Raw genomic sequence first — 56,473 nt, 5'->3', positions numbered from 1 at the left:
CGCGGGGCTGTAAAGGTCTATTTTTCTCGGTAGCCACCCCCGGCAGAGGGGGCTTTTTAAGGGGGGCCGGACTTCGCCTGTGCCGCGAGTAGTTCGGCCCCCCTTAAATGCGCTTTTGGTCAAGGCTTTTTCGCATAAAAAGCCTTGCGCGGGGTGCAGGGGTGCGTAACGCCCTGCAAAACCAAATGTAAGATGAAATCTTGCCTAGGCTTGGGGTGCGGGGGCTGGAAGCCCCAAGAGATTTGGACTATAGGTCAAAATCCTTTTTTAGGTATTCGGCCACGCCGATGTCCATCCCGCCTTTGCGGTACACCCGGGGGACCCGTTTGCCCACCAGGCAGATCTTTTCATAATTGACGGTATCGCTCTGGGCGGCGAAGTCGTCGAAGGAGATGGCATTCTCCCCGTCCTGGCCCACCACCGTGACCAAATCCAGCTCCTGGGCGTCGGGGATATCGGTCAGATCCACCATCAGTTGGTCCATGCAGACCCGGCCGATCACCGGGGCAAATTTCCCCCGGATCAGCACTTTCGCCTTGCCGGAGAGGTTCCGCTCAAACCCATCGGCATAGCCGATGGAGACGGTGCCCACCCGCATCTTGTGGGGGGCGGTGAAGATCCGGCCATAGCTGAGGGTGGTGCCCGCCGCCACCGTTTTGACCAAAGTCAAGGTGGAGTAGAGGGACATGGCCGGGGAAAGGGGCATCCTGCCTTGGCAGTCGGCGCTGGGGGAAAGGCCGTAGAGAATCACCCCGGGCCGCACCATATCCAGGTGCATTTCCGGGTAATTGATCACTCCGGCGCTGTTGCAGCAGTGGCGGATGCCGGTGGGGATGCCCCGCTCCTCCAACTGGGAGAGGGCTTCCTGGAACCGCTGGAATTGGAGCTTGGTAAAGGCAACCGATTCCGGGTCATCCTCATCGGCCACCGCAAAGTGGGTAAAGGTGCCAGTGATGGAGAGATTGGGCATTTTGGCGATCTCCCCAATTTCATCCAGCGAGCGGTTCAAATCCTCCCCGTAGGCGAGGAATCCCAGCCGGGACATGCCGGTGTCAAGTTTGATGTGGACTTCCAGCACGTCCTCACTGGCCTGGGCGATCTCCTGGAGGGAGCGGGCGTATTCCAGGGAGGGGATCATCTGGGTGATGTTGTAGCGGGAGAGAAGACCGGCCATCTGCACCGGGGTGGGCCCAAAGATCAAGGTGGGGTGGCAGATGCCGTGGCGGCGAAGGCTGACGGCCTCGTCGATGTTGGAGACGCCAAACCAATCCACCCCTGCACGGGCCATGGCAGTGGCGACAAACCGGTCCCCGTGGCCGTAGGCATCGGCCTTGACCACCGCCATCAGGCGGCATCCAGGGGCCAGACGGGCGCGGACGGCGGCGATATTCCGGCCGATGGCGTCCAGGTCGATGGTGGCCCAGCTTCTCTTTAAAAACTCTCTCACAAACAGGTCTCCTTCCCAAGATGTATGGAAAAGCGCGGCAGGTGCCGCGCCGGCAATTGGATTTCATTTTTATGAGTATACCACCGAAGACGGTCAAAAACAACCAAAAATTCACAGCCTTTAAAGGGGGAGCCCCCCAGAAGGAAATGGGCCTAGGCCCAGCGGCGGTGCTGTTTCAGGGGATGGCGCCGGGATCAGTGTTCTTCCGGTGTGGCAAGGATTTGGAAGGATTCCCCAGGGAGCTCCTTTCCCGCTGGGCCGGCAAACAGCTCGCATCCATCCCGCAACTGGGCGGGCAGGGGGATGGCCAAGGGGACGCTGCCCCGGTTGACCGAGAGGATCACCCGGTGTTCCCCAGCCTGGCGCAGATAGGCGCAGCCTTCCCGGGAGGCGAACAGGGGGACAAAGGAGCCATTTTCTGCCAGGGCAGGGTGGCGGCGCAGTTGCCCCAGCCGCCGGTAGTGGGCGAGTAGGCCGGTGTCCTCCAGCCCCCAGGGGTAGGTGGTGCGGTTAAAAGGGTCCTTCAGGCCGGAAAGTCCGGCTTCGTCCCCATAATAGAGGCAGGGGATTCCGGGCAGGGTGTATTGGATGGCGCTGGCCAAGCACAGCCGGCGCTTGCCCGCTGCGTACTCCTCCAGGGAGAGGAAGTGGTGGTTTGCCTGCCACACCCGGTCGTGCCCTTCTGGGTTCACCCCGGCCAACAGGGAGATGGCCCGAGGGGTGTCGTGGGTGGAGAGGGTGTTCATTAACCCTCGGATCACCGGGGCGGGATAGTGTTCCAGTACCGTCAAAATCCCCTGGAGGAGGCCTTCTCCGCCGCCGAACCGGACAAAATTCAGAATGGCGCTTTGGAAAGGGTAGTTCATCACGCTGTCCAGCTGCCGCCCTAAGAGATACCGCCTGCGCTGGCCGTAGCTGACCTTGTTGGAAGCGTCTTCCCACACCTCCCCCAAAAGGGCGGCCTCTGGGGAGACGGCTTTGACCCGTTCCCGCAGCCGGTCCAGGAAGGAATCGGGCAGTTCGTCAGCTACATCCAGCCGGAAACCGGAGGCCCCCAGCCCCAGCCAGCGCTCCACCACATCTAGGATAAACGCCTGGTAGGAGGGGTTCTCCTCCTCCACTTCGGGTAGGGAATCGAAGTTCCACCAACTTTGGTAGCTGCCGTCCTGCCGGAAGCGGTACCATTCCCGGTAGGGGCTTTGGGGATCGCGGTAGGCGCCGCCCTCCCCATACCGGCCCTCCCGGTTGAAGTAGATGCTGTCGCTGCCGGTGTGGCTGAACACCCCGTCTAAGAACACGGCCATGCCCAGGGCCTTTGCCTCTTGGCACAGGAGGGAAAAGTCCTCTTGGGTGCCCAGCATGGGGTCGATTTTGGTGTAGTCGGCGGTGTTGTACCGGTGGTTGGAGTGGGCTTCAAACACCGGGTTGAGGTAGAGGGCAGTCACCCCCAAAGAGGAGAGGTAGGGCAGCTTTTCCCGGATGCCCTTTAAATCCCCGCCGTAGTAGTCGTTGTTGCGGTATTCCCCATCTGGGTCAGGCAGGTACTGGGGGAATTCCAGCCAGTCCCCATGGAATTTCCGGTCTGCGGGGACATTCTCCTTAGTCGACCCGCTGCTGCAAAAGCGGTCGGGGAAAATCTGGTACAGCACCCCTTTTTGCAGGGGGGCCGGGGTGGACATGGCCCCGTCGTAAACGGTCAGCTGCCAGAGGGCAACCCCCTCTTGGGCGAGAATCCCCTGGTTTTGCCCATCGGGCAGCAGGCGGAAGGAGCCGTCCTCGGTGGACAGCTCAAACCGGTAAAAGAGGAGGGCGGGCTCCTGGGGGACAAAACTGCCCTGCCAGGCGGGGCGCCCCTCTGAAAGGGCCGGGCTGAAAGGGATGCGCCGGGGGGAATCCCACTGGTCGGCGGGGAATACCAGCAGCTCCGCCCCCAAGGTCCCCGGCGGAGGGAAGAGGGTGAACGACACCGTCTCCCCGGCCTTGACGGCGCCAAACGGGGATTTGCAGCGAAGGTCGCGGCTGTCAAAAATGGGAATCGGCATAGGCGCCCTCCTTTTTTGGCGAGAGATGGAAAGAAAGGGCCGCTGAACAGCGGTCAGCGGCCATAATAAGGCTTTGGCGAATGGGGCTGTGAAAAATCAGCGGAGATCCCAGATGTGTTCGGCGTACTCTCCCACTGCCCGGTCGGCACAGAACACCCCGGATGCGGCGATGTTAATCAGGCTCATTCTGTTAAAGAGGGGCCGGTTCTCATAAAGCCGTTCCGATTCCCTCCGGGCGGCCCGGTAGGCGTCGAAATCCGCCAGCACCATGTAGGGGTCGTCGTACCGCAGGGAGCGGTAGAGGTCGGGGAAAGTCTCCCCGCCGATGCCATCCCGCAGGGCGTCCAAAGCCCGGCGGACAATGGGGTTCTGCTGGTAGATTTCCTCCGGGTGATAGCCAGCGGCCTTGCGGGCCTCCACCTCCTGGGCGGTCATCCCGAAGATGAGGATGTTGTCCCGGCCCACGGCCTGGGCGATCTCCACATTGGCGCCGTCCAGGGTGCCCAAGGTGACGGCGCCGCCCAGCATCAGCTTCATATTTCCGGTGCCGGAGGCCTCTTTGCCCGCCAGGGAGATCTGCTCGGAGATTTCACAGGCCGGCATTAAAATTTCTGACAGGGTGACATTGTAGTCCTCCAGATAACAAACCCGCATTTTGTCCCGCACCTGGGGGTCGGAATCGATGACCCGGGCGAGGGTGCACAACAGCTTGATGATCTGTTTGGCCAGGTAATACCCCGGCGCGGCTTTCGCCCCGAAGAGGTAGGTGCGGGGGGTGAAGTCCTGGTCTGGGTCGTCCTTGAGGGACTGGTATTGGGCCAGAATTTCCAAGGCGTTCATCTGTTGGCGCTTGTATTCGTGCAGGCGCTTGACCTGCACGTCGAAGATGGAGTCGGGGTTCAGTTCCTCCCCGGTTTTTCGTTTCAAGTATTCGGCCAGACGCAGCTTGTTCTGCCGCTTAATTTCCGCCAGGCGTTCCAGCACCTGGGCGTCGTCCCGGAACCGGCCAAACTCCGCCAAGCGGGAAAAATCCTTTAGGAACCCGCCGCCGATACAGTCGGTGATCAAATCGGTCAGGAGGGGATTGGCCTGGCCCAGCCACCGGCGGGAGGCAATGCCGTTGGTGACGTTGCAGAATTTCTCCGGCTGGATGGCGGCAAAATCCCGGAACAAATCCCGGCGGATGATCTCCGAGTGGAGGCCGGACACCCCGTTGACGCTGTGGCAGGCGGCCACGCAGAGGTTGGCCATCCGCAGCTCATGGTCGCCCAAGATGGCCATCTGGGCCACGGCGGGGGAGTCCAGGTGGTATTGCTCGTAGAGCTCGGCGCACAGCCGGCGGTTGATCTCCAAGATGATCTGGTGGATGCGGGGCAGGAGGGACTGGAACAGGTCGCTGTTCCACCGCTCCAGCGCCTCGGCCAGCACCGTGTGGTTGGTGTAGGCAAAGGTGTTTTTCACCACGTCCCACGCCTGATCCCAGCCATAGCCGCACTCATCCAGCAGGATGCGCATCAGCTCGGGGATGGCCAGGGTGGGGTGGGTGTCGTTGATGTGGATGGCGTTTTTCTCGGCGAAGTTTTCCAGGCTGCCGTAGATGTCCATATGGCGCTTGACAATGTCCCGCACTGAGGCGGCCACCAAAAAGTATTGCTGGCGCAGCCGCAGAAGTTTGCCCTCGGTGTGGCTGTCGTTGGGGTAGAGGATTTTGCTGATGGCCTCCCCCAGGGAGCTTTGGCCAAAGGCGCCGATGTAATCCCCCCGGTTAAAGGACTCCATATCCACCCCGGGGCGCTTGGCCTGCCACAGCCGCAAAAGGCTGACCCCGCCGCTGTGGTAGCCGGAGACGTACATGTCGTAGGGGATGGCGGTGACGGTGGTGTAGTCCTTGTGGACCACGTGGTGGTACCCCTCCTCCCAGAACTCCTCGATGCGGCCGCCGAAGCGCACCGCCACCGACTCATCGGGGCGGGGGGTGAGCCACACCTCGCCACCAGGGAGCCACAGATCGGGCTGTTCGGTCTGCCAGCCGTCGATGATCTTCTGTTGAAAGATGCCGTATTCGTAGAGGATGCAGTAGCCGGTAGCGGGCAGTTCCTGGGTGGCCAGGGCATCCAGGTAACAGGCGGCCAGGCGGCCCAGCCCCCCGTTGCCTAAACCGGCGTCCGGCTCCTGCTCATAGAGGTTTTCCAGGTTGACGCCCATCCCCTCCAGGGCTTGGCGGAAGGGTTCCAGCACCCCCAAGTTGTACAGGGAGTTTTTTAAGGAGCGGCCCAGAAGGAATTCCATGCTCAGGTAGGAGACCTGCTTTTTCCCCTGGGAGCCTGCCTGGGCGGAGAAGCGGCGGTATTTTTCCGCCAAAAGCTGTTTCGCCGCCATGGCCGTAGCTTTGTAGAACTGCTGGTCGCTGGCCCGGTCGGGCTCCACCTGCAAATCCTCTTCCAAATAACGGCGGATGAGCCGGGAAGCGCGGTCGGCGCTCATGTCATAAGCTGAGTTTGCCATATATGTCCTCATTTCTCCATCGCCAGGGCGACGGGTGGAATGGTAACTGCATAGGTATTATTCTCATTATAGTAGTTTTTTCCCTGCCGCGCAAGAAATTCCCCGGCCTGGTGGGCTTTTTTTCGGAAAAAGGGGCCTGGGGCCACCCCGCCCCCTTTTTTCAGGGGGCAAAATAGTTTATAATAGTCGCAGAACGGCGAATTTTCCCTCTCTTTTGGGGGAGAGGGCTTTACGGGACAGAAAACCAGCGGCCCCAGGCTGCGATGGATACAAAGCAAATGCCGCCATGGGCGGCGGAATGGAGGAGTTTGAAATGAACCGGGTACGCATAGAAGTGTATGGGTCAAGGTATGTGATCTCCACCCCGGAGGATGAAAGCTATGTGCGGGGGCTGGCCAAGTCGCTGGATGAGCAGCTGCGCAGCTTGTTGGAAAACAACAGCGGCCTGACCCTTAACGATGCGCTGGTGCTCTGCGCCATCAACTTTGAGGACGCCTACAAAAAGAGCGAGGCCAGCGCCGACCACATGCGGGGCCAGCTCACCGATTATCTGGAGGACGCCGCCCGCGCCCGCATCGAGCTGGAGGAATCCAAGCGGGAGATCGAGCGGCTGACCCGCCAGCTGGAACTGCTGGAAAAAGGGGAACACGAATAAAAACAGCCGAACAGGCGGAATGGAAGAAACGATGAACACAACTGGAACATTAGAGATATTGGCCCCCGCAGGCAGTTACGATTCGCTGGTAGCTGCGGTTCGCTGCGGGGCAAACGCGGTGTATCTGGGCTCAAAGGCCCTTAACGCCCGGCGCAACGCCGCCAACTTTGACGACGAGGAACTGGCCCGGGCGGTTTCCTACTGCCATGAGCGGGGGGTCAAGGTCTACCAGACTCTAAACACCGTCATGTTTGACGAGGAGACTGACGAGGTGGTGGCGGCCATTGAAACCGCTGCCCGCCTGGGGGTGGATGCCCTGTTGGTCCAAGACTTGGGCGTTGCCAAAATGGTGAAAGCCTGCGCCCCAGACCTGCCCATCCACGCCTCCACCCAGATGGCCGTCCACAACCTGGCCGGCGTGCTGGAGGCCCAGGCTTTGGGCTGCCAGCGGGTGGTGTTGGCCCGGGAGCTCTCCAAAGAGGAGATCCGGTACATCAACGAGCACACCGACGTGGAGACGGAGATCTTCGTCCATGGGGCGCTGTGCATGTGCGTCTCCGGCCAGTGCTACTTGAGCTCGATGATCGGGGAGCGCAGCGGAAACCGGGGCCTGTGCGCCCAGCCCTGCCGCCTGCCCTTCCAGGCCAAAGGCGGGGCGGAATACGGCCTCTCCCTCAAAGACCTGACCCTGGCCGACCGGATGGCGGAACTGCGGGACAGCGGGGTCCATGCCCTGAAGATCGAGGGGCGGATGAAGCGCCCCGAATATGTGGCTGCGGCGGTCACCGCGGTGAAAAACGCCGTGGAGGGCCGCCCGGTGGACTTTGATGCCCTGCGGTCGGTCTTTTCCCGCAGCGGGTTCACAACCGGCTATTTTGATGATAAAATCGACAAAACCATGTTTGGCGTCCGCCAGAAGGAGGATGTGGTCTCCGCCCAAGGGGTGCTGGGGGACCTTGCCAAGCTCTACGGCAAAGAGGCTCCCCGGGTGCGGGTGGACTTTGACTTCCAGCTGGAGGCGGGGGAGCCCGCCGCCCTGGCCGCCCGGGATGAGGATGGCAACGCCGCCTTCGCCCAGGGGGATGTGCCCCAAATTGCAGAGAATAAGCCCACCACCCAAGAAAAGGTGGCCCAGAGCCTTGCCAAAACCGGCGGCACCCCCTATTATCTGGGGGAGCTGACCGCCGACATCGGCGAGGGGCTGATCCTGCCGGTGTCCGCCCTCAATGCCATGCGCCGCCAGGTGCTGGAGGAGATCGGCGAGAAGCGCAGCGCCCTCCATCCGGTGCCCTTCCAGGATGTGGTGCCCCGCAACCACCCCAAATTGCTGAATATCAAGATCCCGGCCCTGCGGGCCAGAGTGCTGACTGCGGCCCAGCTCTCACCCCTGATGCTGGAGCAGTGTGAGCAGATCGCCATGCCGGTGGACGCCCTGCTGGCCGCGCTGGAGGCAGGGGCTATCCCCTGCCCGGAGAAGATGGCGGTGGAAATCCCCCGGATTCTCTTCGGCCCAGCCGATTCTACCCAAGAAAAACTGGGCAGACTGAAGCAAAAGGGGATCACCAAGGCATGGGCCGGCAACCTGGGGGCAGTCCGACTGGCCCGGGAAGCAGGGCTGGAAATCCACGGTGGGTTCTCCTTAAACCTCAACAATTCCCACGCCCTGAAGGCCGTAGCGGAGCTGGGCCTCAAGGACGCGGAACTCTCCTTTGAAATCAATCTATTCAAGGCCAAAAAATTGGGTGACTACCTGCCCTATGGCATCTTGGCCTACGGCTATTTCCCGTTGATGGCCCTGCGCAACTGCCCCATCAAAGCCGCCATGGGCTGCAAGGCCTGCGGCCGGAAATGGAATACCCTCACCGACCGCAAAGGGGTGGAGTTTATGGTGGACTGCGGCAGCGGCATCAGCGAGCTGTTCAATTCGGTGCCGGTCTACCTGGCCGACCGGAAAGAGGAATTGGAGGGCTTTTCCTTCCTGACCCTCTACTTCACCTGCGAGGATGGCAAAACCTGCGAGAGGATCGTCAGGGAATACGCCTTTGGCGGCCGGCCAGAGGGGGATAAGACCCGGGGCCTCTACTACCGCAACGTGCTGTAAGGGGGTTTTTGATGGAACTGCTTGTGAAAAAGCTGTCCCCCGGGGCCCAGCTGCCCAGCCGGGCCACCGAAGGGAGCGCCGGCTACGACCTGTGCGCCTGCCTCCCCGAGCCCATGACCATCGGGCCGGGGAAGATCGGCCGGGTGCCCACCGGCATCGCCCTGGAGCTGCCTTCTGGGGTGGCGGGCTTTGTCTTTGGCCGCAGCGGCCTGGGGGTAAAAAAAGGAGTGGTCCCTGCCAACGGGGTGGGGGTTATCGACTGGGATTACCGGGGCGAGGTACAGGTGGGCCTTATCAACCACGGGGAGGAGCCCTTTGTGGTGGAAAACGGGGACCGCATCGCCCAGTTGGTTCTGCTGCCGGTTCTGACCCCGGAACTTCGGGAGGCCGAACAGCTCTCCGGCACCGGTCGGGGGTCGGGGGGCTTTGGCTCCACCGGCGTGAAACAACAATAACTTGGATGGTATGGACACAATGAAACTGAAAAAGAACCTGGTGTTTTTATTTTTTATCATCGCGGGCATTATCATCGGCTCGCTGATCGCCAGCTTATCGGAAGGGGTCCCCTTCCTCTCCTGGCTGGCCTATGGGAAGACGGTGGGCATCTCCGCCGCCTCCCCCATGGTGCTGGATCTCTCGGTGGTCCGGGTGGCCTTTGGGCTGGAAATGGGCATCAATGTAGCCCAAATATTCACCATCACCGCAGCGCTGTTCGCCTACAAAGGCGCTATCAAACGGCTGTAGAAAAGGGGAAAGAGATGGAAAAACAAGTGATTTTGGCATCCGGTTCCCCCAGGCGGCAGGAGCTGCTGCGGCTGATTGTGCCGGAGTATGAGGTGATCCCCGCCCTGGGAGAGGAAGTCGCCAAGGAGGGGCTCTCCCCCCAAGAGACCGTCCAGCAACTGGCCCTCCACAAGGCCAAAGAGGTGGCCGCCGCCCATCCCGCCGCCCTGGTCATCGGGGCGGATACCATTGTGGTTGTGGGGGATGAAATTTTGGGCAAGCCGAAAACCCCACAGAGAAGCCGGGCCATGCTGCAAAAATTGCAGGGGCGGGACCATATGGTTTACACCGGCGTGGCCTTGGTGGGGCCGTTGGGTGAGGAGACCTTCGCCATGGGCACCAAAGTCCGCTTCGCCCCCATGGACGAGGGGGAGATGGAGGCGTACATCGCCACCGGCGAACCCTTTGACAAAGCGGGCGCCTATGGCATCCAGGGCTTTGGAAGCGCGTATATTGAAGGGATTGAGGGAGACTATTACAATGTGATGGGCCTTCCGGTCCAGGCGCTTTACCAAAAATTGAAAAATAGATGAACAAAGCCTGAAATCCGAAAAAAAACGTTGAGTTATCGGGGCTTTGCGGTTATAATGAATGAGTTAAAGGACTATTTGCCATATGGCTTTCGAATAGAGTTAGAGAGTAGAAGTGGAAAGGGGATTCGCGCCACATGTCGTTTCTAGACCGTATGAATTTGAATTTAGGGTTTTCCAAAGATATCGGTGTCGACCTAGGCACAGCCAATACCTTGATTTTTATGAAGGGAAAAGGCATCATTATGCGGGAGCCCTCGGTTGTGGCGGTGGACACCCGCACCGACACTGTTCGGTATGTGGGCCAGGAGGCCAAGGACGTCATCGGCCGTACCCCCGGCTCCATCGTGGCGGTGCGCCCCTTGAAGGATGGCGTTATCGCAGATTTTGACATCACGGCAAGCATGCTGCAAAGTTTTATCCGCAAGGCTTGCGGCGGCTCCAAATTCGCCCGGCCCCGGGTGATCATCTGCATCCCCTCTGGGGTCACCGCCGTGGAGCGCCGGGCCGTCAAGGAGGCCGCCTTCAAGGCGGGCGCCCGGCAGGTCTCCATNCCCAGGGGGATGTGCCCCAAATTGCAGAGAATAAGCCCACCACCCAAGAAAAGGTGGCCCAGAGCCTTGCCAAAACCGGCGGCACCCCCTATTATCTGGGGGAGCTGACCGCCGACATCGGCGAGGGGCTGATCCTGCCGGTGTCCGCCCTCAATGCCATGCGCCGCCAGGTGCTGGAGGAGATCGGCGAGAAGCGCAGCGCCCTCCATCCGGTGCCCTTCCAGGATGTGGTGCCCCGCAACCACCCCAAATTGCTGAATATCAAGATCCCGGCCCTGCGGGCCAGAGTGCTGACTGCGGCCCAGCTCTCACCCCTGATGCTGGAGCAGTGTGAGCAGATCGCCATGCCGGTGGACGCCCTGCTGGCCGCGCTGGAGGCAGGGGCTATCCCCTGCCCGGAGAAGATGGCGGTGGAAATCCCCCGGATTCTCTTCGGCCCAGCCGATTCTACCCAAGAAAAACTGGGCAGACTGAAGCAAAAGGGGATCACCAAGGCATGGGCCGGCAACCTGGGGGCAGTCCGACTGGCCCGGGAAGCAGGGCTGGAAATCCACGGTGGGTTCTCCTTAAACCTCAACAATTCCCACGCCCTGAAGGCCGTAGCGGAGCTGGGCCTCAAGGACGCGGAACTCTCCTTTGAAATCAATCTATTCAAGGCCAAAAAATTGGGTGACTACCTGCCCTATGGCATCTTGGCCTACGGCTATTTCCCGTTGATGGCCCTGCGCAACTGCCCCATCAAAGCCGCCATGGGCTGCAAGGCCTGCGGCCGGAAATGGAATACCCTCACCGACCGCAAAGGGGTGGAGTTTATGGTGGACTGCGGCAGCGGCATCAGCGAGCTGTTCAATTCGGTGCCGGTCTACCTGGCCGACCGGAAAGAGGAATTGGAGGGCTTTTCCTTCCTGACCCTCTACTTCACCTGCGAGGATGGCAAAACCTGCGAGAGGATCGTCAGGGAATACGCCTTTGGCGGCCGGCCAGAGGGGGATAAGACCCGGGGCCTCTACTACCGCAACGTGCTGTAAGGGGGTTTTTGATGGAACTGCTTGTGAAAAAGCTGTCCCCCGGGGCCCAGCTGCCCAGCCGGGCCACCGAAGGGAGCGCCGGCTACGACCTGTGCGCCTGCCTCCCCGAGCCCATGACCATCGGGCCGGGGAAGATCGGCCGGGTGCCCACCGGCATCGCCCTGGAGCTGCCTTCTGGGGTGGCGGGCTTTGTCTTTGGCCGCAGCGGCCTGGGGGTAAAAAAAGGAGTGGTCCCTGCCAACGGGGTGGGGGTTATCGACTGGGATTACCGGGGCGAGGTACAGGTGGGCCTTATCAACCACGGGGAGGAGCCCTTTGTGGTGGAAAACGGGGACCGCATCGCCCAGTTGGTTCTGCTGCCGGTTCTGACCCCGGAACTTCGGGAGGCCGAACAGCTCTCCGGCACCGGTCGGGGGTCGGGGGGCTTTGGCTCCACCGGCGTGAAACAACAATAACTTGGATGGTATGGACACAATGAAACTGAAAAAGAACCTGGTGTTTTTATTTTTTATCATCGCGGGCATTATCATCGGCTCGCTGATCGCCAGCTTATCGGAAGGGGTCCCCTTCCTCTCCTGGCTGGCCTATGGGAAGACGGTGGGCATCTCCGCCGCCTCCCCCATGGTGCTGGATCTCTCGGTGGTCCGGGTGGCCTTTGGGCTGGAAATGGGCATCAATGTAGCCCAAATATTCACCATCACCGCAGCGCTGTTCGCCTACAAAGGCGCTATCAAACGGCTGTAGAAAAGGGGAAAGAGATGGAAAAACAAGTGATTTTGGCATCCGGTTCCCCCAGGCGGCAGGAGCTGCTGCGGCTGATTGTGCCGGAGTATGAGGTGATCCCCGCCCTGGGAGAGGAAGTCGCCAAGGAGGGGCTCTCCCCCCAAGAGACCGTCCAGCAACTGGCCCTCCACAAGGCCAAAGAGGTGGCCGCCGCCCATCCCGCCGCCCTGGTCATCGGGGCGGATACCATTGTGGTTGTGGGGGATGAAATTTTGGGCAAGCCGAAAACCCCACAGAGAAGCCGGGCCATGCTGCAAAAATTGCAGGGGCGGGACCATATGGTTTACACCGGCGTGGCCTTGGTGGGGCCGTTGGGTGAGGAGACCTTCGCCATGGGCACCAAAGTCCGCTTCGCCCCCATGGACGAGGGGGAGATGGAGGCGTACATCGCCACCGGCGAACCCTTTGACAAAGCGGGCGCCTATGGCATCCAGGGCTTTGGAAGCGCGTATATTGAAGGGATTGAGGGAGACTATTACAATGTGATGGGCCTTCCGGTCCAGGCGCTTTACCAAAAATTGAAAAATAGATGAACAAAGCCTGAAATCCGAAAAAAAACGTTGAGTTATCGGGGCTTTGCGGTTATAATGAATGAGTTAAAGGACTATTTGCCATATGGCTTTCGAATAGAGTTAGAGAGTAGAAGTGGAAAGGGGATTCGCGCCACATGTCGTTTCTAGACCGTATGAATTTGAATTTAGGGTTTTCCAAAGATATCGGTGTCGACCTAGGCACAGCCAATACCTTGATTTTTATGAAGGGAAAAGGCATCATTATGCGGGAGCCCTCGGTTGTGGCGGTGGACACCCGCACCGACACTGTTCGGTATGTGGGCCAGGAGGCCAAGGACGTCATCGGCCGTACCCCCGGCTCCATCGTGGCGGTGCGCCCCTTGAAGGATGGCGTTATCGCAGATTTTGACATCACGGCAAGCATGCTGCAAAGTTTTATCCGCAAGGCTTGCGGCGGCTCCAAATTCGCCCGGCCCCGGGTGATCATCTGCATCCCCTCTGGGGTCACCGCCGTGGAGCGCCGGGCCGTCAAGGAGGCCGCCTTCAAGGCGGGCGCCCGGCAGGTCTCCATCATTGAGGAGCCCATGGCCGCGGCCATCGGCGCCGGCCTGCCCGTGGCAGAGGCCACCGGCAGCATGGTGGTGGACATCGGCGGCGGGACCAGCGAGGTGGCGGTCATCTCCCTGGGCGGCATTGTGGCGGCCAAATCGGTCCGGGTGGGGGGAGACGAGTTCGATTCCTCCATCATCCAGTATGTGAAAAAGAAATACAACCTCCTCATCGGTGAGCGCACCGCAGAGGATATCAAGATCACCATTGGCTCCGCCTATCCCTATGAGGATGAGCAGCCCATGGAAATCAAGGGCCGCAACCTGGTGGACGGCCTTCCCAAGAATATCCAAATCCACCCCGACGAGGTCCGGGAAGCCCTGGTGGAGCCTCTTTCCAATGTGCTGGACGCCATCCGCACCACCTTGGAGCGCACCCCGCCCGAGCTTTCGGCCGACATCATCGACCACGGCATTGTGCTGACCGGCGGCGGCGCCCTCCTCAAGGGCCTGGACCGCTTGATCGCCCAGGAGACCGGCATGTCGGTGTACATCGCCGAAAGCCCCCTGGACTGCGTGGCTGACGGCACTGGCAAGGTGCTGGACGATATTGATAAGCTGCGGGAAGTCCTCACCGACGAGGATGACAAGAACTATTAACGAAAGGCAAAATTCTATTGTTCGGCCGCCCGCTCCTCCGGAGAAACCCCGGGACAGGCGGCCCCTTTTTCGAAAACGCCGCCAAAAGGGGATGACAGCATGGGCGATTTCTTCAAAAGCATCCGCTTTAAAATATTGGTTGCCGTGCTGGCGTTCCTGCTTGCGTTTATGCTCCGCGCCGCCTACACCGGCGGCCTTGCACCGATGACTTCCCAGATCCTGGGGATTCTCACCAACCCGCTGCAAAAGGCCAGCGCGTCGGTGAGCGCCAGTTTCTCCGGCCTGTTTGACCGGATGTTCCGCTCTGGGGAGATCTTAGAGGAGAACGAGCGCCTCAAGGAGGAGAACCGGCGGCTGACCCAGCGCCAGCTGGAATTTGACAAATACAAGCTGGAGAACGAACAGCTAAAGGAATACCTGGATATCAAGGAGAAAAACCCCGATTTTGACTTTGAAACCGCCTTTGTCATCGGGCGGGACCCCAACGACCGGTTCTATGCCTTCACCATCGACAAAGGTTCCCTGGACGGCATCAGCCTCCACGACCCGGTGATCACTGAGGATGGCTTGGTGGGAATGGTAGTGGAGGTGGGGCCGACCTATGCCAAGGTGGCAACCATCCTGGATGTGATGTTGGAGATCAGCTCCTATGACTCCCGCACCAAGGACATCGGCATCACCACTGGCCGCATCGACCTGGCGGAGGAAGGCCTGTGCCAGCTGACCCTCCTCCAGCGGGAGAGCGGGGCCTCGGCGGGGGACATTGTGATCACCTCCAACGTGGGCGGCCTTTACCCCAAGGATTTGGTGATCGGCACCATCCGGGAGGTGCGGACCGAGAGCCACGGCATTTCCCTGTACGCGGTGATCGAGCCGGCGGTGGATGTGCGCACCGTTAAGGATGTGCTGGTGATCACCTCCTTTGAAGGGCAGGCGTCCGCAGCGGAATAACAAAGGGGACGGGGGCGCCAATAAGCGCTCCCGTTTTGTGCTGTTTTTGGATTTTAACGAAGGGGGGATGGGCTTGAACAATAACAAAGCCAAGGTCTATGCAGTCAAGTACTGCTCCTATGTACTCATCCTTTTGGCCCTGTATGTGTTACAGACCACACCGGGTTTTTTGAGTGTGTTCGGAATTAAGCCCAACCTGGTGATTCCCGCAGTGGTGTGCATCGCCATGGTGGAAGGGGAGTTCGTCGGCGGCCTCCTGGGGGCTCTGGGCGGGATGCTCCTGGACCTGGGGGCCTTTTCGGTCTTCGGGTTTTATTCCATCCAGCTGCTGGTGATCTGTGTGGCCATCGGCCTTTTGGTGATCTACCTGATGAAGAACAACCTCCTCTCCGCCGCTATCCTCTGCGGGGGGACGGCCCTTTTTTTGGGGATCACCCAGTTTTTCTTCCTCTACGCCCTGTGGGGATACGAGGATGTCTTCCGCCTGTACTTAACCAAAATTCTGCCCACGGGGGTGTACACCACCGTGTTTACTCCCTTATTTTATTGGGGCAGCCGGAAGCTCTATGATTTTTACCAGTCCAAGCTGGAACTGTAACCAAAGGAGGCCGCCATGAAACTATCTACACAGCGTTCCCGGGTCATGCTGCTTTCTGCGGCCCTGGGGGTGGTGCTGTTCATTTATATCATCCGGCTGATGCAGCTCCAGATTGTCCAGGGAGAGGAATACTACGCCATGGTCAACCGGGGGACCGAGCGCAGCCAGGTGGTGGAAGCCGCCCGGGGCGAGATCACCGACCGGTATGGCCGGCCCTTTGCCGTCAACCGGGTGGGCTGGAATATCGTCCTGGACCGGGCGTTCCTGGAAAAGGGCAGGGAGAATGAGACCATCCTCAAGGTGATCAACATGTTGGAGGAGACTGGGGAGAGCTGGATCGACAACCTGCCCATCACTGAGGCGGCCCCTTTCCAATTCAAAGAGGGGTATGAAGCTGAAGTTGCCCGGTTGAAGAAGTTTGCCGGGGTGGGGGAGTCGGCCACGGTGGACGACGTCCTATACTGGCTGACCACCGAGCGGTTCCACCTGGAGGAGTACGCCCCCGAGGACGCCCGGAAGATCGCCGGGGTGCGGTATGAGATGGAGCAGCGGGGCTTTTCCATCTCCACCCCCTACACCTTTGCGGAGGATATCTCCATCACCACCGCTACCAAGATCAAGGAGCGGGGGTTTGAACTGCCCGGGGTGGACATTCAGGAAAGCGCCGTCCGGGAATACGTCAACGATGACCTGGCCCCCCACATCATCGGGCGGATTGGGCCCATCTATGCCGAGGAATACCAGGATCTCAAGGACAAGGGGTACGCCATGAACGGCGTCATCGGCAAAGAGGGGATTGAAAAACAGTTTGAAGACCAGCTGCGGGGTCAGAACGGCACCCGGCAGATTTACTTAAATTCCCAAGGGAATGTGGTGGAAGTCACCGAGGGAAAGACCCCGGTGCCCGGCAATACCATCATGCTGACCCTGGACCAGAAATTGCAGCAGGTGGCCAAAGACGCTTTGATCCAGGAAATCCAGCTGCTCAACGCCACAGCCCCGGTGGGCCAGGGGCGTGAGGCGGATGCCGGCGCGGTGGCGGCCATCGATGTCAAAACTGGCGAAGTGTTGGTGCTCCTCAGTTGGCCGGATTACCACCTGACCACCTACAACCAGGATTTTTCCGACCTGCTCAAGGATGAGCGGAACCCCATGTTCAACCGGGCGCTGATGGGGGAATACACCCCTGGCTCCATCTTCAAGCCCACGGTGGCCACCGCCGCCCTGGCTAGCGGAGAAATTGACGAAAGCAGCACTGTTTTCTGTGGCATGAAGTACACCTTCTTTGACGACTACCAGCCCGGATGCCTCTCTTTCCATCGGGATATCAACGTGATCACCGCCCTTCAGAAATCCTGTAACATCTTCTTCTACGACGTGGGGCGGCGGATCGGCATCGACCGGATCAACTACTACGCCTCCAGTTTTGGCATGGGCCAGCCCACCGGCATCGAACTGCCTGAGCGGGTGGGCCGCCTCTCCTCCCCTGAATTCAGCAAAAGCGTAGGGGAGACTTGGACTGGGGGAAACGTGATCCAGGCGGCCATCGGCCAGAAGGACACCAAACTGACCCCCTTGCAGATGGCCAACTATACCGCCACTTTGGCAAATGATGGAAAGCGGATGGAGGTAAGCATCATCAAGGCGGTGAAGGACTACACTCGGGAAGAAACCTACCAGGAACACACCCCTTCCATCCGCCAACAGGTGGATGCCTCCCAAGAGGTGTTTGACGTTGTGCGCCGCGGCATGATCGCAGCTTCCGGCGCAGGGGGAACTTCCAGCGCCACCTTTGGGAACTATCCAATTTCCGTTGCATCAAAAACAGGTACCCCTGAAACCCATCAGTTTCCAAACTCCACCTTTATCGCTTATGCCCCTGCGGACGACCCTCAGATCGCGGTGGCGGTGGTCATTGAAAAGGGTTGGCACGGCTACACCGGTGCGCCGGTGGCCAAGGCCATCTTTGACGAGTATTTCTCCCTGAACGCCACCCCGGCACAGGTTCCCCCCAAGGGGGAGCTGCTCCCCTAACCGGCGGACAAGAAAGGATTGGGAGGGACACAACATGGCCGGAGAGGTCAAGATTATCAAAGGGATCGCCGCGGCGGCTGCGCTTGCGGCGGCATTGGCCCTCTGCCTCCTGTTGGCGCAGGACACCGAACCGCCCCAGGTCACCACAAAAACAGTGACAGTCCGGCATTATGAGGATGGGGTGGACACGGATGGGGCCCGCACCGAGCCCTACAGCGCCGCCGATTTCATTGACACTTACACCGACAACCGCAAAGGCAAAGCTTTCACCGTTCAGTATGGGGAGGGTTACCTGGATTTTCAAGAACCTGGTACCTATGTTTTTTCCCTCCTTGTGTCGGATGAGGCGGGGAACACCGCCGTTTGCCAAGCCCAGCTGGTCATCCTGGGGGTGGGGAAGCGGGAGGCGGTCCGGGAGGAGAGATACGGCATCAAAACGGTCACCAGCGACACCGTCACCTACCGGGTGGAGCAGGATGGCAGCGTAACCGAGCTCAGCCGTGAAACCGGCGACATTGTCAAGATCAATTCCGCAGGGTTTGCCGGCGCCGCCGCGCTGGAACCGGAAGCGAGGGCGCTCCAGCCGGAACTTGCAGCCACCCGGGAGGAGATCCTGGGCATTGTCAACGATTGCCGGGCCGAGGAAGGGGTTGGCCCTCTTTTGCTGGACGAAGCCCTCTGTCAGATTGCCACAGTGCGGGCAATGGAAATCGCTTACACCGGCCAATACAGCCATCAAAGGCCCGGCGGGCTATCCTGGAGCACCCTAAAAGAGGAGCTGGGCTACTCCCTCATCGCCCGCACCAAGCTGGGGGAGAACCTGGCCAAGGGATACGGTGGGGTGAATGCCGATGCCTGCGAGGGATGGATCCATTCCCCGCTCCACTACCAAAACATGGTCGACCCCGATTTTACGCGGACTGGTATTGGCAGGTACACCCTGGGCGGCACCACCTACTGGGCCCAGTGGTTTGCAAGCGCCGACATTGCCGGGGGATAGCCATTCTTCTAAAAGAGGAAGGAAATCCTGCGAATTGGATAAAAATCCCGCCAAAATGTGTAGAACCGGGAAAAATAATCACCGAAACTATTGTTATTTTAGGGAAAAGCATGCTACAATGATTCTATAGCAGTCCCTATGGGGGAAATTCAGCTCGGCTTGAGGGGCTTTCCAAAGCGGCGTCGTGTTTTTTGACCTCCATTGGGACAAATATTTGAGCAATGTGTAACTGGTACAGCCATCCAGGTTATCTCCCCAAAAGCCAGGGAAGGGTTTGCTTGGGCCAGAAAGGAACGATGCAGTTGGCGCAGACAATTCTAGTGACCTCCGGCAAGGGCGGGGTGGGAAAATCTACCGTGTCGGTGCTGTTGGGGGCGGCCCTGGCCCAGGCGGGCAAGCGGGTCCTCCTGCTGGAGATGGACAGTGGCCTGAGAGGCATGGACATTATGCTGGGGGTGCAGGATGAGACGGTCTACGACCTCTCGGATGTGCTGACCCGCCGCTGTGAACCCATCAAGGCCATGGCGGCCTGCCCCTACATGCAGGGGCTGTATCTGCTGCCCGCCCCATATGACCACTGTTTTATCCCAGATCAAGGGGATTTGATCCGCCTGACCCGGGGCTTGGCCCATCACTTTGATTATCTATTGGTGGACACGCCCGCCGGGCTGGGCCGCAATTTCCAGGCCGCAGCTGCGGTGGCGGACCGTGCCCTTTTGGTCGTCACCCCTGACCCCATCTGTGTGCGGGACGGCCGCAAAGTCGCTGATACGCTGGAGGCCCTCGGCGTGGGGGATATCCGCCTCGTTATCAACAAAGTGACGCCCCAGCTGGCAAAGATGAAGATGCTCCCTGACCTGGATGCAGTTATCGACGGGGTGGGGGTGCAGTTAATCGGGGTCATTCCCCAGGAGAATCAGGTGATGGAGATCACCGCCAAGGGCAGGCCCCTGCCCAATTCCACCGTTTGCCATCGGGTGTTCGCCAATCTGGCTGGGCGGATCGAGGGAAAGTACATTCCCTTGGCGATCGGTTGACTTTTTTGGAAAAAAGGCTTTCAAAACAGGAAGAAATCGTTTATACTAGACTGTGTGTAACGGGAGGGAATCCATCATGAACATCGCACTGATTGCCCATGACTCAAAAAAAGAGCTGATGGTACAGTTCTGTATCGCTTACTGCGGCATTCTCAGCAGGCACAGCATCTGCGCCACCGGCACCACTGGCAAATTGGTCTCCGAGGCGACCGGCCTTCCGGTGTTCCGCTTTTTGAGCGGCGGCCAAGGCGGCGGCCAACAGATTGCTGCCCGCATCCAGTGCAATGAAATTGACCTGCTCTTGTTCCTGCGGGACCCCATCTCCACCCGGTCAACCGACCCGGAGGAGGCAAACCTGCTTCGGCTGTGTGATGTCCACAACATCCCGGCGGCGACCAACATCGCCACAGCAGAAGCGTTGATCCACGCGCTGGATCGGGGTGACCTGGACTGGAGAAATATTGTAAACCCCAAGAGATAGTTCTCTTCTTGTATAGATGGAAACGGCGCTGACGCGGGAATAGTAGCGCTGCGAACCGCCACAGAGAATGGCCCGGCTGCTGAGAGGGCCAGCGGAATTTGCAGTGGGAAGGACACCCGCCGAGCTGGCAAGGTGAGCGTTGCGCAAGCCCTGCCCGTGTCCCCTTTGCGTTAAAAAGGGCAAAAGTGAGGCGGCGCTGTCCGCCTAAGCAGGGTGGCACCGCGTGGAATTTTCCTCGTCCCTTCTGTGCATTGGGCACAGGGAGACGGGGATTTTTTATCGTTGCGGCCCCTGCGGCAAGCCCCCTATGGTTCCCATCGCCGCCTGGCGGCGTTTTGGATATATTTATAACGAAAACAGAAAGGATTTGAGAATAGATGGCATTGCTGACCAAACGACCCAAGGGCACCCAGGATTTCCTGCCGGACCGCACTGGAAAGCTGCAATACCTGGAGAGCACCCTTCTGGGCACTGCCAAACTGTATGGTTTTGGGGAGATCCGCACCCCGGTATTTGAACACACCGAGCTGTTCACCCGGTCGGTGGGGGACACCACCGATGTGGTGCAGAAGGAGATGTACACCTTCAATGACAAAAAGGGCCGCTCGGTCACCCTAAAGCCGGAGGGCACCGCTGGGGTAGTGCGGGCAGCGGTGGAAAACGGCCTCCTTAATGAGGCCCTGCCCCTCAAACTCAGCTATGTGACCCCCTGTTTCCGGTATGAGAACACCCAGGAGGGCCGGTACCGCCAATTCCATCAGTTTGGAGTGGAGGTGTTGGGGGCAAAATCCCCCAGCGCAGACGCTGAGGTGATCAGCCTTATCCACGAGTGCCTGTCGGTGCTGGAGGTGGAAAACCTGACCTTGGAGATCAACTCCATCGGTTGCCCCAACTGCCGGCCCAGCTACCACGCCGCACTGAAGGAGTATTTCTCCCAGTATACCGACCGGCTCTGCCCCACCTGTTTGGAGCGGCTGGACAAGAACCCCCTGCGCATCCTGGACTGCAAATGCCCCGAGTGCAAGGAGATCGCCAAAGGGGCTCCAGTGGTGCTGGACTTCCTCTGCGACGACTGCCGCACCCACTTTGAAGGGCTGAAGCAGCGGCTTGCTGCTATGGAAATCCCCTATACCATCGACCCCACCATCGTCCGCGGGCTGGATTACTACACCAAGACGGTGTTTGAGTTTGTCTCCAACCAGATCGGCGCCCAAGGCACTGTCTGCGGCGGCGGCCGGTATGACGGCTTGGTGGAGGAGGTGGGCGGACCCGCCACCTGCGGGCTGGGCTTTGCCATCGGCCTGGAGCGGCTTTTGGCGGTGATGGAAGCCGGGGGCTGTGAATTCCCCCAGGAACGCCCCTGCGACCTGTACATCGCCCCCATGGGGGAGGCCGCATCCATTGAGGCGCTGCGCCTGGTCACCCAGCTCCGTCAGGAGGGTTTTGTGGCTGAGACCGACACGGTGGGCCGCAGCCTGAAGGCCCAAATGAAGTACGCCGACAAAATCGGGGCGGCGTACACCTTGGTGCTGGGGGACAACGAGCTGGCGGCAGGCAAAGCCAACCTGAAACGGATGGCCGACGGCCAGCAGCAGGAAGTGGAGCTCTGCCAGCTGACCGACGCCCTGTATGCCCGGCTGTTTGAGCAGATCGGCGAGGCGGGCCCCGTTCTGGAGGGCCTGCTTGGCCAGATGAACCCGGTGGAATTGTAACGATTTAGCTGCAAAGGAGTGCAATACATTATGGCAGATACTATGCAAGGGCTCAAACGAACCCATTATTGCGGGGAGGTGCTCCCCAGCCTCATCGGTGAGACGGTTGTGGTCACCGGTTGGGTGCAAAAGACAAGGGATCTGGGCAACCTGGTGTTTATCGACCTGCGGGACCGCACCGGTATCGTCCAGCTGGCTTTTAACGACGGCACCCAGCGGGAGATTTTTGAGAAAGCCGCTGCTGCCCGGGCGGAGTTTGTGCTGATGGCCAAGGGCCTGGTCCGCCGCCGGGAGTCGGTCAACACCGAGATTCCCACTGGCGAGGTGGAAGTCTATGTGGACGACCTGCGGGTGCTGGCCAAATCCCAGACGCCGCCCTTTGAGATCGTCAACGACACCAACGTCAAAGAGGAGCTGCGGCTAAAATACCGCTACCTGGACCTGCGCCGCCCAGTGATGCAAAACGCCATCATGATGCGGCACAAGATCGTCAAGGTGGCCCGTGACTACTATGACAACAACGGGTTTTTGGAGATTGAGACCCCCATCCTCATCAAATCCACCCCCGAAGGCGCCCGGGACTACCTGGTGCCCTCCCGGGTGCACCCCGGCAAATTCTTTGCCCTGCCCCAGTCCCCCCAGCTGTACAAACAGATCCTGATGCTTTCCGGTTATGACCGGTACATGCAGATCGCCCGTTGCTTCCGGGACGAGGACCTGCGGGCCGACCGCCAGCCCGAATTCACCCAGATCGACCTGGAGATGTCCTTTGTAGACGAAGAGGACGTGATGACCGTCAACGAAGGGTTTGTCAAAGAGGTGTTCCACAAGGTTTTGGGCGTGGAGGTGAAGACCCCCTTTAAGCGCCTGTGCTACGACGAGGCCATGAGCCGCTATGGCAGCGATAAGCCGGATACCCGCTTTGGCCTGGAGCTGGTGGACCTCTCCGATCTGCTGAAAAACTGCGAGTTCAAGGTGTTCGCCGGTGCTCTGGCGGAGGGCGGAAGCGTCCGGGGCATCAATGTGAAAGGTGCGGCGGCTACCCTCACCCGCAAAGAGATCGACAAGCTGACCGACTTTGTCAAAACCTACCGGGCTAAGGGCTTGGCCTTTACCCGCCTGACCGCTGAGGCCGAGTCCTCCTCCTATGAGAAATTCCTCACCGAGGAGGAGAAAACCGCCATCCGCACCGCCTTGGGCGCAGAGACCGGCGATGTCCTCCTCTTGGTGGCCGATGGCAAAAACAAGGTGGTTTTCGACAGCCTGGGCGCCCTGCGCGGCCATCTGGCCCGCAAGTTGGACCTCATCCAGCCCGGCACCTTTGACTTCTTGTGGGTCACCGACTTCCCCATGTACGAGTGGAGCGAAGAAGAGAACCGGTTTATGGCGATGCACCATCCCTTCACCTCCCCCAAGCTGGAGGACCTGGACAAAATGGCCAGCGGCGACCTGGGCCATGTCTATGCCCGGGCCTACGACATGGTGCTCAACGGCACCGAGCTGGGCGGTGGTTCCATCCGGATCAACGACCCGGACATTCAGAGCAAGGTGTTCTCCGCCTTGGGCTTCACCGAGGAGGAGGCGCAGGAGCGGTTCGGCTTCCTGCTCAATGCCTTCCAATACGGTGTGCCCCCCCACGGCGGTATGGCCTACGGTCTGGATCGCCTGGTGATGTTGATGCTGGGCAAGGACTCTATCAAAGAGGTCATCGCCTTCCCCAAAGTGCAGAATTCCAGCGAGTTGATGACCATGTGCCCCTCTGCTGTAGAGGAGAAAAACCTGCGGGAGCTGTCCATCGCCGTCACCGCCACCGAGGAAGAATAAACAATACTTCGAAAAAAGCAAACCGCCCGCGCCTTACTTTGGCGCGGGCGGTTTTTTACGAAAAATAGGGGGTTATTGCCCCCCGGTCTCCTGCTGGTACCAGCGGTAGCTCATAACGGCGGGGATGAGGGTAGCGGCAATCAGTGAGCCAAACACCAGAAAAAGGGATACCGCCTGGGGGGTGAAAGCCCCGATTAAACTGACTGCCCCCGCGGCGAACATCAGCCGGCCAGCCAGCCGGTGGGTGCGGTTCCATACGGTTTCGCTGGATAAAGTCCAGGGGGTTTTGACGCCGCAGAAATAGTTCTGCCGGAACTTGGGCATCTGGTTGCCGATGAAGAGGAAGAGCGCCGCCATCAGGAAGATGACTACCCGGCGCACCTCCACCGTGCCGGGCCGCAGCCCTTCGGTGAGGACAATGCCAACCATTACCGTCAGAAAAACCATCATCATGCACTGGAATCCCTGGTAAGCTTCGCCGAATTTGGCGTAGTTGCGGCGGCGGGGGTCAATTTTGGGGAGCACCGAGAACATGGCGCAGAAGAGGGGGGCCATTCCGGCGATGATCCAGATATGCCATTTGGGTTCATACCTTTCCTGACCGCCAAAATCCCACTGCATGGGCAGTTGATCCGGGAGGCGGGAATACAGGGCGGCCACTGCCACTGCGGGGAGAAAGGCCAAGATCCAAGCCAGGATTTGATAGTTACGATTCTGTTTCATCGGTTTGTTCTCCTTTCAAGCTGGAAATCCATTCCAAAATTTCATCGAGGACGGATAGGTTGAGTTCATAATAAATGTATTTCCCCCGTTTTTCGTCCAGGATGAGCCCTGCGTCCCGCAGGATGGACAGGTGATGGGAGATGGTCGCCCCAGTGCTGGAAAAATGGGAAGAGAGATCCCCGGCGGACATCTCGCCGTCCCGCAGCAGGCGCAGGATCTCCCGCCTAGTGGGGTCGGAGAGTGCTTTGAAAGTTTGCTGGAACCCCATAGTCTCACCTCATTTCGATAATCGTCAAATCGATTTCTGTCTAAATAATATCCCCTTGGAAGAAGAAAGTCAATATCAATTTGACAATTGTCTAAATATACCAGCAAAAAAAGAGGAGGGCAAGCCTCCTCTTTCGGTCTTATTTCAAAATATACTGGATGGCCACACACTGGGGGCCACCTTGGGTGATAAATGCCGGGCTCAGGTTAAGGACATCGATCTGACTGTCTGGGAAAACGGCGCGCAGCTTTTCCAGGGCTTGACGAGCCAGGGCAGGCGCCCCTGCATGGCTGACGGTGATATAATGTTCCGGCCCCACTTTATTTTCCAGGAAATTTTTGCAGATGGTCTCCATAGCCGAGGCAAAGGAACGGCACAGGGCGAATTTCTCCAGCCGTTTGCCGTCCTTGGTGGTGGTCATCACCGGTACCAATTTCAAAAGGCCGCCGACCTTAGCCGCCAAAGGGGTCAACCGCCCGCCCCGGCGCAGGAAATCAAAATCGTTGGGGATGAGGAAGGAGCGGTGATTGCCCAGGCTGGGCGCTAAGGCATTGAGGATTTCCTCGGTGGAGAGGCCCTCTTTGGCCAGGGACAACGCCTTTTGCACTAGATACCGGTGGGGACCGCAAAGGGTGCCTGAGTTGATGACGGTGATGTTCTTCCGTTTCTCCTCCGGCATGTTTTGTGCGGCTGCACTGGCGGTCTGATAGGTGCCGGAAAGGCCATCGGCCACGGTGATATTTAAAAGAGGGGCGTCGCCATACTGCTCATAGAGGGACAGCGTCTCCCCCACAGAGGGCTGGGAAGAGGAAGGAGTGTTGCCTTCTATCACCAATTTTAAAAAGGTGTCGCTGTCAATCTCCTCAAATTCTCGATAGGTTTTGTCGGCGACCGATACGCTTAAAGGGTTGACCACAAGGCCAACTTCCTTTCCTTGGGCAATGGAGTAGAGTGCGGATGAGTCGGACATGATTTGAACCATGGCGATACCTCGATTTCGTAAGTAGTAATTAAAATTAGGTTACCATACTTCACATATGCTGTCAAGTGAGAGGCGACCTTTATTGACGGGATTCGCCAATCATGTTACAATGGTCGCAGAAGCGACCATTGGGGAAGAAATCCTTTGGGGGCGCAGCCCCTCCCGCCGCAAAGCGGCACCAGGATTTTTCCAGGTTTGTACAGGCTTATGGGGCAACAGCCGCAGAAGCGACTATTGGCACTACAATACAAAGGGGGACTCAAGGATGGAGAAGCAGGAGGTGGAAGAACTTTTGGCGTTCCGCCTACCCCGGTACAGCCAGCTGCCAGAATTGGGGCTCTATCTGGATCAAACCCTTTCTTATGTTGCAGGGGTGATCCACCCGCTGTATGGGCAGCCTTATGCCATCACCGGCGCTATGGTGAGCAACTACATCAAGACCGGCGCTTTAGAACCCTCTATCCGTAAGAAATACGGCCGGGAGCACCTTGCCCGCCTAGTGGTGATCAGCCTGCTGAAAGAGGTCTTCACCGTGCCGGAGATCTGCGCCCTCTTCCAAGTGCAGAAGGAGACCTATCCGTTGGAGATCTCCTACGACTATTTCTGCACCGAGTTTGAAAACGCCCTGCGGGAGACCTTTTCCCCCACGGGCAACCCCCTCCCCATGGTGGCCACAGCTGAGACCGATCAAACGGTATTGGTGCGGGCCATGGTATTGGCCACCGTCAACCGGCTGTTTGTCAAAAAGACCACCCTTTCTTTAAATGGACCGGCATAGGGCATAAAATAAGCGATTTACCTGGCAGGGGGCCCCAATAGGGTCCTCTGTTTTTATTTGGCAAAAATATTCCCCTTTTGCGGCATAACCCGGGAAAAATGGCTCCAAACTAGGGTTGAACCCACTAAAGGAGGAAGTACTATGGAATTGAAAGAATCGCGCACCTATGCAAACTTGATGTCCGCCTTCGCCGGGGAAAGCCAGGCACGGGTCAAATATGGCATCTACGGGGAAAAGGCCCGGGAGGAGGGCTACCAGCAGATTGGCGACATTTTCGACGAGACCTCCCACAACGAGAAGGCCCACGCCGAATTGTGGCTCAAGTACATCCATGGTGGCTCCATCCCCTCGACCCTGCCAAACCTGCAAAACGGCGTCGACGGGGAGCATTTTGAGTGGAGCCAGATGTATAAAGAATTTGCCGAGGTAGCCAAACAGGAGGGCTTCCCTCAGATCGCCCTCTCCTTTGAACAGGTGGCCAAGGTGGAAGCGGCCCACGAAAAGCGCTACCAGGCCCTGGTGAACGACGTCAACGGGAACCAGGTGTTTAAAAAGGTCACCAGCCAGACCTGGATCTGCCGCAACTGCGGCTTTGTGCTGGAAGGGGTGGAGGCCCCGCCCCAGTGCCCCCTGTGCAAATATCCCCAGGCATTTTTCGAGGTGGACAAGCCCCAGCTGTAAACGGGCTGCCACTTCAAAGGTTGCTGCGGAAATTTTTCCGCAGTACATAAAAATTTGCATGATTCGGCAATGAATCTATGCAAATTGCTTGACATCCATCGGCTGAGGTTTTACACTAGAACTAACAATTCAGTCGAGGGAGGCAACCATCATGGATCGAAAAGAAATCGCAGAACAGTTTTACATGGAAGAGCACGCGGTGCTCTACGCCCTGCTGGTCAAAGCGGCTCGGGAGCTGTACGGGGACAAAGGGGAGCTGGCCAATGTGGAGGGCACCATCCAATATGGCCGGGAGCGGGGACGCCGCATGGCCCTGCGCGCACTCAAGGACGGGGAAGACCTCTCCCCCAAAAACTACCTGCTGTACAGCGAATGGGTGGACGACCGGAAGTGGAGCAAAAAGGATGTCTATGCCATCTCCCCTGCATTCACCACCCACTGCACCCACTGCGGCTGGTGTGAGAGCTGGAAAAAACATGGCCTGCTGGAGTATGGCAACCTGTATTGTTCCCACATCGACGTCAATCTAGTCAAGGGGTTTAACCCGGACAACGTGCTCAACATTCGAAGCGTGCTTTCCCAGAACGGCCCCTGCTGCGATTTTGAGTTTGAAAAAGTCTCCTTCGCCAACCAGGAAGAACTGGACGCCTTCAACGCCAAAAAGCGTTCTTTGAAGGATCACACCGTCAAAGATTTCCTCTACCACACCGCCAGCGAGCTCTCCGCCATGGACCGGGTATACCAGTCCATCCTGGGCAAAGAGGCAGCGGAAAAGGTAGTCTCTACCGCCATCGCCGGTTTCCGGGAGAAATTCGGCGAGGAAAAGACCGCCGCCCTGTTGGAAGAGGCAAAACAGGATTTCACCGTCATCGACTAAAAAACACAAGAAAAGCCCCTGCCTTTTTGGCAGGGGCTTTTTTAACAGGGTTACTTCAGTTTTTCATCCAGGGTGGCGGTGATGGAATCGTACACCGTCTGGGCATCTTCACACATCACCAGCACGATGATCCCGTCCTCCCGGGTGGTGAGGATAGCGCTGTTGGCGATTTCCCCCTGATCAGGCAGGTAGTTGGCAAAGCTCTGCTGCTGGGCTTTTACAAAGTTGTCCAGCCCGGTCTGCACCGCTTCGGCTTTGCCCTCTGCCGGGGCGATGATGGCCACGCCGTAAGCTTTTATGTTCATAGGGGAGATGGAAATGCCTGCGGCCTTGATGTCTTCATCGGTCAAGCCGACCATGTCGAAGATCAAAGCGCCGCCTTCATCCTCGCTGCTGGAGAGGATAGGAAGGACCTGGTTGATCTCCTCATCCCGGGCGGCGGTGATGGCCTCTTGGAAGATGGGCTTCAGTTCCTCGGCGGTGAACTCCTTGGGGGCCGGCTCTTTCTGGCAGGCGGTAAAGGAAAAGAGGGTCAGTGCGGCGATGGCCGCGCAAAAAATACGTTTCATAGTTGTCTCCTTTATTGTTTTGGTATCTCTATAGTGTCCAATTCCCTGGAATTTATTGCAGGTGGAGTTCCCCTGCTTGAAAAAGTGCATCTGCCCGCAGAAGGAGGGCCTGGGTCTTGCCGTCGGGAATCTCCCCGGCCAACACCTGTTTCACCGCTTGGGCCAAGGGGAGTTTTACCACCTTTAGGAATTCGTCCGGGTCCAGACGCTGTTCCTTCTGGGTGAGGCCGGTGGCCACAAACAGGTGGATCACCTCGGTCAAATACCCCACAGAGGGGAAGAATGTCCCCAGGTACCGAAGCTCCCCGGCAGTGCAGCCGGTCTCCTCCTCCAGCTCCCGCACAGCGGCGGCGTGGAAGTCCTCGCCGGGGTCAATTTTCCCGGCGGGCAGTTCCAACAACTCTTGGGAGAGGGCGTACCGGTACTGGCGCACCAGGATGACGTTGCCCTCTTTGTCAATGGGGGCGATGCAGACCGCCCCGTTGTGGACCACCACTTCCCGGGTGCCGGTGCCGCCATTGGGCAGGCGGACTTGGTCTTTTTTTAGCGTTAGAATCTTCCCTTTGTAAACATCCTGGGAAGAGAGGGTGGTTTCCAGCAGATTCATCGGTATCCTCCGTTCTGCCGGACTGAGCCGGCATATTTTTTGTCAGAAATTCATGGTTCTGAAAACCCCAGACGGGGATGAGGCCGGGCCATGGAGAGGTGCCGCCTTTTTTGAGCGGCGCTCCCCCGCATTTTTCACCGCTGTGGAAAAAGAAGGGATAGAGGGGATGTCCCGCCGCATACAGTGTCGTAGAACGCCATTTTGGAGGGACCGCATATGTTTGATGGGTTTTACACCACGCCGCCAGTTTATGAAAACATATACCGGGCGGTGTATGATTTAAAGGGAAGGTTCGACGGCCTGCGGGCTTTTCCCATTGGGGAGAGCACCCGGGGAAGGGGGATTTTTGCCCTGGCCCTGGGGGACCTGCGGGGGGCGACCCTCTTGGTGGGGGGCACCCATGGGTCGGAATGGCTGACCACCCTGCTGCTTTTCCGGTTCTGTGAGGACCTGCTGCTGGCCCAGGAGCAAGGGGGCGTGTTGGGGGAGATCGACATCACCAAAGCCTTGGAAAACCATTCCCTGGTGATTGTGCCCTGCCTCAACCCCGACGGGGTGCAGATTGCACTGGGCAAAGACCAGCCGCCGCCCAAATCCGCCCCCGGCTCCCCTTGGCAGGCCAACGGCAACGGGGTGGATTTAAACCACAACTTTGACGCCGGATGGGAGCTCCTCCACAAGATGGAGGAGCAGGAGGGCTATATTGGCCCTGGGCCCACCCGCTACGGCGGAAAACGTCCACACAGCGAGCCGGAGACCCGGGCCATTGCGGGCTTCTGCCTGGCCTGCGATTTTAGGCGGGTATACGCCTTCCACTCCCAGGGGGAGGAGATCTACTACGAGTATGGGGCGGATACCCCCAACCGTTCCCGTTTGATGGCTGAGGTGCTGGCAGCCTCCTGCGGGTACAAGGTCTGCCGGCCGGAGAAGATCGCTTCCCACGGCGGGTTCAAAGATTGGTTTATCCACACCATGCACCGCCCCGGATTCACCATTGAAATTGGCCGGGGGAAAAACCCATTGCCCATTGAGGAACTGGAGCCCATCTATGCCCGGCTGCTGGAAATGCTGCTGCTGACCATGCTGTTGTAGCGGGTTTTCCACCAAAAGGGGAATGGCTGTGGAAAAATAAATCCTCTTTGGAAGGATGAGAAAACCGCCCAAAACCGGGCGGTTTTTGTCAATCTTGGTCGGGGTTGTTTTTGCGGTAGGCGAGGTAGCTTTCCAAGATAATGGTTGCAGCCACCGCGTCCACCACATTTTTCCGCTTTTTGCCCCGGGTGTCGGTGACGTTGAGGATGTTGTGGGCCGAAACGGTGGTACTGCGCTCATCCCACAGCTTCACCGGGATTTCTGCCAGCTCCCCCAGGCGCTGGGCGAAGAGAGCGCACTTCTCCGCCCGTTCCCCCACAGTCCCGTTCATGTTTTTGGGGTAGCCCACCACAATGCGCTGGGCACGATGCTCCTTGGCGGCCTGGGCCACCTTTTTAAGGATGACCTCAAAGTCGGTCTCGTGGATCACCCCGGCGGGAGAGGCGAGGAATTCGGTGGGGTCGCAGACAGCCAGGCCGGTGCGGGCATCCCCCAGGTCGACGGCTAGAATCTTCATAAGCCGCCCCCTAACCCAGATGGGAGGAATCGGACATGTATTCCACCCGGTAGCCGTCCCGAGAGTTGTAGAGCACCTTGGTGACGGCAGTGTTTTTCCCTTTGGGGAGTTCCTTAAAGCGGTCGATTTGCCAGCCTTTGCAGTGGAGGATCAGGCTGCGGATGGCACATCCGTGGCTGACAATGACCACCGCCTGGCCGGGATGGCAGGCGGCGATCTCATCGATGGCAGGGGAGACCCGGGCCACTACCTCAGGAAAGCTTTCCCCACCGGCAGGGGGGAGATACTTCTCCGGCTCATTCTCAAAAAACGCCATGTTTTCCAGGTATGTTTCATGGAGCCAGTCGATCTCCTTGTCCTCCATCTCCCCCAGTCGGATCTCCATCAGCCTGGCATCGGTCCGCACCGGCAGGCCGTGGCAGGCGGCGATGATCTGTGCGGTCCGGTGTGCCCGCTTAAGAGGGCTGGCGTACACTGCGGAAAGGGGTTCCCCCGCAAGGCGCTGGGCCGCCAAGGCAGCCTGTTCCTCCCCCAAAGGGCTCAGGGGGAAATCGGTCTGCCCCTGGAGGCGGCGGGCCAGATTCCCCATGCTCTCCCCATGGCGGACGATATAGAGAACGGTGTCCTTTACCATGGCTTCACCTGCCCGACGATTTCGTTGACGTCTTTGATGCCGTGGTCATCCAGCCACTGGTTGACCCCTTCGATGATCTTGAGGGGGGCGTAGGGGTCGTAGAACATGGCGGTACCCACCTGGATGGCGTTTGCACCGGCCAGCATCATCTCAATGGCGTCCTGCCATTTTTCGATGCCGCCCAGGCCTACCACCGGGATTTTGACCCGGTTTGCCACCTGCCAGACCATCCGCACCGCCACCGGGAAGACACAGGGGCCGGAAAGGCCGCCGGCGTTCATGGCCAGAACGGGGCGCCGGGACTCGATGTCAATCCGCATGCCGAACAGGGTGTTGATGAGGCTGATGGCATCGGCGCCCTCTGCTTCCACCGCTTGGGCGATGGAGGCGATGTCGGTGACGTTGGGGGAGAGCTTGACCATCAGCGGCTTTTTGCAGACCTTGCGCACCTCTTTGACCACATGGGCGGCGCTGTCACAGGCCACGCCGAAAGCTGCGCCCCCCTGCTTCACGTTGGGGCAGGAGATGTTCAGCTCCACCATGTCGATGTCCGAATCGGAGAGCCGCTCCACCAATGCGCAGTAATCCTCCACGCTGCTGCCCGCCGCGTTGGCGATGAGGACGGTGCCTTTGTCTTTGAGGTAGGGAAGCTCGTTTGCCAGAAAGGCGTCTACGCCGGGGTTTTGCAGCCCCACGCTGTTGAGCATGCCCGCCGGGGTCTCGGCGATGCGGGGCACCGGGTTGCCCGCCCGCTCGGCGTAGGTCATCCCCTTGAGGGAAATTCCTCCCAGCCGGGAGAGGGGGTAGAGTTTTTCATATTCTTTGCCGAAGCCAAAACAGCCCGACGCGGTGATCACCGGGTTTTTAAATTCTACCCCGGCGATGTTGACCGATAAATTTGCCATAGCAATGCTCCTTCCGCCGCTCGAAAAGGCGGCCTGTATTCCAAAACCGGCTTAGCCGGGAGAGATTATTTGTCAAAGATGACCGTCTCGGCCTCAAAGACCGGGCCATCCTTGCAGACGTGCTTCATGGCTTCGCCTTTTTCCGCGGCGATCTTGCAGGCGCAGACCAGGCAGGCGCCGATGCCGCAGCCCATCCGCTCCTCCAAGGATACCTGGCAGCGGACGCCGTATTCCTTGGCCACCTCAGCCACCGCCTTGAGCATGGGGGTGGGGCCGCAGGCGTAGATAATGTCCGCTGCGCCCTCAGAGAGGCGCTGCCGCACCATGTCGGTGACAAAGCCCTTGTGCCCCCGGGTGCCGTCGTCGGTGCAGAGGCGCACATCGCAGCCCATGGCGGTGAAATCCTCCTCCAAAATCACCGCCGAAGCGCTGCGGAAGCCGATGACTGCGGTGGCGTTCTCCCCATAGTGCTTGGCTACCTCCACCATGGGGGGCACGCCGATGCCGCCGCCCACCACAAGGGCCTTTTTATCTGAGCCCAGCAGGGTGAACCCGTTGCCCAAGGGGCCCAGGATATCCACCTGATCCCCTACGTTAAATTTGGCCATCTCGTCGGTGCCGGAGCCCCGCACCTCAAATACGATGCGGATGTTCCCTTTGGCGGCGTCGATACCGCAGATGGAGATGGGCCGGCGCAGGGTATGGCCGGGCACTCGGATGTGGACAAACTGCCCCGCCCGGGATTGGATGGCGATCTCCGGGCAATGGATGGTGAAATCGTAGGTCTGTTTGGCGATCGCCCGCTTGGCGATGAGGGGGTAGCTGCTTTGTAGGTAACTCATCATGAACCTCCGTCCTGCCCGCAAAAAGCGGGCAAACCAAGAATTGTATTACACAGTTACCAGTTTATATGATACCGGGGATTTTTACAAGATGTTATGTTTTTACGGAATAAATAAGAAGGCTGCAAAAGAAAATTTTTGTTGCAAATAGGAGGGACAGGCTTTATAATAGATAGGCCCTGTGGGCAGTCAGTCGCAAGTTCCTGACTTTAAACCACACTACGAAAGGAAAAGTGAATACCCATGAAACAAACGAGCGTGAACCGTATGGTGAAGGGCGCGATGATCGCCGCCCTGTATGTGGCGCTGGGTGTAGTTTTTGCGCCCATCAGCTTCCGGGCGGTGCAGATGCGGGTGGCGGAGGCCCTGACCCTGCTGCCGGTGTTCTCCCCCATGGCCATTGGAGGGCTGACCCTAGGCTGTGCCCTGACAAATTTCTACGGCATGGTCACCGGAACCAGCATCCTGGGGTTGCTGGACATTTTTTTCGGCAGCCTGGCCACCCTGGTCGCCGCCTGGATGACCTGGAAGCTGCGGAAAATTACCTGGAAGGGCCTGCCCATCCTCTCCCCCTTGCCCCCTATCCTGGTCAACGGGGTGGTCATCGGGTGGGAGCTTATGACCGCTATGGCCGGAGGCTGGAACTTTCCCATCTTTCTCACCAACGCCCTGTCGGTGGCGGCGGGCCAGCTGGTGCCCTGCTATGTGCTGGGCCTTGTGCTGGTGTATTGGATGCAAAAAACCGGCCTGGATCAAAAATTATTTTAGTGGGTCAAAGAACGGCAGGGAATGAGCTTGCCAACCTTCTTTTGACCCTGCCTAAATAAAAAGCGCCCTTCCTGATCGGGAAGGGCGCTTTTTTATTTACATGACAATGATGAACCGCAGGACAAACAAGACGCACAAAACATACAAAATGGGGTGAACTTCCTTGGCTTTACCCCGGAACAGTTTGATCAAGGTGTAGAACAGGAAGCCTGCGGCGATGCCATCGGCGATACTGTAGGCAAAAGGCATGCAGGCGATGGTCAGAAAAGCGGGCATGGCAGTTTCAAAATCCAGCCAGTCAATTTCCCGGACATTGGCCATCATCAGCACGCCGACTACGATCAGCACCGGGGCGGTGGCGGCAGTGGGGATCAGCCCCAGGAAGGGTGCGGCTACCACTGCGGCCAGGAACAGGACACCGGTGGTCAGTGCGGTGAGGCCGGTGCGCCCGCCTTCAGAAACACCAGAAGCGGATTCTACAAAGGTGGTGACGGTAGAGGTGCCCATGACAGCGCCGCAGACAGTGGCGATGGCGTCAGCCATCAAAGCGCCGTTGGCACGGGGCAGGTTACCCTCCTCATCCAGCATGCCGGCGCGGGCGGCGGTGCCAATCAATGTGCCGATGGTGTCGAACATATCCACCAGCACCAGAGCGATGAGAACTGAGATTACCGAGGTGAGACCCACGGCGAATCCTTCCTGGAAGTTGAAAAGCTCACCGAAGCCTTTGACAAACTGGCCGAAGGTGGGGGCCAAAGAGGGGATGGAGGAGAGGCCGGTTGGGGCAGAGACCCCTACATCAATCCCCAAACCGAACTGGAGCAGACAGCCAACTGCAGAGGTGGCCAAGATACCCACAAAAAGGGAGCCTTTGACTTGACGGACATAGAGGATTGCCAGCACAACGAGGCCGAAGATGGCCAGCTGGGTAGAGGCCCCGGTAAAGTTGAAAGCGGGGATGGGGGTGGCGTTGGCAAGAACAGTGCCGGAATCCAGCAGGGTGTAGTTGCCGGGGTCAATGGTAAACTTCAAAAGGCCGGCATTTTTCAGGCCGATAAAGGCGATGAAGAAGCCGATTCCCACCGAAATAGCATTTTTCAGCGATTTGGGGATGGCGCGGACAATGGCTTCCCGGACACCGGTGACGGTGATCAGCACAAAAATACAGCCGGAGGTAAATACCGCAGCCAGTGCGGCCTGCCAGGAATAACCCATAGAGCCGCAGATTGTATAGGCAAAAAAGGCGTTGAGGCCCATGCCGGGGGCAAGGGCAAAGGGGTAGTTGGCAAGGAATGCCATAAGGAAGGTGCCAATGGCGGCGGATACGCAGGTGGCCAGCATGACAGCGCCGGCATCCATGCCCGAGGCGGAGAGAATTTGGGGGTTTACAAAGATGATGTAGGCCATAGTGAAAAATGAAGTCAGGCCGGCCATCACCTCTGTTTTAACATTGGTGTGGTTCTCTTTGAGATGAAACAGTTTTTCCAGCACGATAGAACTCCTCTCATCAAACACATATTTTGGGGACAGGCCCCAGGAACAAACTGAATGTATATTATACATCAAAAGAGAATAAAAAGATATAGGGGGACGCATTTTGAAGAACTTCCTTTTGAAAAATCCCCAAAAAGAAATGGAAAAAGGCTGTTTTGAGGGATGTTTTTAAAAAGAAAAAAGCGCGGCAAAAGGAATGTTTCCTTTTGCCGCGCGCTGTTATATGACAAACCCGCCATTGGGGCTTAAAACCTGGCCGGTGATGAATCGGGCTTCTTCCCCGGCGAGGAAGAGGACCGCTTTGGCCACATCCTCCGGCTCCCCCAGAATGCCCAAAGGGGTTTCTTCCGCCAGGGCTGCCAAGGTCTCCTCCCCCAAAAGGCCGTTCATCTCGGTGTTGATCACCCCGGGGGCCACACAGTTGACCCGGATGTGGGAGGGGCCAAGCTCCTGGGCCAAGGCCTTGGTCAGGCCGATGACCGCCGCTTTGGCCGCCGAGTAGTGGACCTCGCAGGAGGCGCCGCTGATCCCCCAGATGGAGGATAGGTTGACGATTGAGCCGCTGTGGCTGTGGAGCATGGTGCGAAGGGCACGCTGGCAGCAGAGGAACATGCCCTTGACGTCCACCTGGAACATCCGGTCCCAATCCTCTTCGGTCAGGTCGGTAAACAGCTTCTGCTGGGCGATGCCCGCGTTGTTGACCAGGATGTCCACCGGGCCGAACGCCGCTTCCACCTGCTGGAACATGGCTTCCACCTGGTCCTTCCGGGAGACATCAGCCCCCACAGCCAGGGCTGGATGCCCTTGGGCGGACAGCTCTTGAGCCAGCGCCTCCGCCTTCTCTTTGGAATGGATGTAGTTGATGGCCACCTGATAGCCCTGCCTGGCAAAGGCGATGGCACAAGCCTGGCCAATGCCCCGGCTTCCGCCGGTGATGAGAACGGTTTTTGCCATGGAATTCCCCTCCTTCTTGGGTGGTTACAGCTCGGGGTTTTGATCCTTCACCTCTTGGATGAGGCGGCGGACGTCGTCCAATGTGCACAGCTCCCCTGCCGCTTTGCGGAATTTGGGGGCGCCCCGCAGCCCTTTCATGTAGCAGGCCACATGTTTCCGGGCCTCCCGCATGGCGTGGGATTCCCCTTTGTATTGACACATGAGGGTCAGGTGGCGCAGCATGACGGCCATCCGCTCCTCCAAACAGGGGTCGGGAGTGCGCTCGCCTGTGAGGAAGTAATCCCGGATCTGGCCAAACACCCAGGGGGAACCCAATGCCCTCCGGCCGATCATGACCAGGTCGCAGCCGGTCTCCTCGTACATGCGGATGGCGCTGTCCACCGAATCCACATCCCCGTTGCCGATCACCGGGATGGAGACGGCCTCCTTCACCTGGCGGATGATAGCCCAATCGGCGGTGGGGGCGTACATCTGGGCCCGGGTGCGGCCGTGGATGGCTATGGCATCCGCCCCGCAGGCTTCGGCCATCTTGGCAAACTCCACCGCGTTGACCGAATTGGAATCCCAGCCCTTGCGGAACTTCACCGTCAAGGGGAGGTCCACCGCTGCCCGCACCGCCCGAATGATCTGGGCGGCCAGTTCTGGGGTTTTCATTAGGGCGCTGCCACTGCCGCCGCCGGTTATTTTGGGGGCGGGGCAGCCCATGTTGATGTCGATGGCGTCCGGCTGGTAGGCTAGGGCCATCTGGGCGGCTTTTGCCATGGTGTCCGGCTCATCCCCGAAGAGCTGTACCGCCATAGGCCGTTCCTCGGGGGAGACTTCCAACAGTTCGGGCGTTTTTTTGTCGCCATAGGTCAAGCCCTTGGCGCTGGCCATTTCGCCGATGACGTAGCAAGCCCCGTGTTCCCGGCAGATCTGCCGGAAGGCCCGGTCGGCCACCCCGGCCATGGGGGCCAGACAGGCGGTTTGGGGTAAAATAATGTTGCCTAATTTCAAATAGATCGCTCCTAATTATAGCAAAGCTGTACGGTTGGGTATTCCTTTGGCCCGCAGGCGGGCCGCCTTGACAGTATAACAGAAAAATGCCGAAGGGCAAAGGCTTTGGGGAAAGGATTTTGCTGGTCGGGGGAAAGGCCCGGAAAGTAGACGCTCTCTGGGATGGAGATTACCGCGCCCTGGTAAGGCCCGTCTGACCGCTGGTGGCAGAGGATGTAGGAGTCCTTCACAAAATCGGGCTTGCCGTCTCCGTGGCCCATTCACCGCAAGGATTAAAGCGGCCAGAAACAAAAAGATTTCCCCGTGCTGTCACCCGCTTTCTCCATGTTGGGGAACCGCCCCCTTTTCTTTCAGTATAACAGAAAAACCGCCGGGGCCTGTCCCCGGCGGCATATTTTGTAAAAAAACAGGAAATCCCCTTTTTATACGATTGCCACGTCCGCCATGCCCTGTTCCCTGGCGAGGGTAGCCAGGGATTCCATCTCCGCCCGGCTGGGCACCGGGAAGGAGCGGAATTCCTCCCGCACCCCCATGGGCCGGAAGGCGATCAGCTTGTAGCGGATGGGCCCGTTTGCTTGGTAAGGGGCAAGAAGTCGGCTCACCAGGGCGACGGTCTCCTCGTTGGGCAGCACCCCGGGGATAATCACGGTGCGCACCTCCGGCAGCAGGCCCCGCCGGGCCAGGTAGGCGGCGTTTTGCAGCACCAGGTCATTGTCTTTGCCGGTGAGGCGGATGTGGCCAGCCCGGTCAAAACACTTAATGTCCAACATGACCCCGTCTGCGTGTTCCAGAAGGGCGTCTGCCTGGGAAAAATCCAGGATGCCGTTGCTGTCGATCAGATTGGTAAGGCCCATGGCCTTGGTTTTGGCGAACAGCTCCGCCATAAAACCAGCATAGAGGGTGCACTCCCCGCCAGAGCAGGTGATCCCCCGGATAAAGGGGCGGTTTTGCTGGATGCGCAAGAGGATCTCCTCCACCGTCATCTCCTTCACCTTGGGGGAACTGAGGTGGGGGCAGGCCCGCAGGCAGCTGTCACACCCCACACAGAGGGCTTCCTCCCAATGGACTTTTCCCTCCCGCAGGGAGAGCGCCCCCGCCGGGCAGGCGGAGACGCAGGCCCCGCAGTGGGTGCACAGGGCCATGGTCTCCGGGTTGTGGCAGTATTGGCAGCGGAAGGGGCACCCTTGGAAGAAGACGGCAGTCCGGTTGCCTGGCCCGTCCACTACGCTGTGGTCGATGATTTTGTTTACCGGGGCGATCATAGGCTGCGCACCTTCCGGTCTAGGATATGGCCGTTGTGTTTGGCCCCCATGCCCAAGAAGACGGTGTCGTTGACCACCTGCTGGTTCTGTTCCAGCTTTTCGATATCCGACTTTTTCACCAGGTATCCGGTGATGCGGATGACGTCGCTATCGGAGGAATAGGTGGAAAAATACCGGATGCCCACCTGGAAGGCTCCTTTGATGACATCCAGGACCGCTGCGGGATTGCGGGCGGAGGTGGCGTCAAAGGGGAAGATGTCCCCGGTGCCGGAGGGGAAGTATTTGTGGAAGAGGCCCGCCTGGCGCAGGTGGTCGTAGAGGGGGATCTCCTCCCCGATGGCGATGCGGGTGCCGGGGCTGATCCCTTGATCCTGGGCAATGCCCACCTGGGCGTGGAGGATAAAGCTGCCATTCCAGAATTCACAGTAGGGGTTTTTGTGGGCCTTCACCAGGGCGTCGATGGCCTCCATAATTTCCACCCCTAAGGCGTCAGCGGCTTCGCTGTGGCCAAACCGGTCGGGTTTCCCCTCCAGGGCCATGAGGGTGTTGACGCATTCGTTCATCCCCACCATGCCGAAGAGGCCGTTGAACCGCTCCCGGCGGATCAGCCCCTCTTTGACCAGGAAATTGGCGGAAAAGATGGGGGTCTCCTCCACCAGGAATTTGATTTTGGCGTCCATAAAGCGGCACATCACATCCACCGCGTGGGGAAGGGCCCGCTGGAAGAAATCCTCCCGGGAAGCGGCGGTCTCTGCCAATTTGCCCAGAACCAGCCGGGTGAGGGTATAGGCTCCGCCTCCCACTGGCAGCCCGTTGTAGCAGCTGGCGATGCCGTAGTCCTCCCCAAATTCCGAGAGGAACATCCGGTGGTTGGCAAAGCTGGGCTTGGCGCAGTCCAAAGCGGCCTCCACACACTGGAGGGCAAAGTCATCGGGGGTGATCTGGGGATCGTACAGCAGGGTGAGGTTTGGGGTGGAATCCTGTAGTTCCCGTTCGCATTCCAGGATGATCCGCCCGGCCCGGGTGGCCTCCGGCCCGATGTCACCATGGCAGAAGGAGTCGGTGACCGTCCGGTCAATCTGCATCAAAAAGTGCTTGATCAGCGGCTTGGCGCTGGCTTCATCCTCAATAAACGGTTCCAAAAGCCGGTCGATGCGGCCGATGTACACTGGGAAATGGGTCACCGACGGCACATGGTGGTAGAGGATGAGCAGGTTTGTGATAGCCTCCAGCAGGGTAGTGGGAGGGGCGAGGCGCAGGAACTGGCTGCCCTCCCGGAAGAATTTTTCATAATCCGGCAGGATATAGCGGGGGCTGTAAGGGGCGTTGCCCTCAAACAGGTCGCAGATGATGCCGGCTTCCTTTAGTTTGTAATATTCCTCTGGCGCGCCGGGGGTGGCAAGCAGGTTTTCCGCCGCCTTGGCCAAGGTCATCACCGTCTGTTCGTGGGTTAGGGTGGGGTCCCGGAGAATCCCCAGGATTTCCTCTTGTTTTTGCTGCAACTGATCCATACTGTAACCTCCTGATTATAGCCGGGTGTATCCGCATTGGTGAAAAGGGCTGGCGGCGCCCTATATGTGGGGCTGCTGGCCGGGGACAACTGGAGAAAGGGGGAGGGCGCGCCGCCCCAAAAGGGTTCCCTCCCCAATTATCGCCTTTGCGGCGGGTAATTTCCGGGTCCTCGCGGACTGGAAAAAATCTCGATGCCGCTTTGCGGCAGGAAGGGCTTCGCCCTAACAGAGATTTCTTCCACAATCATCGCCTTTGCGATGATTGTATCATAAAAAATGCCCACTTTTAAATGACAGATGTCAGTTAATTTTACAAAATCCCCAATTTTGCGGGAGAATTGGCGTTTTATTTGTAAAGTTGCTTGCAAAGATAAGAATTTTCAGTAAAATTAGAATCAACATTCTGTGTACACAAGGGATATCCCTGGGGATTTGCCTGCTTTTTTGCTGGGAGGGGGGAACTATTTTGCCGACATCGTCCCACCAATCCATCTTCCAACTGCTGCAAACCGCCTTTGCCCGCCCATACTCCTGTGGGGAGGCGGCAGAGGTCTTTGCGCCGCTCCTCCCGCCCGGGGTGCGGCTTGTCCACCTGAAACAGGGGATGCAGTGCATAGGCGGCGGCCTGCCAGTGGATAAAATCTACCTGCTGGCAGCGGGCAAATGCTACATTGTAAAGTATTCCATCGACGGCAAGCGGATCATCGCTGACACCATGTACCCGGTGCAGCTGTTCGGGCTGTATGAGATGCTCCGCCAGGCGCCGGTCTACGACGCTACCGTCACAGCGGCAACCGAATGCGTGCTGCTGGAATTCTCCGCCCAGGAGTTTTCCCGCTGGATTTATGGGGACAACGCCATCGCCTTGATCACCTTGGAATACTTGGCGGGCCTTGTGCAGAACAACTACCGCCGCAATGACCGCAGCCTATTGAACAGCGGGATGGAAAACTTGCTCATTTACATCCACCAGTACTGCACCGGCCGCCGCCTTCCCGCCATCCTCCCGGTGGAGCGCAAAACCATGGCGGAGGAACTGGGCATCAACCTGCGCACCCTGTACCGGTATATCAGCCGGTTGAAGGAGGAGGGGCTGATCGCCATTGAGCGGGGGAAGATCTCCGTTTCAGAGGAACAGTTCCAGCAGCTGGACAAGTTGGTGTCCCAAATTCTATAACAACATTATGGAGGTGCCTCTTTTGAAAAAGAAAAGCCATTGGCTCCTGCTCCTACCAGGGCTCTTGCTGATCCTGCTGTTTTTGGTGCTGCCCATCCTTCGGATCGTGGTTCCCACCTTCTTTGGGGATGGCGGGCTTACCCTAAAAGGATATACCGACTTTTTGGGGGACAGTTTTTATCAAAAAATCTTCCTGCGGACCATCCGGGTGGCGCTGGTCACCTCGCTGATCTGTGTGGTGCTGGCCCTTCCGGTGGCCTTTTACATCTCCCGGATGAAATCCTCCCGCAAGGGGATTATGATCGCCCTGGCCACCTTCCCCCTTCTGACTAACACGGTGGTCCGCGCCTTTGCCTGGATCGCCATTCTGGGCCGGGAGGGAATCCTCAACAACCTGCTGATGAAGTTGGGCCTGGTAGAAGAGCCGCTCAAACTCCTCTACACCGAAGGGGCTATTGTAGTGGGTTCGGTCTATCTGTTCCTGCCCATCATGCTCACCAGCTTGGTGGGGGTGATGGAGAATATCAGCGATGAGACGCTGGAGGCCGCCCAGAGCCTGGGAGCCAACCGGTTTGTCTCCTTTTTGAAAGTGGTGGTGCCTTTGAGCATGCCGGGGGTCATCGTGGGCAGCGTGCTGGTCTTTGCCGGCACTGCCTCCGCCTACAGCACCCCGCTGATGTTGGGCGGCAACAAAAATATGATGATGTCCACCTTGATCTACCAGCAGGCCATGCTGCTGGACAACTGGACCCGGGCCTCGGTCATCGCCACAGTGATGATCGTCACCTCCTATCTGGTGGTGGGCGCCCTCAACACCATCGCCGATAAACTGGGCGAAAAAAGCGCTTAGGAGGGGAAAAGAAAGATGAAACGAAAAAATTATTTCCTCCTGTTTATGGTGGTGCTGGTCTACTTCTTCATCTTTGCACCCCTGATCCTCATTGCGCTGACCTCCTTTACCACCGAAAGCTACATCAGCTTTCCGCCGGTGGGGTTCAGTTTGAAGTGGTATGAGAACGTCTTCTCCAACCAGACCTTCATCGACGCTTTCCAGCTCAGCTTCTTGATCTCCACAGCGGCGACAGTCATTGCTCTCTTGGTGGGCATCCCCGGGGCCTACGCCCTTTCCCGGTACAATTTTAAGGGGAAGAAGCTTATCAAGGACCTGTTTTTCTCCCCCAACATGGTGCCCCAGGTGGTCTGCGGCTTTGCCCTGTTTACCTTCATCATCGTTCGCCTGCGGCTGAGCGTCCGGGTGGCGCTGCTGGTGGGCCTTGCCATCTCGGTGGTGACCTACGCCTTCCGGATCGTAGGGGCCAGCATTGAGAGCCTGGATTACGCCATCGAGGAAGCCGGCATGAGCCTGGGGGCCAGCCGTCTGACCGTCTTCTTTAAAATTGTGCTGCCCAATATCTCCTCCGGCATTGTGTCGGCCTTCCTCTTGGCCTTCATCAACGCCTTTAACAATGTTCCCTTGACCATCTTCCTCTCCGGCCCTGGGGTCACCACCTTGCCGGTGGCGATGATGAGCTACATTGAATACAACTACGACCCAACCGTTTCTGCACTTTCGGTCCTGCTGATGATCATGTCCTTCGCCATCATGCTGGTCACCGAAAAGCTTGTCAAGGTGGGGAAATAGCCGGAATGATAGGGGGAAATCGCTGTGTGGTTTGTGTTCGCTCTTTTGTCTGCGGTCTTTGCTGCGCTGACCTCCATATTGGCGAAAATCGGGATTGAAGGGGTCAATTCCAACCTGGCCACGGCAATCCGGACGATGGTAGTCTTGGCCATGGCGTGGGGGATGGTGTTCCTGACTGGCACACAGTCCGGGATCACCGAAATCAGCAGGAAGAGCTGGCTCTTCTTGATTTTATCCGGATTGGCAACTGGGGCTTCCTGGCTCTTTTACTACAGGGCCTTGCAGATGGGCGAAGCCTCCAAAGTGGTTCCCGTCGATAAATTGAGTGTTGTCATCACGCTAGTACTGGCGTTTGTGTTCCTCCATGAGCAGCCCACCATGAAAGCGTGGATTGGCGGGGCTCTGATCACCGCGGGGACATTGATAATGGTCTTATAACTGGTATTTTCGTTCCGGCGGCAGCCGGAAAACCGTTCTGAACTGAGGAAAGCTACCCAACGATAGGAGGAACTGCTGTGTCGTTTATCCAGCTGAAGAATATCGACGTCGCCTACGACGGAAAAAAGAAGATTCTCAACAACCTGTGCCTGGACATTGAGGAGGGCAAACTCATCTCCCTTTTGGGGCCCTCCGGCTGCGGAAAAACAACCACCCTGCGGGTGATCGCCGGTTTTATTGAACCCAATGGGGGTTCCTTCCTCCTCAATGGCAAGGACTTCACCAAGGTTCCCATCCACAAGCGGAATTTCGGCATCGTGTTCCAAAGCTATGCCCTGTTCCCCCATCTGACGGTAGAGGAAAACGTGGCGTTCGGCCTGAAGATGCGAAAAATGCCCCAGCAGGAGATCGCCCCTAAGGTGCAGGAGATCCTCGCCACCGTGGACCTGGCGGACTTGGGCAAGCGGTATCCCCGGGAACTTTCCGGCGGCCAGCGCCAGCGGGTGGCCTTGGCCCGTGCCCTGGTGGTTCAGCCGGAGCTGCTGCTCCTGGACGAGCCCCTCTCCAATTTGGACGCCAAGCTCCGCCTGAAAATGCGGGTGGAGATTCGGGAGCTTCAGCAGAAGCTGAAGATCACCACTGTCTTTGTCACCCACGACCAGGAGGAGTGTTTCTCCATCTCCGATAAAGTGGCGGTGATGAACGGCGGCATCATTGAACAGTACGACACCCCGGAAAATATCTACGCCCACCCGGCCACCGAGTTCGTGGCACGGTTTGTGGGGTTTGAGAATTTCTTCCCCTTGGAAAAGCGGGAGGACGGCTACTACTGCGGGGACACCCGGTTTGAGATTGGCCATCTGCCGGAGCGGGAGATGGATGCCCCCAAGGGGACCATCCGGCCCGACGACATCGTTCTTTTGGAGGACGGCGCCCAAGAGGAGAACAATGTGATTGAGGGTACGGTGACAGTCCGCACCTATCTGGGCAAGAGTTACCAGTACAAGGTTGCCACCCCCTTTGGCGACCTGGTGGCCAACGGCTCCAACACCCGCACCCATGAGGCGGGGGAGAGGGTCCGCCTCTATCTGCCTCCCCAAAAGCTGGTAGTGGTGTAACCAACGATGATTCGCCTGATTTTGCGCTCTGGTTCTGCTACCATGGGGGACAAGCCCCCGCCCCAAACAGCTCGCTGCACAGGTTGCTGTGTTCGATAGAAACAAAAATACCAAAAGACAATGTAGGAGGAAACAAGTATGAAGAAGTTTAAGGCTATGGTAGCCCTTCTGCTCTGCGCCAGCATGCTGGCTGCTTGCAGCAATGGCGGAAATTCCAGCAGTTCTTCGTCCCAGGGGGCGGATGACGCTTCCGGGGAGAAGCCCGTCCTGGTGGTCTCCAACTTCGCCCTGGCCGATGACCGGATCAAGGACACCGTCATCAAGCCCTTTGAGGAGAAGTACAACTGCACCGTGGTTTATGAGGGCGGCACCAACGGTGAGCGCCTGACCAAGCTGAAAAACGACCCCAACACCGATGTGGACGTCATCTACCTGGCTCAGCAGTACGCCCAGCAGGGTGTGGACGCCGGCCTGTTTGAAGAGATCGACTACTCCCGCATCCCCAACGCGGAATACCTGCTGGAAAAAGCGGACTTCCTGAAGGAATCCAAACAGGGCCCCGCAGTCACCATGAACCGCCTGGGCATTATCTACAACCCGGAGAAGGCCGGTGAGATCACCTCCTTTGCCGACATCTGGAAAGAAGAGTACCGCGACCAGGTGGCCATCCCCGACATCTCCACCACCTTTGGCCCCGCTATGGTCACCGTGGCTTCCAACTACGCCGGCGTGGACTATGCCACCGATGGCGGCGAAGCCGCTTTCAAAGCTTTGGAGGAGCTGAAGCCCAACATCGTCAAGACCTATTCCAAATCCTCCGACCTGAAGAACATGTTCTCCTCTGGTGAGATCTCGGTGGCTTTGGCCGCTGAGTTCGCCTACAACACCATGGGCGATTCCAACACCAACCTGGTGTTCATCGATCCCACCGAGGGCGCTTACCTGAACTTCAACACCGTGAACATCGTCAAGAACTCCGACCAGAAAGACCTGGCTTATGAGTTCATCAACTATGTCCTCTCGGAGGAGAACCAGCTGGATGCCGCACTGAACGTCCCCGAATCCGCGGTCAACACCCAGGTGGAGATCCCCGAGGAAGCCGCTAAAAAGCTGACCACTGTGGAAACTGCCAACCAGTCCAACATCGTGGATTTCAGCGTGGTCAACCCCCTGCTTGAGAACTGGGTCGACATGTGGAACAAGACCCTGAACCAGTAATCGATATCCCCCTAAAAGGGCTTGCCGCCATCGGCAGGCCCTTTTTTAAAAGACAGACATTGTGGAAAAGGAGAGGACACCATGTTTCGCAAGATGCGCAGAATCCGCCAGGAGCTCCCTTTGGACAGGGTGGAAGAAGTCCTTCACCGGGGCACCAACGGGGTGCTGGCAGTGCAGGGGGACGACGGCTATCCCTACGCCGTGCCCTTGAGCTATGTGTACCACAACAGCAAACTCTATTTCCATTCGGCCAAGGCGGGCCACAAGGTGGACGCCATCCGGCGGCAACCCAAGGTCTCCTTTGCCGTGGTGGATGAGGACACGGTGGTCAGCGCCGAATACACCACCTATTTCCGCAGTGTCATCGCCTTTGGCCGGGCTTTTGTGGTGGAGGATGCCGCAGAGAGGCGGGATGCCTTTCTGGCCCTCACCGCCAAATACTCTGCCGACCAGCCTCGGGAGAAGCAGGAGGCGGAGGTGGGGGGATGTACCCAAGCCATCCTCATCGGCGTTGAGATCGACCACATGACCGGCAAAGAGGCCATCGAATACGTCAAGGCCAGCCAAACCAAATAAAACCCATTGGCGGAAAGGAAAGACACCATGGCACAGTACTTGCTCAAAAATGCGGCGATCCTCACCATGGACGCCGATTTTACCCTCTATGAGGACGGTTACCTGGCGGTGGAGGGCAACTCCATCCAGGAGATCGGCCCCACCGCTCAGCTGGAGGAATCCCGATTTGCCGGGTACACCGTCCTGGACTGCCGGGGCAAGATCATCACCCCCGGCATGATCAACACCCACAGCCACCTGTCGATGATGGTGTTCCGCAGCTTGGCGGACGATGTGCCCGACCGGTTGAAACGGTACCTCTTCCCCTTGGAACGCACCGCCATGACCCGGGAAATGGCGGTAGCCGGGGCCAATTACGCCTTTGCCGAACTGCTGCTGGGTGGGGTGACCACCGTTTACGACGCCTATTATTTTGAAGATGACATCGCCCGGGAGGCAGAGAAGGCGGGCATCCGGGGGGTGCTGTCCGAGACGGTGCTTTGCAACCCCTCTCCCAGCGCCAAGGAGCCCTATGGCGGCATCCCCTATACCCGGGAGTTCGTCAAGAAGTGGAAAGGCCATCCCCGCATCACCCCGGCGGTGAACTGCCACGCCATCTACACCAACGACACCGCCCATCTCCAGGAATGCCACCGCATCGCCCGGGAAAACAGCATCATCTTCTGCATGCATGTGGCTGAAATGGGCTATGAGCAGGCGGACTGCCTGCGGGATCATGGCATGACCCCTGTCGCGTATTTGGACAGCATCGGGGTGCTGGACAACCGGTTTTTGGCCGCCCACTCCATCAATTTAGAGGAAAACGACCTGGATATCTATGAGAAGCGGGGGGTCAAAGTGTCCTACAACGCCGGCTCCAACGCCAAAGGGGCCAAAGGGGTGGCCCCCATCAAAAAGATGCGGGAGCGGGGGATCACCGTCAGCCTGGGCACCGACGGCCCTATGAGCGGCAACACCATCGACATCCTCACCCAGCTGCCCTTGGTGGGCAAGGTGCAGAAGCTGTTCAACCACGACCGCAGCCTCTTTCCAGCCAAGGAGATCTTTGAGATGGCCACCATCGGCGGGGCCAAGGCCCTGGGACTTGACGGGATCACCGGCTCCCTGGAGGTGGGCAAGCGGGCGGATCTTGTCATCTTTGAGACCGACAGCGTCAACATGAACCCTATCTACGACTACTACTCGGTCATCGTTTACAGCGCCAACCCCTCCAATGTGGAGTCGGTATTTGTGGACGGGGAATTGGTGGTGGAGAATAGGAGGCTCCTCACCATCGATCTGAAGGAGGCCCGCAGCCGGATGCTGGCCTATCGGGATGAGATCGCCGCCATCGCCCGGGAGTTGGACAAAGCCGTCCTCTGATCCAACTGGGTTGATAAGAAAAACAGCCTTGTCTTTGGAAAAGACAAGGCTGTTTTTTTGAGGGGGCGCCGTTAGCCCAACAGCTCCTCCAAAATGTCGTAGAAGAAGGCGACATTGTTGTGGAACGCCTCCAAGGTGACATACTCGTCGTAGACATGGGCCTGGCTGGACTCGCCGGGGCCGTAGATGAGCATGGGGGTGTCGCAGACGGTGTTGAGGATGGAGCCATCGGTGCAGGCCACTTTACCTTCGATGGTGGTGGAAAGGCCCATCTTCCGGTTCAGCTCCACCGCTTTCTGGATCAGGGGGTGGTCGTCGGGGGTGGAGATGAGCAGCCGGTTGTTGAGGATCTCCACCCACAGATTGGCATCCGAGTGTTCCGCCTTGACCTTTGCGATGGAGTCGTCGATCAATTGGAGTACGTCGTTGTGGTCATAGCCGGGCACACAGCGGAAATCGATGGAGGCATAGGCGCTGTCCGGCACGATATTGGGCTCCATGCCGCCGTGGAACACCCCGATGTTCATGGTGGTCTTGCCTAAAGTGGGGTGGATGCTCTGGGGGTTGAACCCGGCTTTGATGTGGAACAAGGCCTCCATCAGATATTGGATGGCATTGACCCCGGTTTCCGGCACCGACCCGTGGGCGGTGACCCCTGCCGAGTGGATTTTTACCCAAAGCAGGCCCTTCTCCGCCGAGACGACCGCCGAGCCGGTGGGCTCGGCGATGATGGAGGCGTCAAAGGCGCTCATGTCGTGGTCCTTGACAAAAGCGCGGGCGCCGCAGCCGTCTACTTCCTCGCCGCAGGTGGCCAAAAAGACCACGTCCCCTTTGAGGGGCTTTCCGCTTTGGGCGTGGAGTTTTAGGGCGGCGGCCAAAGCCAGCAGGCCGGCTTTCATGTCGCCGGTGCCCCGGCCATACATGGTGCCGTCCACAATCTGTGCCCCGAAGGGATCATACTTCCAGTTGGCCCGTTCCCCCACAGGGACTACATCCAGGTGGCCGTTGAGGAGGATGGCCTTCTTCTCCCCAGTGCCTTTGAGGGTGGCGATCAAGTTCTTACGGTTCTCGCCGATCTCCTGGAAAGAGAGTTCCAGGTTGGGGCAATCCCCCAGGTATTGGGCCAGCAGGTCGGCGCAGGGGGCCTCATCTCCTGGAGGGGCAATGCTGGGGATTTGGATCAGCTGCTGCAAGAGGAGAACCAATTGGTCGCGGTCATAGGATGGACACATGGTAAAGGCTCCTTTCTATTTTTAGGTGCGGCATTGCCGCTTGGGTGCAGGAAAGGAATGGGGGAGGCTGATCATATAGGCCCGCCCAGGCAGAGGGGAAAACTGCCCATCCCAGGCGGTCAACTGTCTTTATTATAGCATTTCCAGGTGGAAAAAACAGCAAAAGCCATTCTTTTTGCGAGGATTTGTGGTACAATAGCCACAGGCGAAGCCTGTGGCATTCGAAGAATTGCTTACAGGGCAAAGCCCTTTGCGGCAGAGCCGCACCGCAATTCTTAAAGCTTGTGCAGATTTTATGCTACAAGAGCCGCAAAGCGATCATTGGGGAAGAAATCCCTCTCGGGCCCGTATAGGAGCAATGCCTTTTTGAGGGGCCGCCCTTCCTGTGGCAACGCCGCAACACAATTTTGGGGCGCATTGCTTGGAGAATTTTCCAAGTGGCCCGCGTCCTGCGGGCTATCTGCAATCCCTCGCGTTTTATCCGCCCTGGGCGGAACAAAGAATACATTCGGGCATGTCCCCGTGGAGGAAACAATGAAATTATTGGTGATTGATTCCAACAGCGTACTCAACCGGGCCTTTTACGGCATCAAGCTTTTGACGACCAAAGATGGCCAGTACACCAACGGCATCTATGGCTTTTTGAATATACTTTTAAAGATTATCGACGAGGTGCAGCCAGATGCCATCGCCTGTGCTTTTGATGTCAAGCACCCCACCTTCCGCCATGAGATGTACGACGGCTACAAAGCCCAGCGCAAGGGGATGCCGGAGGAGCTGGCCCAACAGCTGCCAGTGCTCAAAGAACTGCTTACCGATTTGGGCTACCCCATTGTGGAGCTGCCCGGCTTTGAGGCGGACGACATCCTGGGCACCCTCTCCCGGGTGTGTGTAGAGCAGGGGCAGGAATGTGTCCTCGCCACTGGGGACCGGGACAGCCTCCAGCTGGTCAGCGACCAGGTGGCGGTGCGCCTAGCTGCCACCAAGATGGGCCGCCCCGAATCCACCCTCTACGACCCCGCCGCCATCCGGGAAAAATATGGAGTGGAGCCCTTACAGCTCATCGAGGTCAAAGCTTTGATGGGGGACAGCAGCGACAACATCCCCGGCGTGGCCGGCATCGGGGAGAAGACGGCCTTGGACCTCATCTCCCGGTTTGGCAGTGTAGATGCCATCTATGAGAATTTGGACACCATTGACGTCAAACCCGGCGTCCGCAAAAAGCTCCAAGAGGGCAAAGAGATGGCCTACCTGAGCCGCAAACTGGCAGAAATCGACCGCCACGCCCCCATTGACTGCAATTTGGAGGATTACCGTCTCAAAGAGCGGGATGTCCAAGCGGCCTACACCCTCCTCTCCAAATTGGAGATGCACACGATGATTGAGAAATTGGGCCTCCACGGAACGGTAGAATCGGCGGCCCCCGCAGTGAACAAGCCGGATGAAAAGCCCCAGATCACCCCTCATATCTCCCCCAAAGAGGGCCAGCTGACCCGCCTTTTGGGGGAGGAGCGGCTCTTTGCCCTCTTCGCCTTTGAGGGGGATGAAATCACCGCCCTGTGCCTGGCCGGCCAGGAGGAGATGGCCCTTCTCTCCCGGGAAGACAAGCCCTTTGCCTCGGTTTTGGGCCGGGTTTTGGCCTTCCCTGGAAAACTGGTGACCACCGAATCCAAAAAGCTTCATCGCTATGGGTATTATCACGATATCAATATACAAAACGTAGATTTTGATGTGGAGTTGGCGGGGTATTTGTTAAGCCCTACCTCCACCGAATACACCATCCGCCGGCTGGCGGACGAATACCAGGTGGCCCCCTTCTCCTGCACCGAACTGCCGGAGGAATGGCAGGCTTTGGGGGGCGACGGCCTCCGGCTCATCCCCCTGTGGGAACGGCTCTCCGCCCAGATTGTGGAGCATGGGCAGGATTCCCTGCTGCGGGATATTGAAATCCCCCTGGCCCAGGTGCTGGCGGACATGGAGTGCATCGGGGTGGAGCTGGATGTCCCCGGCCTCATCGCCTTTGGCCAGGGCCTTGACGTGGACATCGCCCGGCTGCAGGCCAGCATCTACGCCCATGCAGGGGAGGAGTTCAACATCAACTCCACCAAGCAGCTGGGGGCTATCCTCTTTGACAAGCTGGGGCTGCCCACCCGCAAAAAGACCAAAAGCGGCTATTCCACCAATGCCGACGTGCTGGAGTCCCTGCGGGGCAAACACCCCATCATTGAAGATATTCTGGAATACCGCAAGCTGACCAAACTGAAATCCACCTATGTGGACGGCCTTTTGAAGGTGGTGGGGGAGGACGGCCGGATTCACACCAGTTTCCAGCAGACCGAGACCCGGACCGGCCGCATCAGCTCCATTGAGCCCAATATGCAGAATATCCCGGTCCGCACCGAAATCGGCAGCAACCTGCGCAAGTTCTTCCGGGCGGGTGACGGCGAGATGCTGGTGGACGCCGACTATTCCCAGATCGAGCTGCGGGTGCTGGCCCACATCGCCCAAGATAAAAACATGATCGACGCCTTCCTACACGGGGCGGACATCCACACCGCCACCGCCAGCCAGGTGTTCAACCTGCCCCCCCTCTACGTCACCCCGCTGATGCGTTCCCGGGCCAAAGCGGTCAACTTCGGCATTGTCTACGGCATTGGGGCTTTCTCCCTCTCCCAGGACATCGGGGTTTCGGTGGCTGAGGCCGACAAATACATCAAAGACTACCTGCGCACCTATTCCGGTGTGAAGCAGTATATGGAGGACACCATTGCCTTTGGCAAAGAACACGGCTATGTCCAGACCCTCTTTGGCCGCCGCCGCTACCTGCCGGAACTCACCGCCAGCAACCACAACCTCAAAGCCTTTGGGGAGCGGGTGGCGATGAACACCCCCATCCAAGGGACTGCCGCCGACATCATCAAAATCGCCATGGTGCGGGTCCACCGCCGCCTGGCCGCTGAGGGGATGAAATCCCGGTTGGTGCTGCAGATCCACGACGAACTGATTGTGGAATCGCCGGTGGAGGAGAATGAAAAGGCCGCTGCCATCCTCCGGGAGGAAATGGAGGGCGCCGTCCAGCTGTCCGTGCCCATGTCGGTGGAGGCCAAGGTGGGCAAAACCTGGTTTGAAGCCAAATAGCGGGGAGGCCCTGCGGGGCCTCCCATCACCGATCCACACAAGAAAGGGGAATCTGCATGGTATACAAAACCTGTGGCGACACCATCGCCGTCCGTCTGGAAAAGGGGGAGGAGATCGTCTCCTCCATCCGCGCCATCTGTGAGAAAGAAGGGGTCAAAGCCGGCACCATCCAGGGCCTTGGCGCCGCTGATCACAGTGTGGTGGGGATCTTCGATTTCACCAAAAACGCTTATGTTTCCAACACCTTTGACCAGGATATGGAGATCACCGCCCTCATCGGCAACGTCTCCACCAAAGACGGGGAGCTCTATTTACATATCCACGCCACCTTGGGGGATGACAAGGGCCTGGCCCATGGCGGCCACCTCAACGAGGCGGTGGTCAGCGCCACCTGCGAGCTGTTCATCCGCAAGCTGGACATGGTGATCGAGCGCAAAGCCGATCCCAAAACCGGCATCAATCTGATGGTGTTCTAATGGAGGGGCTGAACATCCTGCCCATGGGGGAGGAGCACATCAAGGCCATCGCCGCCCTGGAGCGGGAGTGCTTCTCCACCCCTTGGAGCGAAGGGACCCTTCGGGCCCAGCTGGGGCGGCCATCGTCGGTGTTTTTCGCCGCCTGCCTGGATGGGGAGGTGGTTGGTTACCTGGGGATGGAGCGGGTGCTGGACGAGGGCTACATCGACAATGTGGCCGTCTTCCCCGCCCACCGGCGCAAAGGGGTGGCATCCGCTCTGCTGGGCGCCTTAATCGCCTATGGGGAGAAAGAGGGCATGGCCTTCCTCACCCTGGAGGTCCGGCCCTCCAACCAGGGGGCCAGGGCTCTCTATGAGGCCCACGGGTTCCAGCAGGTGGGGGAGCGGAAAAACTTCTATCAAAACCCTGTGGAGAACGCCCTGCTGCTGACCCGGTATTTGGACGAATAAAAAGGAGGCAGATGAACCGTTGAAGATATTAGCCATTGAAAGCTCCTGCGACGAAACCGCCGCCGCCGTGGTGGAGGATGGCCGGAAGGTCCTCTCTTCCGCGGTCAATTCCCAGGTGGAGGAGCACCGCAAATACGGCGGGGTCGTGCCGGAGATCGCCAGCCGGCGCCACACCGAAAACATCGTCGGCATTGTGGATGAGGCCCTCCGGGAGGCGGGCTGCAATCTGGAAGATGTGGACGCGGTGGCGGTCACCGCCGCACCCGGCCTCATCGGGGCGCTGCTGGTGGGTGTCAACTACGCCAAGGGCCTTGCCCTGGCGGCGGGGAAGCCCCTCATCCCGGTGCACCACATCCGGGGACACATCGCCGCCAACTATCTGGCCCACCCGGACTTGAAACCGCCCTTCCTCTGCCTGGTGGCCTCCGGCGGGCACAGCCACATCATTGAGGTGAAATCCTACACCGAATTTTCGGTCATCGGCAAGACGAGGGATGACGCCGCCGGCGAAGCTTTCGACAAGGCCGCCCGGGCCATGGGGTACCCCTATCCCGGCGGGGTGTTCGTGGACAAGGCCGCCCAGAAAGGGGACCCAGCCAAATATCCCCTGCCCCATCCCAAAGTGGAGGGCAGCCCCTATGACTTCAGCTTTTCCGGCCTAAAAACTGCGGTGATCAACCTGATTCACAACGCCGCCCAAAAGGGGCAGGAGGTGGACACCGACTCCCTCTGCGCCTCCTTCCAAAAGACGGTGGCGGAGATATTGACCGGCCGCCTGATGCTGGCTGCTGATACCTACGGCTACCGCACCATCGTGGTGGCCGGGGGCGTCTCGGCCAACAGCGGCCTTCGCTCCATGCTGGAAAACGCCTGTCAGGAACAGGGATATCAACTGTATATGCCGCCCCTGAATTTGTGTGGCGACAACGCCGCCATGATCGGCTCCCAAGCCTACTATGAATACCTGGACGGGCAGATTGCCGGACTGTCCCTCAACGGGACGGCCAGCATGCCCATTGACCAACCCCTGGTGTAGAAAGGAGGAAGGAACTGTGCGAATCGAACGGATTGAAAAGCCCAACATCTGGGCACCTATCGTGGGTATGGTGATGGTGGCCGCTGGCTGCGCCGCTTTTGTCCTGAGTGTGATTTCCGCCATGATTATCGTCAACCGCGGCCGCTAAAGCGGCCCGAAGATAGAAGGAGATGTTTTGGATGGGCCTGACCCCTGCCGTAAAAAAGTACCTGACCGACAACCGCCCCCGGATGATTGATGAAATCGTCACCCTGGGCAAAATCCCTGCCCCCTCCAACCACGAGGAAAAACGCGCCCAGTGGTGCAAAGAATACCTGGAATCCTTTGGCGCAAAAGGGGTGTATATCGACAGCGCCCTCAATGTGGTGTACCCGTACCACGCCGAAGGCTGCGATGAGCTGGTGGCCTTTTTAGGCCACACCGATGTGGTGTTCCCCGACACCGACGAACTGCCGGTCCGCATCGAAGGGGATACCATCTACGGCCCTGGCATCGGCGACGACACCGCCAATGCCGTCGCGGTGATGGAGATGGCCCGGATGGTCACCGAGATGAACCTCACCCCCAAGACGGGCATCCTCTTTGTCCTCAACACCGGGGAGGAGGGCTTGGGCAACCTGAAAGGGGTGTGTCAGGTCATGGAGGATTACAAGGGCCGGGTTTCCCGGCTGTTCGCCATCGACGGCAACTACCGCAAGGTGGTGAACGACGCGGTGGGTTCCAAACGGTACCGCATTGAACTCAAAACGGAGGGCGGCCACTCCTACGGGGATTTTGGCAACCGCAACGCCATCTATTACATGAGCCAGATGATCTCCACCTTCTACGCCATGAAGGTGCCCGACCTGGGCAAGACCACCTACAACGTGGGGCTGATCCAGGGGGGCACCTCGGTGAATACCATCGCCCAGAGCTGCGAGATGTATTATGAGTACCGCTCCGACAAGCGGGAGGCCCTGGAAATTATGGATCGCCTGTTTGAAAACTGTATCGCCACCTACCGCAGCATGGGGGTGGAGGTGGATGTGGAACTGGTGGGCAACCGGCCCTGCAAAGGGGATGTGGACAATTCCCACCTGGTGGAGCTGGTCCGCAGCGCCGCCAAGGAGCATGGGCTGGAAATGACCACCTGCTCCGGCTCCACCGACTGCAACATCCCCTTGTCCCAAGGGGTGCCGGCGGTCTGCTTCGGGGTGTATCTGGGCGAAGGCGCCCACACTCGCGGGGAGCACATCTCCATCTCCTCCCTGGATGTGGGCATGGAAATTTTTGCCCAGGTGGTTCTTTCCCACTTTGAATAATCGGGCTAACAAAAAAAGCGCCGGCATTGCCGGCGCTTTTTTATTAGGTGACCTGCTCCCGAAAGGCGGCACCCTCCAGCTGGAGAAGGAGACGCTTGGTGCTGGGCCCCTCCCCGGCGCTGTACTGCCCCAGAGCCCCATCTGCTCGGATTACCCGGTGGCAGGGCAGGATCAGCGGCAGGGGGTTGTTTCCCACAGCGGTACCCACTGCCTGGACGCCTTCGGTGCCACAGCGTTTGGCCAGCTCTCCATAGGAGACTGTCTCCCCATAGGGGATGCGGCCCAGCTCCTCCCAAACCCGGCGGGCAAAGGGGGAGCCATACAGCTGGTAAGGCAGATCAAATCCCTTCTGTTTGCCCTTGAGGTAAGCGGCCAGCTGGATGACAAACCGGTCCATCAGGTCGGTGCGCCGCTCTTCCAACTCCTCCCCGAGAAATTGCCGGGCGAGATATGGGTCTTTGACAAGGTCCGCGTCCTGGGGGGAGAGGATGAGCCGAATCAGGGCTTCCCCGGCTTGGACTAAGGTGATAGTGCCCAAACGGGATTGCAGAGAATAGTAATAAAGCATAGGCGGTCAGCCTCCTTACACTGGAAAGTATTGGGTTTTATAGTCCTATTCTACAGGCAGGTGCTGCGGGTTTGCCCGGATGGGGCTTTTGGATGATGCCCCAGGGCTTGAAATGGAGAGTTTCCCCAGCAGATCCCTCTCCCCCTAAAAACTGCCTCGGACCCATTGTAGCACAGGCAGGGGAGGAAAGGCCAGGAAATTATAGCAATTCGATGAAAATTTGGCGACAATTTTTGAAATATTTTATTCCACAAATCACCACCGATATGTTATAATGAATGCGAGACAATGACTGCTTGGCCGGGGGATTGACAAAACCGGGGATAGAGCCATTTTCTCAATCCTTTTTTTGGAGGGAAATTCCCTTTTGGGGATGTTCTTCCGCGCCGCGGGGAAAACTAGTTCCAGCGGCTAAAATGGAAAAAGCAAGACAACATACCAGTGCGCTGTCCTCAAAAAGAGCGCTGCGCCTTCTCCCCGCCGGTTCCTGCGGCGGG

At 58.6% G+C, this 56,473-nt stretch carries 56 protein-coding genes, 1 pseudogene and 1 other annotated feature; of the genes and pseudogenes, 38 read left to right on the top strand and 19 right to left on the bottom strand.

Annotated features, from left to right (window positions below):
- Positions 1-247: 247 nt before the first annotated feature.
- From alr to BQ5353_RS05520, 3 genes are all read right to left on the bottom strand, one after another.
- Positions 248-1,447, bottom strand: coding sequence for an alanine racemase (gene alr / locus BQ5353_RS05530; protein ID WP_054332438.1), 1,200 nt, complete (start codon positions 1,445-1,447; stop codon positions 248-250).
- Positions 1,448-1,641: 194 nt separating this feature from the next.
- Positions 1,642-3,489, bottom strand: a complete 1,848-nt coding sequence (locus BQ5353_RS05525; RefSeq protein ID WP_054332439.1) for a glycoside hydrolase family 13 protein — start codon at positions 3,487-3,489, stop codon at positions 1,642-1,644.
- A 96-nt stretch (positions 3,490-3,585) separates the two neighbouring features.
- On the bottom strand, positions 3,586-5,994 hold the full coding sequence (locus BQ5353_RS05520; protein ID WP_082398714.1) for a glycogen/starch/alpha-glucan phosphorylase: 2,409 nt from the start codon (positions 5,992-5,994) through the stop codon (positions 3,586-3,588).
- 313 nt (positions 5,995-6,307) lie between these two features.
- Between BQ5353_RS05520 and BQ5353_RS05515 the strand changes: the two genes are divergently transcribed.
- The 19 genes and pseudogenes from BQ5353_RS05515 (at position 6,308) to aspS (ending at position 23,785) form a co-directional block, all read left to right on the top strand.
- Positions 6,308-6,649, top strand: coding sequence for a cell division protein ZapA (locus tag BQ5353_RS05515; protein WP_162273112.1), 342 nt, complete (start codon positions 6,308-6,310; stop codon positions 6,647-6,649).
- A gap of 31 nt (positions 6,650-6,680) precedes the next feature.
- Positions 6,681-8,750 (top strand): peptidase U32 family protein, encoded by a 2,070-nt coding sequence (locus BQ5353_RS05510; RefSeq protein WP_071427460.1) that lies wholly within the window; start codon positions 6,681-6,683, stop codon positions 8,748-8,750.
- 11 nt (positions 8,751-8,761) lie between these two features.
- Positions 8,762-9,205, top strand: coding sequence for a dUTP diphosphatase (gene dut / locus BQ5353_RS05505; RefSeq protein WP_054332442.1), 444 nt, complete (start codon positions 8,762-8,764; stop codon positions 9,203-9,205).
- A 19-nt stretch (positions 9,206-9,224) separates the two neighbouring features.
- Positions 9,225-9,494, top strand: coding sequence for a DUF4321 domain-containing protein (locus tag BQ5353_RS05500; protein WP_071427458.1), 270 nt, complete (start codon positions 9,225-9,227; stop codon positions 9,492-9,494).
- Between the two features lie 14 nt (positions 9,495-9,508).
- Positions 9,509-10,066 (top strand): Maf family protein, encoded by a 558-nt coding sequence (locus BQ5353_RS05495; protein ID WP_054332444.1) that lies wholly within the window; start codon positions 9,509-9,511, stop codon positions 10,064-10,066.
- Between the two features lie 152 nt (positions 10,067-10,218).
- Positions 10,219-10,614, top strand: a pseudogene (locus tag BQ5353_RS05490) (rod shape-determining protein); the annotation flags it as partial.
- A gap of 14 nt (positions 10,615-10,628) precedes the next feature.
- Positions 10,629-11,645 carry a U32 family peptidase gene (locus BQ5353_RS05485; RefSeq protein ID WP_074026314.1) on the top strand — a complete coding sequence of 339 codons (1,017 nt, stop codon included), beginning with the start codon at positions 10,629-10,631 and terminating at the stop codon, positions 11,643-11,645.
- Positions 11,646-11,656: 11 nt separating this feature from the next.
- Positions 11,657-12,100 (top strand): dUTP diphosphatase, encoded by a 444-nt coding sequence (gene dut, locus BQ5353_RS05480; RefSeq protein ID WP_054332442.1) that lies wholly within the window; start codon positions 11,657-11,659, stop codon positions 12,098-12,100.
- Between the two features lie 19 nt (positions 12,101-12,119).
- Entirely contained in the window at positions 12,120-12,389 is a 270-nt protein-coding gene (locus BQ5353_RS05475) for a DUF4321 domain-containing protein (RefSeq protein WP_071427458.1), read from the top strand.
- 14 nt (positions 12,390-12,403) lie between these two features.
- Positions 12,404-12,961 carry a Maf family protein gene (locus BQ5353_RS05470; protein WP_054332444.1) on the top strand — a complete coding sequence of 186 codons (558 nt, stop codon included), beginning with the start codon at positions 12,404-12,406 and terminating at the stop codon, positions 12,959-12,961.
- A gap of 134 nt (positions 12,962-13,095) precedes the next feature.
- Positions 13,096-14,148 carry a rod shape-determining protein gene (locus BQ5353_RS05465; protein ID WP_071427457.1) on the top strand — a complete coding sequence of 351 codons (1,053 nt, stop codon included), beginning with the start codon at positions 13,096-13,098 and terminating at the stop codon, positions 14,146-14,148.
- A 99-nt stretch (positions 14,149-14,247) separates the two neighbouring features.
- On the top strand, positions 14,248-15,099 hold the full coding sequence (gene mreC, locus BQ5353_RS05460) for a rod shape-determining protein MreC (protein WP_071427456.1): 852 nt from the start codon (positions 14,248-14,250) through the stop codon (positions 15,097-15,099).
- A gap of 73 nt (positions 15,100-15,172) precedes the next feature.
- Positions 15,173-15,697, top strand: coding sequence for a rod shape-determining protein MreD (locus BQ5353_RS05455; protein ID WP_162273111.1), 525 nt, complete (start codon positions 15,173-15,175; stop codon positions 15,695-15,697).
- A 15-nt stretch (positions 15,698-15,712) separates the two neighbouring features.
- Complete coding sequence (locus BQ5353_RS05450; protein WP_054332447.1) at positions 15,713-17,731, top strand: penicillin-binding transpeptidase domain-containing protein; 2,019 nt, start codon at positions 15,713-15,715, stop codon at positions 17,729-17,731.
- Between the two features lie 34 nt (positions 17,732-17,765).
- Positions 17,766-18,731 (top strand): CAP domain-containing protein, encoded by a 966-nt coding sequence (locus BQ5353_RS05445; RefSeq protein ID WP_071427454.1) that lies wholly within the window; start codon positions 17,766-17,768, stop codon positions 18,729-18,731.
- Between the two features lie 302 nt (positions 18,732-19,033).
- On the top strand, positions 19,034-19,768 hold the full coding sequence (locus BQ5353_RS05440) for a nucleotide-binding protein (protein ID WP_071428423.1): 735 nt from the start codon (positions 19,034-19,036) through the stop codon (positions 19,766-19,768).
- A gap of 76 nt (positions 19,769-19,844) precedes the next feature.
- A complete protein-coding gene (locus BQ5353_RS05435; RefSeq protein WP_071427453.1) occupies positions 19,845-20,249 on the top strand; it encodes a methylglyoxal synthase in 405 nt (134 codons plus the stop codon).
- Between the two features lie 19 nt (positions 20,250-20,268).
- Positions 20,269-20,495, top strand: a binding site (T-box leader).
- A gap of 131 nt (positions 20,496-20,626) precedes the next feature.
- Entirely contained in the window at positions 20,627-21,961 is a 1,335-nt protein-coding gene (hisS, locus tag BQ5353_RS05430) for a histidine--tRNA ligase (RefSeq protein WP_054332450.1), read from the top strand.
- A gap of 30 nt (positions 21,962-21,991) precedes the next feature.
- Positions 21,992-23,785, top strand: coding sequence for an aspartate--tRNA ligase (gene aspS, locus BQ5353_RS05425; protein WP_071427452.1), 1,794 nt, complete (start codon positions 21,992-21,994; stop codon positions 23,783-23,785).
- Between the two features lie 72 nt (positions 23,786-23,857).
- On the opposite strand, the gene BQ5353_RS05420 is transcribed toward aspS, so the two are convergent.
- From BQ5353_RS05420 to BQ5353_RS05410, 3 genes are all read right to left on the bottom strand, one after another.
- Entirely contained in the window at positions 23,858-24,508 is a 651-nt protein-coding gene (locus tag BQ5353_RS05420; RefSeq protein ID WP_054332543.1) for an SdpI family protein, read from the bottom strand.
- Positions 24,492-24,776 carry an autorepressor SdpR family transcription factor gene (locus BQ5353_RS05415; protein ID WP_071427451.1) on the bottom strand — a complete coding sequence of 95 codons (285 nt, stop codon included), beginning with the start codon at positions 24,774-24,776 and terminating at the stop codon, positions 24,492-24,494. Before BQ5353_RS05415 ends, BQ5353_RS05420 begins: the two co-directional genes overlap by 17 nt.
- Before the next feature lie 139 nt (positions 24,777-24,915).
- A complete protein-coding gene (locus tag BQ5353_RS05410; protein ID WP_054332542.1) occupies positions 24,916-25,758 on the bottom strand; it encodes a DegV family protein in 843 nt (280 codons plus the stop codon).
- 265 nt (positions 25,759-26,023) lie between these two features.
- Between BQ5353_RS05410 and BQ5353_RS05405 the strand changes: the two genes are divergently transcribed.
- The 3 genes from BQ5353_RS05405 to BQ5353_RS05395 all read left to right on the top strand — a co-directional run bounded on the left by BQ5353_RS05405 (position 26,024) and on the right by BQ5353_RS05395 (position 28,094).
- Complete coding sequence (locus BQ5353_RS05405; RefSeq protein WP_054332541.1) at positions 26,024-26,536, top strand: DUF1836 domain-containing protein; 513 nt, start codon at positions 26,024-26,026, stop codon at positions 26,534-26,536.
- 141 nt (positions 26,537-26,677) lie between these two features.
- Positions 26,678-27,217 (top strand): rubrerythrin, encoded by a 540-nt coding sequence (rbr, locus tag BQ5353_RS05400; protein ID WP_054332540.1) that lies wholly within the window; start codon positions 26,678-26,680, stop codon positions 27,215-27,217.
- A gap of 151 nt (positions 27,218-27,368) precedes the next feature.
- The gene (locus BQ5353_RS05395; RefSeq protein WP_054332539.1) at positions 27,369-28,094 is read left to right on the top strand and encodes an L-2-amino-thiazoline-4-carboxylic acid hydrolase; all 726 of its coding nucleotides are present in this window, start codon (positions 27,369-27,371) and stop codon (positions 28,092-28,094) included.
- Between the two features lie 50 nt (positions 28,095-28,144).
- On the opposite strand, the gene BQ5353_RS05390 is transcribed toward BQ5353_RS05395, so the two are convergent.
- Together BQ5353_RS05390 and BQ5353_RS05385 are read right to left on the bottom strand one after the other, a co-directional pair.
- Complete coding sequence (locus BQ5353_RS05390; protein WP_054332538.1) at positions 28,145-28,663, bottom strand: DUF4358 domain-containing protein; 519 nt, start codon at positions 28,661-28,663, stop codon at positions 28,145-28,147.
- A gap of 52 nt (positions 28,664-28,715) precedes the next feature.
- Positions 28,716-29,270 (bottom strand): NUDIX domain-containing protein, encoded by a 555-nt coding sequence (locus BQ5353_RS05385; protein ID WP_071427450.1) that lies wholly within the window; start codon positions 29,268-29,270, stop codon positions 28,716-28,718.
- Positions 29,271-29,486: 216 nt separating this feature from the next.
- Here BQ5353_RS05385 and BQ5353_RS05380 point away from each other — a divergent pair, with 216 nt between their 5' ends.
- The gene (locus BQ5353_RS05380; protein ID WP_071427449.1) at positions 29,487-30,362 is read left to right on the top strand and encodes a M14 family metallopeptidase; all 876 of its coding nucleotides are present in this window, start codon (positions 29,487-29,489) and stop codon (positions 30,360-30,362) included.
- Positions 30,363-30,450: 88 nt separating this feature from the next.
- On the opposite strand, the gene ruvX is transcribed toward BQ5353_RS05380, so the two are convergent.
- The 4 genes from ruvX to BQ5353_RS05360 all read right to left on the bottom strand — a co-directional run bounded on the left by ruvX (position 30,451) and on the right by BQ5353_RS05360 (position 33,260).
- Positions 30,451-30,879, bottom strand: coding sequence for a Holliday junction resolvase RuvX (gene ruvX / locus BQ5353_RS05375; protein ID WP_054332534.1), 429 nt, complete (start codon positions 30,877-30,879; stop codon positions 30,451-30,453).
- A 10-nt stretch (positions 30,880-30,889) separates the two neighbouring features.
- Entirely contained in the window at positions 30,890-31,513 is a 624-nt protein-coding gene (locus tag BQ5353_RS05370; RefSeq protein ID WP_054332533.1) for a histidine phosphatase family protein, read from the bottom strand.
- Positions 31,507-32,418, bottom strand: a complete 912-nt coding sequence (locus tag BQ5353_RS05365) for a dihydroorotate dehydrogenase (RefSeq protein WP_054332532.1) — start codon at positions 32,416-32,418, stop codon at positions 31,507-31,509. Before BQ5353_RS05365 ends, BQ5353_RS05370 begins: the two co-directional genes overlap by 7 nt.
- A 65-nt stretch (positions 32,419-32,483) precedes the next feature.
- Positions 32,484-33,260 carry a dihydroorotate dehydrogenase electron transfer subunit gene (locus tag BQ5353_RS05360; protein WP_054332531.1) on the bottom strand — a complete coding sequence of 259 codons (777 nt, stop codon included), beginning with the start codon at positions 33,258-33,260 and terminating at the stop codon, positions 32,484-32,486.
- Between the two features lie 243 nt (positions 33,261-33,503).
- Between BQ5353_RS05360 and BQ5353_RS05355 the strand changes: the two genes are divergently transcribed.
- Positions 33,504-34,028 carry a QueT transporter family protein gene (locus tag BQ5353_RS05355; protein WP_071427448.1) on the top strand — a complete coding sequence of 175 codons (525 nt, stop codon included), beginning with the start codon at positions 33,504-33,506 and terminating at the stop codon, positions 34,026-34,028.
- 96 nt (positions 34,029-34,124) lie between these two features.
- Here the strand turns inward: BQ5353_RS05355 and BQ5353_RS05350 are convergent, their stop codons facing one another.
- The 5 genes from BQ5353_RS05350 to BQ5353_RS05330 all read right to left on the bottom strand — a co-directional run bounded on the left by BQ5353_RS05350 (position 34,125) and on the right by BQ5353_RS05330 (position 40,245).
- On the bottom strand, positions 34,125-35,462 hold the full coding sequence (locus tag BQ5353_RS05350; RefSeq protein WP_369949184.1) for an NCS2 family permease: 1,338 nt from the start codon (positions 35,460-35,462) through the stop codon (positions 34,125-34,127).
- A gap of 279 nt (positions 35,463-35,741) precedes the next feature.
- Complete coding sequence (gene ymfI, locus BQ5353_RS05345; RefSeq protein WP_071427446.1) at positions 35,742-36,476, bottom strand: elongation factor P 5-aminopentanone reductase; 735 nt, start codon at positions 36,474-36,476, stop codon at positions 35,742-35,744.
- A gap of 24 nt (positions 36,477-36,500) precedes the next feature.
- Positions 36,501-37,472, bottom strand: coding sequence for a tRNA dihydrouridine synthase DusB (gene dusB, locus BQ5353_RS05340; RefSeq protein ID WP_074026313.1), 972 nt, complete (start codon positions 37,470-37,472; stop codon positions 36,501-36,503).
- A gap of 422 nt (positions 37,473-37,894) precedes the next feature.
- Complete coding sequence (locus BQ5353_RS05335; protein WP_054332057.1) at positions 37,895-38,734, bottom strand: YjjW family glycine radical enzyme activase; 840 nt, start codon at positions 38,732-38,734, stop codon at positions 37,895-37,897.
- Positions 38,731-40,245: a YjjI family glycine radical enzyme gene (locus tag BQ5353_RS05330; RefSeq protein WP_071427445.1), complete on the bottom strand. Its 1,515-nt coding sequence runs from the start codon at positions 40,243-40,245 to the stop codon at positions 38,731-38,733. The genes BQ5353_RS05335 and BQ5353_RS05330 overlap by 4 nt, the downstream gene beginning before the upstream one ends.
- Before the next feature lie 466 nt (positions 40,246-40,711).
- Between BQ5353_RS05330 and BQ5353_RS05325 the strand changes: the two genes are divergently transcribed.
- The 8 genes from BQ5353_RS05325 to BQ5353_RS05290 all read left to right on the top strand — a co-directional run bounded on the left by BQ5353_RS05325 (position 40,712) and on the right by BQ5353_RS05290 (position 47,776).
- On the top strand, positions 40,712-41,422 hold the full coding sequence (locus tag BQ5353_RS05325) for a Crp/Fnr family transcriptional regulator (RefSeq protein WP_054332055.1): 711 nt from the start codon (positions 40,712-40,714) through the stop codon (positions 41,420-41,422).
- Positions 41,423-41,444: 22 nt separating this feature from the next.
- A complete protein-coding gene (locus BQ5353_RS05320) occupies positions 41,445-42,272 on the top strand; it encodes an ABC transporter permease (protein ID WP_071427444.1) in 828 nt (275 codons plus the stop codon).
- Between the two features lie 15 nt (positions 42,273-42,287).
- Positions 42,288-43,064: an ABC transporter permease gene (locus tag BQ5353_RS05315; protein ID WP_071427443.1), complete on the top strand. Its 777-nt coding sequence runs from the start codon at positions 42,288-42,290 to the stop codon at positions 43,062-43,064.
- Positions 43,065-43,088: 24 nt separating this feature from the next.
- Positions 43,089-43,502 (top strand): EamA family transporter, encoded by a 414-nt coding sequence (locus BQ5353_RS05310; protein WP_054332054.1) that lies wholly within the window; start codon positions 43,089-43,091, stop codon positions 43,500-43,502.
- Positions 43,503-43,579: 77 nt separating this feature from the next.
- Complete coding sequence (locus BQ5353_RS05305) at positions 43,580-44,620, top strand: ABC transporter ATP-binding protein (protein ID WP_071427442.1); 1,041 nt, start codon at positions 43,580-43,582, stop codon at positions 44,618-44,620.
- Positions 44,621-44,758: 138 nt separating this feature from the next.
- The gene (locus BQ5353_RS05300; RefSeq protein WP_054332053.1) at positions 44,759-45,838 is read left to right on the top strand and encodes an ABC transporter substrate-binding protein; all 1,080 of its coding nucleotides are present in this window, start codon (positions 44,759-44,761) and stop codon (positions 45,836-45,838) included.
- A gap of 81 nt (positions 45,839-45,919) precedes the next feature.
- Positions 45,920-46,414, top strand: coding sequence for a pyridoxamine 5'-phosphate oxidase family protein (locus BQ5353_RS05295; RefSeq protein ID WP_054332052.1), 495 nt, complete (start codon positions 45,920-45,922; stop codon positions 46,412-46,414).
- Between the two features lie 27 nt (positions 46,415-46,441).
- Positions 46,442-47,776 (top strand): amidohydrolase, encoded by a 1,335-nt coding sequence (locus BQ5353_RS05290; RefSeq protein WP_054332051.1) that lies wholly within the window; start codon positions 46,442-46,444, stop codon positions 47,774-47,776.
- A gap of 71 nt (positions 47,777-47,847) precedes the next feature.
- Here the strand turns inward: BQ5353_RS05290 and BQ5353_RS05285 are convergent, their stop codons facing one another.
- Positions 47,848-49,008 carry a M20 family metallopeptidase gene (locus BQ5353_RS05285; RefSeq protein WP_071427441.1) on the bottom strand — a complete coding sequence of 387 codons (1,161 nt, stop codon included), beginning with the start codon at positions 49,006-49,008 and terminating at the stop codon, positions 47,848-47,850.
- Between the two features lie 534 nt (positions 49,009-49,542).
- On the opposite strand from BQ5353_RS05285, the gene polA reads away from it, so the two are divergent.
- Genes polA through BQ5353_RS05260 form a run of 6 tightly spaced genes read left to right on the top strand, consistent with a single transcriptional unit; the run spans position 49,543 to position 55,408 of the window.
- Entirely contained in the window at positions 49,543-52,146 is a 2,604-nt protein-coding gene (gene polA / locus BQ5353_RS05280; RefSeq protein WP_071427440.1) for a DNA polymerase I, read from the top strand.
- 56 nt (positions 52,147-52,202) lie between these two features.
- A complete protein-coding gene (locus tag BQ5353_RS05275) occupies positions 52,203-52,622 on the top strand; it encodes a PPC domain-containing DNA-binding protein (protein WP_054332048.1) in 420 nt (139 codons plus the stop codon).
- A complete protein-coding gene (gene rimI / locus BQ5353_RS05270; protein ID WP_054332047.1) occupies positions 52,622-53,071 on the top strand; it encodes a ribosomal protein S18-alanine N-acetyltransferase in 450 nt (149 codons plus the stop codon). The genes BQ5353_RS05275 and rimI overlap by 1 nt, the downstream gene beginning before the upstream one ends.
- 19 nt (positions 53,072-53,090) lie before the next feature.
- Positions 53,091-54,107: a tRNA (adenosine(37)-N6)-threonylcarbamoyltransferase complex transferase subunit TsaD gene (gene tsaD / locus BQ5353_RS05265; RefSeq protein WP_054332046.1), complete on the top strand. Its 1,017-nt coding sequence runs from the start codon at positions 53,091-53,093 to the stop codon at positions 54,105-54,107.
- Between the two features lie 16 nt (positions 54,108-54,123).
- Positions 54,124-54,255: a hypothetical protein gene (locus BQ5353_RS13385; RefSeq protein ID WP_267888275.1), complete on the top strand. Its 132-nt coding sequence runs from the start codon at positions 54,124-54,126 to the stop codon at positions 54,253-54,255.
- 31 nt (positions 54,256-54,286) lie between these two features.
- A complete protein-coding gene (locus BQ5353_RS05260) occupies positions 54,287-55,408 on the top strand; it encodes a M20/M25/M40 family metallo-hydrolase (protein ID WP_054332045.1) in 1,122 nt (373 codons plus the stop codon).
- A 43-nt stretch (positions 55,409-55,451) separates the two neighbouring features.
- Here the strand turns inward: BQ5353_RS05260 and BQ5353_RS05255 are convergent, their stop codons facing one another.
- Positions 55,452-55,976 (bottom strand): methylated-DNA--[protein]-cysteine S-methyltransferase, encoded by a 525-nt coding sequence (locus tag BQ5353_RS05255; protein WP_071427439.1) that lies wholly within the window; start codon positions 55,974-55,976, stop codon positions 55,452-55,454.
- Positions 55,977-56,473 lie beyond the last annotated feature (497 nt).

The sequence above is a fragment of the Merdimmobilis hominis genome (assembly GCF_900104615.1).
Classification (GTDB): Bacteria; Bacillota; Clostridia; order Oscillospirales; family Ruminococcaceae; genus Merdimmobilis; species Merdimmobilis hominis.
Note: the sequence above shows the minus strand (reverse complement) of the source record. Positions and strands in the feature narration are given on the sequence as shown.

Coding starts and splice junctions, on each gene's coding strand:
- ymfI (WP_071427446.1), bottom strand. CDS start 36,476: ATGGCAAAAACCGTTCTCATCACCGGCGGAAGCCGGGGCATTGGCCAG.
- BQ5353_RS05260 (WP_054332045.1), top strand. CDS start 54,287: ATGGGCCTGACCCCTGCCGTAAAAAAGTACCTGACCGACAACCGCCCC.
- BQ5353_RS05315 (WP_071427443.1), top strand. CDS start 42,288: ATGAAACGAAAAAATTATTTCCTCCTGTTTATGGTGGTGCTGGTCTAC.
- BQ5353_RS05405 (WP_054332541.1), top strand. CDS start 26,024: ATGGAGAAGCAGGAGGTGGAAGAACTTTTGGCGTTCCGCCTACCCCGG.
- BQ5353_RS05495 (WP_054332444.1), top strand. CDS start 9,509: ATGGAAAAACAAGTGATTTTGGCATCCGGTTCCCCCAGGCGGCAGGAG.
- BQ5353_RS05290 (WP_054332051.1), top strand. CDS start 46,442: ATGGCACAGTACTTGCTCAAAAATGCGGCGATCCTCACCATGGACGCC.
- BQ5353_RS05370 (WP_054332533.1), bottom strand. CDS start 31,513: ATGGTAAAGGACACCGTTCTCTATATCGTCCGCCATGGGGAGAGCATG.
- BQ5353_RS05415 (WP_071427451.1), bottom strand. CDS start 24,776: ATGGGGTTCCAGCAAACTTTCAAAGCACTCTCCGACCCCACTAGGCGG.
- BQ5353_RS05515 (WP_162273112.1), top strand. CDS start 6,308: ATGAACCGGGTACGCATAGAAGTGTATGGGTCAAGGTATGTGATCTCC.
- rimI (WP_054332047.1), top strand. CDS start 52,622: ATGGAGGGGCTGAACATCCTGCCCATGGGGGAGGAGCACATCAAGGCC.
- mreC (WP_071427456.1), top strand. CDS start 14,248: ATGGGCGATTTCTTCAAAAGCATCCGCTTTAAAATATTGGTTGCCGTG.
- BQ5353_RS05255 (WP_071427439.1), bottom strand. CDS start 55,976: ATGCTTTATTACTATTCTCTGCAATCCCGTTTGGGCACTATCACCTTA.
- BQ5353_RS05385 (WP_071427450.1), bottom strand. CDS start 29,270: ATGAATCTGCTGGAAACCACCCTCTCTTCCCAGGATGTTTACAAAGGG.
- aspS (WP_071427452.1), top strand. CDS start 21,992: ATGGCAGATACTATGCAAGGGCTCAAACGAACCCATTATTGCGGGGAG.
- BQ5353_RS05350 (WP_369949184.1), bottom strand. CDS start 35,462: ATGGCCGGCCTGACTTCATTTTTCACTATGGCCTACATCATCTTTGTA.
- BQ5353_RS05275 (WP_054332048.1), top strand. CDS start 52,203: ATGGTATACAAAACCTGTGGCGACACCATCGCCGTCCGTCTGGAAAAG.
- BQ5353_RS05410 (WP_054332542.1), bottom strand. CDS start 25,758: ATGGTTCAAATCATGTCCGACTCATCCGCACTCTACTCCATTGCCCAA.
- ruvX (WP_054332534.1), bottom strand. CDS start 30,879: ATGAAGATTCTAGCCGTCGACCTGGGGGATGCCCGCACCGGCCTGGCT.
- polA (WP_071427440.1), top strand. CDS start 49,543: ATGAAATTATTGGTGATTGATTCCAACAGCGTACTCAACCGGGCCTTT.
- BQ5353_RS05295 (WP_054332052.1), top strand. CDS start 45,920: ATGTTTCGCAAGATGCGCAGAATCCGCCAGGAGCTCCCTTTGGACAGG.
- BQ5353_RS05420 (WP_054332543.1), bottom strand. CDS start 24,508: ATGAAACAGAATCGTAACTATCAAATCCTGGCTTGGATCTTGGCCTTT.
- BQ5353_RS05380 (WP_071427449.1), top strand. CDS start 29,487: ATGTTTGATGGGTTTTACACCACGCCGCCAGTTTATGAAAACATATAC.
- BQ5353_RS05365 (WP_054332532.1), bottom strand. CDS start 32,418: ATGGCAAATTTATCGGTCAACATCGCCGGGGTAGAATTTAAAAACCCG.
- BQ5353_RS05520 (WP_082398714.1), bottom strand. CDS start 5,994: ATGGCAAACTCAGCTTATGACATGAGCGCCGACCGCGCTTCCCGGCTC.
- BQ5353_RS05360 (WP_054332531.1), bottom strand. CDS start 33,260: ATGAGTTACCTACAAAGCAGCTACCCCCTCATCGCCAAGCGGGCGATC.
- BQ5353_RS05500 (WP_071427458.1), top strand. CDS start 9,225: ATGAAACTGAAAAAGAACCTGGTGTTTTTATTTTTTATCATCGCGGGC.
- BQ5353_RS05395 (WP_054332539.1), top strand. CDS start 27,369: ATGGATCGAAAAGAAATCGCAGAACAGTTTTACATGGAAGAGCACGCG.
- BQ5353_RS05465 (WP_071427457.1), top strand. CDS start 13,096: ATGTCGTTTCTAGACCGTATGAATTTGAATTTAGGGTTTTCCAAAGAT.
- BQ5353_RS05300 (WP_054332053.1), top strand. CDS start 44,759: ATGAAGAAGTTTAAGGCTATGGTAGCCCTTCTGCTCTGCGCCAGCATG.
- BQ5353_RS05510 (WP_071427460.1), top strand. CDS start 6,681: ATGAACACAACTGGAACATTAGAGATATTGGCCCCCGCAGGCAGTTAC.
- BQ5353_RS05390 (WP_054332538.1), bottom strand. CDS start 28,663: ATGAAACGTATTTTTTGCGCGGCCATCGCCGCACTGACCCTCTTTTCC.
- BQ5353_RS05450 (WP_054332447.1), top strand. CDS start 15,713: ATGAAACTATCTACACAGCGTTCCCGGGTCATGCTGCTTTCTGCGGCC.
- BQ5353_RS05525 (WP_054332439.1), bottom strand. CDS start 3,489: ATGCCGATTCCCATTTTTGACAGCCGCGACCTTCGCTGCAAATCCCCG.
- BQ5353_RS05335 (WP_054332057.1), bottom strand. CDS start 38,734: ATGATCGCCCCGGTAAACAAAATCATCGACCACAGCGTAGTGGACGGG.
- BQ5353_RS05435 (WP_071427453.1), top strand. CDS start 19,845: ATGAACATCGCACTGATTGCCCATGACTCAAAAAAAGAGCTGATGGTA.
- BQ5353_RS05285 (WP_071427441.1), bottom strand. CDS start 49,008: ATGTGTCCATCCTATGACCGCGACCAATTGGTTCTCCTCTTGCAGCAG.
- BQ5353_RS05445 (WP_071427454.1), top strand. CDS start 17,766: ATGGCCGGAGAGGTCAAGATTATCAAAGGGATCGCCGCGGCGGCTGCG.
- BQ5353_RS05355 (WP_071427448.1), top strand. CDS start 33,504: ATGAAACAAACGAGCGTGAACCGTATGGTGAAGGGCGCGATGATCGCC.
- dut (WP_054332442.1), top strand. CDS start 11,657: ATGGAACTGCTTGTGAAAAAGCTGTCCCCCGGGGCCCAGCTGCCCAGC.
- BQ5353_RS05470 (WP_054332444.1), top strand. CDS start 12,404: ATGGAAAAACAAGTGATTTTGGCATCCGGTTCCCCCAGGCGGCAGGAG.
- rbr (WP_054332540.1), top strand. CDS start 26,678: ATGGAATTGAAAGAATCGCGCACCTATGCAAACTTGATGTCCGCCTTC.
- hisS (WP_054332450.1), top strand. CDS start 20,627: ATGGCATTGCTGACCAAACGACCCAAGGGCACCCAGGATTTCCTGCCG.
- BQ5353_RS05330 (WP_071427445.1), bottom strand. CDS start 40,245: ATGGATCAGTTGCAGCAAAAACAAGAGGAAATCCTGGGGATTCTCCGG.
- dut (WP_054332442.1), top strand. CDS start 8,762: ATGGAACTGCTTGTGAAAAAGCTGTCCCCCGGGGCCCAGCTGCCCAGC.
- BQ5353_RS05475 (WP_071427458.1), top strand. CDS start 12,120: ATGAAACTGAAAAAGAACCTGGTGTTTTTATTTTTTATCATCGCGGGC.